Raw genomic sequence first — 55350 nt, 5'->3', positions numbered from 1 at the left:
CGTAGCGCCCGTCGCCCGGCACGGGCATCAGGCCGTCCCAGTTCGGGCGCACGGGTGTCCTACCCGCGGCCGACCAGCCGATGTCGCCCTTGGTGTCGGCGTAGGCCAGGTTGAGCGGCGGGGCGCCCCAGCGGTTGCGGGCGGTCTGGAAGTCGTCCCAGCCCTGGGCGCGCCACATGCGCGAGGAGCCGAAGTAGCCGGAGAGGCCGGGCTCGTTCCAGATGGTGCGGATGGCGAAGGCCTTGGCGCCTTGCTGCCAGACGACGGGGCCATGGCGGGTGAAGTGCAATTCGACCTCGCGCGGGGCCTCGCCCTTCACCTCGATGGTCTCCTTGACCACCTTCATCGGCTCGAAGCCGCCCTTGTAGCGATAGGCGTTGCCCTGGACCTCGTAGGCGTAGAGGTCCTCCTGGTCGATGTAGAAGATGGTGATGGCGTAGGCGGTGGTCCCGTTGTGGCCCATCGAGACGCCGGGCAGCGCCGGCTCGCCCGCGCCGATGATCGACAGGCCCGGCGCGTCGAGGTGGGCGATGTAGCGGAGCGAGGGCGCGCCGACCGGCCGGTGGGGATCGCCGGCGAGGATCGGCCGCCCCGTGGCGCTGCGGTCGGCCGAGATGGTCCAGTTGTTCGAGCCCTCGGCGGCGCGCTCGTCGATCACCTGGGCGAGCGCCTTGGGCGCTTCGGCCGACGCCTCGCGGGTCATGGCCTTGAAGCTCACCGGCTCGGTGGCGAGGACGTAGTCCTTCAACACGTCGGCCGGGACGCTGCACGGGTCGAGGCCCTTGGGGATGACGACCTTGTGGGCGGGCTCCAGGCGGCGGCGCAGCGTGTCGGCGTCGAGGCCGCCGGCGCAGACGGCCTGGGCGCGGGCCACCTCGGACGTCACGTTGCTGACCAGGGCGTGGCTGCGGATGCGCAGGACGTCCTCGGCGGCCCAGAGCTCGGGCGCGCTCTTCGTCAGCTTGAACTCGACGGGCAGCGGGCGTTTTCCCGCCTGCACTTCGGCCACGTAGGCGTTGACGCCCGCCGCGAAGGCTTCGACCGCCTCCCGGGCGCTCGGGTCGTAGGCCGCCCACTCGGCCGCCATGTCGCCGCGGTAGAGGAAGAGGCGGGCGGCGCGGTCCTGCGCCACATAGGCCGGGCCGAAGCTGGCCGAGAGGCGGCCCAGGCCGCGCTTGCGCCAGAGGTCGATCTGCCACAGCCGGTCGCGGGCGGCGTTGTAGCCCTGGAGGAAGAACGCGTCCCTGGCCGACTTCGCGTAGATGTGCGGGATGCCCCAGCGGTCGACGATGATCTCGGCCGGCTGGGCGAGCCCCTTCACCGCCCGGTCCTCGACCTTCACGGCGCTCGACACCCCGGCATGCGCCGCCCCCGCCAGCAGGCCCGCCGCCGCCACCCCGAACACCAGTCCACGCGCCATGTCAGCGTCTCCCCTTATCCCGCAGATAATGGACGGAGACCGCCCGGCGCGTCACGACCCAGCTTGCGCTTCCGCACAGGTCATCGGCTAGGGTGGCGCTTCACAGGAGGGAATACCCATGCTCGGCTACGCGACGATCGGCGCCAACGACCTCGAAAAGTCGGCCAAGTTCTACGACGCGGTGTTCGCGCCGCTGGGCGGCAAGCGCGCCTTCGCCAACGAACGCATGCAGTTCTATATGGGCGGCGCCACGTCCGGCATGATCGCGATCTGCAAGCCCTACGACGACAAGCCCGCCACCGCCGGCAACGGGTCGATGTTCGGGCTTTCCGCGCAGGATCATGCGCAGGTGGACGCCGTCCACGCCGCCGCGATCGCCGCCGGCGCCGTGGACGAAGGCGCGCCGGGGATGCGCACCGACACCTTCTACGGCGCGTACTTCCGCGATCCCGACGGCAACAAGATCTGCGTCTTCAAGATGGGCTGAGCCCCAAGGGAAACTTGAGATGATCGGCTACACCACCCTGGGCGTCACCGATCTCGCGCGGGCCAGGGCGTTCTACGACGCCGTCCTGGCCCCGCTCGGCGGCAAGCGGGCGCTCGACTACGAGCGCTCGACCTACTTCGGCGGCTCGGGCCGCGGCGCGCTGCTCGGGATCACCCTGCCGTTCGACGGCAACGCCCAGAGCGTCGGCAACGGCGTGATGGTCGCCCTGGCGGCGAGCGGGCCGGAGCAGATCCATGCGGTTCACGCCGCCGCGATGGCGGCGGGCGCGACCTGCGAAGGCCCGCCGGGCGACCGCGGCGGCGGCTTCTACGGCGCCTACTTCCGCGACCTCGATGGCAACAAGCTCTGCGTCTACAAGATGAGCTGAGCCGCCGCAGGCGCTGTCACTTCAGAACCACGGATTACACGGATGGAGGCCGGCGCTAATCCGTGAAATCCGTGCTTCTTCGAAAAGCGGCGGCCGCCGGGCTGGGCCGACGACCGCCGAGGAAGAGGTCACACACGGGAACCTCCGGGCCGCTACGAACTACGCGCGTAAATCTTACGACTGTCAACTATCCGTTCCCTTCCCGTGAACGGGAAGGGAAGGTCAGGCCGACGGCGCAACCCGCCAGACGATGCCGCCCACGTCGTCGGCCACCAGCAGCGCGCCGCGCTTGTCGACGATGACGCCGACCGGGCGGCCCTGGATCTTGTCGTCGGCGTTGAGGAAGCCGGTGAGGAAGGCCTGCGGCGGCATCTGCGGCCGCCCGCCCGCGAAGGGGATGAAGACCACGCGATAGCCGTTCAGCGGCTTGCGGTTCCATGAGCCGTGCTGGCCGATGAACGCGCCGCCGCGGAAGGCCGGCGGGAAGGCGTCGCCGCGGTAGAACGCGAGGCCCAGCGACGCGGTGTGCGGGCCGGTGGCGTAGTCGGGCGTCAGGGCGGCGGCCACCAGGTCGGGCCGTTGCGGCTTCACCCGCCTGTCGACGTTCCGGCCCCAATAGCTGTAGGGCCAGCCGTAGAAGCCGCCGTCCTTGACGCTGGTGAGGTAGTCGGGCGGCAGGTCATTGCCGATCTCGTCGCGCTCGTTGGAGACGGTCCACATGGCGCCCGTCGTCGGCTCGAAGTCGATGCCGTTGGGATTGCGGATGCCGCTCGCGTAGACGCGCGCCTTGCGGGTGGCGAGGTCGTACTCCCAGATCGCCGCGCGGCCTTCCTCGGCGGCCATGCCGTTCTCGCCGATGTTCGAGTTGGAGCCGACGGTGGCGTAGAGCTTCGCGCCGTCCGGGCTGGCGACGACGTTCTTCGTCCAGTGGTGGTTGATGGGCGGGCCGGGCAGGGCGAAGACCGGCGCGCCGGGGCCCGTCTCCTGCGTGTCGCCGGTGCGGTAGGGGTAGCTCACGACGCCGTCGTGGTTGGCCACGTAGAGGGTGTCGCCGACGAGGGTCATGCCGAAGGGGCTCTTCAGGCCCTGGGCGAAGATGGTCCTGGTCTCGGCCACGCCGTCGCCGTCGGCGTCGCGCAGCAGCAGGATCCGGTCGGGGCTGGTCACGACGGACTTGACCTTCGTCATCAGCATCTTCTGGAAGAAGCCGCGGACGCCCTTGCTGTTCTTGTCGCCCCGGCTGGCCGGGCCGGCGGACTCGGCCACCAGCACGTCCCCGTTGGGCAGGACGTAGAGCCAGCGCGGATGGTCGAGGCCTTCGCCGAAGCGGGTGACCTTGAATCCCGGCGGCGCCTGCGGCGCGGCGTTGGCCGGCCAGCCCACGACCTCGGGCACGCCCACCGACGGGATCAGGCCGGTCCGCGGCTGGGCCAGCTCCGGGTTCGGGCCGAAGCCGACGAACGGGTCGCCGGAGCCGGGGCTCTGGCAGCTTCCGAGGGCGAGGGCGAGGGCGGCCGACGCGGCCAGCAGGACGTGACGCATGTCGACTCCTCCATTCATCCCAAACGCTGACGCCACGGCGCCGTTGCGCCGCCGGCCGAAAGTGGGCTGGAGTGACGGCGTAGGACTTCCGGAGCCGCGCATGGACCTGACGCTCACCCCCGAGCTTGCCACCTTCCGCGACGAGGTGCGCGCCTTCCTCGACGCCCACAAGGACGAATATGCCGACGGCGTCCCGAAGGACATGCGGGCGTGGCAGAAGACGCTGATCGCGAACGGCTACGCGGCGCGCACGATCCCCAAGGCCTACGGCGGCTTCGGCGCGGCGCCCGACATCCTGAAGAGCCGGATCATCGCCGAGGAATTCATCGCCGCGAACGCGCCGCGCGGCATGGCCGGGCAGGGCATCTCGATGCTGGTCCCGACGTTGCTCGAAGTGGGCTCCGAGGAGCAGAAGACGCGCTGGATCCCGCCGACGCTGGCGGGCGAGATCCTGTGGTGCCAGGGCTACTCCGAGCCGGGTGCGGGATCGGACCTCGCCAACCTCCAGACCAAGGCGGTCGAGGACGGTGAGGATTTCCTCATAAGTGGCCAGAAAATCTGGACAAGTACGGCCATGCAGGCGCAGATGATGTTCTGCCTGGTCCGCACCGAGCCGGACGCGCCGAAGCACGAGGGCATCAGCTACATCCTCTTCCCGATGTCGACGCCGGGGATCGAGGTGCGGCCGCTGAAGACCATGACCGGCGTCGCCGAGTTCAACGAGGTGTTCTTCACCGACGTGCGGGTGCCGAAGTCGGCGGTGGTCGGCGGACGCGGGCGCGGCTGGTTCGTGGCCAATGCGACGCTGAAGCACGAGCGGGGCATGCTGGGCGACCCGAACGCGACAGAAGCCCGGCTCAAGGCGCTGATCGAACTGATGAAATCCGAGACGGTCGACGGCCAGCGGGTCATCGACAACCCGGTCTTCCGCGACCGGCTGATGCAGCTCCAGGCCCGCGTGCTGTCGATGAAGTTCAACGGCCTGCGCACGGCGACCGACGACACGGCGGGCCTGGCGCGGATGGTCGTGAAGCTGCAGGGCTGCGAGTTGAACCACCAGGTCGCGGCGCTGGCCATCGACGCCCTGGGCGAGCTGGGCATCCTCTACCACGACGGGCCGTACCTGCGGGCCAAGGGGAACTGGCAGCGCAACTACATGTTCGACCTCGGCCTGATCATCGGCGGGGGGACGGCGCAGATCCAGAAGAACATCATTTCAGAGCGCGGCCTCGGGATGCCGCGCGAGCCGAAGGCGGCGCCCCAATGAGGTTCGCGCTTTCCGAAGACCAGGGCCTCTTGCAGGACAGCCTGAACAAGGCGCTGGCGCAGCTCTCGCCGCTGGATCGCGTGCGCAGGTTCGCCGACGGCGGCGAGATGACCGCGCCGGACATCTGGGCGGGGCTGTCGGATGCGGGCCTTCCGGGCCTGCTCGTCCCCGAGGAGTTCGGCGGGCTGGGCCTGGGCCTGCTGGAGGCCGCGCTGGCGGCCGAGGCGCTGGGCAAGGTGGTCGCGCCGACGCCGTTCCTGGGCTCGGCAGTGCTGGCGCCCTTGGCGCTGACGCTGGGCGGGAGCGTGGAGCAGAAGGCCGAGTGGCTGCCGAAGCTGGCCTCGGGCGAGGCGACGGCGGGTGTCGCCATCTCGGAGCCGATCGCGGGCGCGCGCGAAGGCGCGGGAGTCACGGCGAAGGACGGCAAGCTGACGGGCAAGGCGCTGTTCGCGCTCGACGCGCCCGGGGCGGACCTGCTGATCGTCGCCGACCGGGCGGGCGGGCTGCATCTGGCCGAGCCAGTCGAGGCCGTGCCGATGACGTCGATCGACGCCACGCGGCGGCTCTCGGAGCTGACTTTCAAGGACACGCCGGCTGAGGCGCTCAGCTCGAACCAGGCCCTGGAGCGGCTGCGCGACGCGGCCTGGACGATGATCGCAGCCGACACGCTGGGCGCGTGCCAGACGATGCTGGAGAAGGCGGTCGACTACGCGAAGGAGCGCAAGCAGTTCGGGCGCACCATCGGCAGCTTCCAGGCCGTGAAGCACCTCTGCGCCGAGATGGCCGCCGAGCTGGAGCCGGCGCGCGCGCTGGTCTGGTACGCCGCCTACGCCTTCGACCATGCGCCCGACGAGGCGCCGCTGATGGCCGCCCACGCCAAGGCGCACACCTCCGAGATCGGCCGCTTCATCGCCCGCACGGCCACGGAAGTGCATGGCGGGATCGGCATGACCGACCTTCTGGGGCTCCACTACTGGTTCAAGCGCATCGGCCAGAACCGCCAGATCCTGGGCGGGCCGGAACGGGTGCGCGAAACGGCGGCGCGCCTGCAAGGGCTGGCGGCTTAGGAGGCGTCCAGTTCGAAGCTTCCACAACCCGGTCATCCCCGCGCATGCGGGGACCCAGGCTTGCTTTTTGGGCTGGGGCCGCGCTCGATCGGAGCAAGAAGAGAAGTCTGGGTCCCCGCATGCGCGAGGATGACCGGGATCAGGGGAGGGTAAGATCATGGCCGACGGCTCCGTCCACGGCGACGTCCACGAGCGCTACGCCGCGGTGCGTACGCAGTTCGAGGAGAACCTGGAGAAGGGCGAGGACGTCGGCGCCTGCTTCTGCGCGACGGTCGAGGGCGAGACCGTCGTGGACCTCTGGGGCGGCTGGGCCGACCCGGCGCGCACCCGGCCGTGGGCGCGGGACACCCTCGTCAACGTCTACTCGACGACGAAGACGGTCACGGCGTTGACGGCGCTGCTGATCGCCGACCGCGGCGAGCTCGATTTTGACGCGCCGGTCGCGAAGTACTGGCCCGAGTTCGCCGCCAACGGGAAGGCGGAGACGAAGGTCAGCCACCTGATGAGCCACTCCGCCGGCCTCTCGGGCTGGAAGGAGAAGATCACCACCGAGGACCTCTACGACTGGGAGAAGATGACCTCGCTCCTGGCCGCGCAGGCGCCGTTCTGGGAGGCGGGCACGGCCCCCGGCTACCACGCGCTCACCCAGGGCTACCTGGTGGGCGAGGTGGTGCGCCGCATCACCGGCAAGTCGCTGGGCGCGGTGTTCCGCGAGGAGATAGCCGAGCCGTTGGGCGCCGACTTCTGGGTGGGCCTGCCGGCCTCGGAAGACGGCCGCGTCGCCGAACTGATCCCGCCGCCGCCGGGGACGGGCGTGGGCTCGAACGCCGGGCAGACCGAGTTGCAGGCCAACATGTCGCTGAACCCCGGCATCGACGTCTCGGCGACGAAGACGCGGGCCTGGCGCGGCGCCGAGATCCCGGCCGCGGGCGGCACGGGCAACGCGCGCTCGGTGGCGTTGGTGCATACGATCCTGGCCAACGGCGGGGTGGCGAAGGGCAAGCGCTTCATGTCCGAGGCCGGCTGCCGCAAGGCGTTGGAGCTGCAGGTCGAGGGGGAGGACCTGATCCTCGGCATGCCGGCGCGCTTCGGCCTGGGTTTCGGGCTGGCCGGCGTGATCCCGCTGCCGAACCCGGACGACAGCATGTACTGGGGCGGCTACGGCGGCTCGCTGATCCTCATCGACATGAAGGCGCGGACCACCATCGCCTACGCCATGAACAAGATGGCCCCGACGACCCAGGGCGACATGCGCGCCCTGGGCCTAGCCATGGGCATCTGGACCGCGATGGGGACGATCTAGAGCCCGGTGCGTGATTCGAGAATCACGCACCGGGCTCTAGATTTTTGATTTCGCATCGTTTTCGCCGAAAACCGGCCGCCACTTTTCGGCACGATGCTCTAGGTCAGGCCTGCGCCTGCCACGGATCGATCAGCCGGACGCCCATGGGCGCAAAGTCGGCGGTATTGCGGGTGACGACGATAAGATTATGCACGAGCGCTGTGGCGCCGATCATCGCATCGTGCTCCGACCTTGGGTCCGGCACATGAAGGCTGGCGCACCGGCGTGCGATCGCCGCATCGATCGGCAGAATGCGGTCATGGAAGCGCCGTAGCAGGACGCCTTCAAACCAGTCCCGCAACTGCACGGCTTGAATGGGGTCGCGTCGCTCGAGACGCATCACGCCCAACTCCAGTTCCATGACGGTGATCGCTGATATGAACGTGGCCTCGGGGATGCTGTGCGCATTCCACGCCACCACGTTGGGGTCGGCGCGACCGGAGGGTAACTTGCGGAGTTCGGACACCACATTGGTGTCGAGCAGGTACATCAGTCGAAGTCGAGGTCGACAGGGGTTCCACGAGCGATATCGCCCATGCGAGGCGGATCGAAGTCGATATCGGCCCCATCCTCCATGCCGATGAGGTCTCCCAGTGTCTTGCTCCCCGTCAGGCGACGATAGGCTTCGATCGTCAGAAGCACGTAGGCTGCTTCTCCCCGGTCCGTAATGAATACCGGGCCGTCCTTCGCAGCGCGCTTGGCGGCAGCGGTGTCCTGGTTGAAGTCTCGACTAGAGAACGCTCGGGTCATGTAGCAACATTACTACGAGGGTGACCCGCGGTCAAAGCTACGCCCGGACCGGCGGGGCCTTGTCGGTCCAGGGGCGGGCGGCTTCGAGCTGGTAGGCGAGTTGGAAGAGCAGGCCTTCGCCGCCGACGCGGGCGGCGAATTGCGTGCCGACCGGCAGGCCTTCCGGCGTCCAGTTGAGGGGCACGCTCATCGCCGGGCCGCCGGCCACGTTGTGGTAGGTGGTGTAGCCCACGTACTCGATCAGGCGCTCGACCAGGGTGTCGAACGGCACGGTGGGTCCGACCTCGCCCAGCTTCGGGGGCGCCCAGGCGAGTACGGGCGACAGGATCACGTCGAAGCGGTTCGTCACGAACCAGGCGTCGTAGGCCTTCGCCGCCGCCTCCAGCCGCACCAGCGCCTCAGGCAGGGCGTCCTTCGGCGCGCGGCGGGCCATGTCGACGAGACCGAGGCTGAAGGGCTCCAGCAGGGTGTCGTCGGCCTTGCGGCCGGAGGCCTTCTCGATCGCGTCGGCGAGGCCCACGGCGCCCGACGCCCAGAGCAGCAGGAAGTCGTTGATGAAGGTCTGCTGGATCGGCCAGGCCGTCGGCACGACCGTATGGCCGAGGTCGCGCATGAGCCTGGCCGAGCTCTCGGTGGCGGCGCGCACCTCGGGCGAGGGCGCCTTGCCCGCGCCGCCGTCGAGGACCAGGCCCACGCGGAGCCTGCGCTTCAGCGGCGCGGTGACGAGGCCGACCGGCGGGTGCTGGGCGCCGGAACCCGAGTCTTCGGTCGCCGCGAACATCGCCGCGGAGTCGCGGACGCTGCGGGTCACCACATGGCTCACGCCGATGTTGCGGATGCTGGTGTCGCCGCGGGCGTCCACCGTGCGGCCCCGCGAGGGCTTCAGGCCGAAGAGGCCGCAGCAGGACGACGGGATGCGGATCGAGCCGCCGCCATCGCTGGCGTGGGCGATGGCGACCGCGCCCGAGGCCACCGCTGCGGCCGCGCCGCCCGACGAGCCGCCGGAGGAGCGGGTTATGTCCCAGGGATTGCGGGTCGCGCCGAACGCGAGGGGCTCGGTGGTCGGCAGGAAGCCGGCCTCGGGCGTCGCCGACTTGCCGATCACGTTCACGCCCGCCTTCTCGTAGGCGTCGATCAGGGCGTCCTGCTTCGTCGCCGGCGGCAGGGACAGGAAGGCGCGGCTGCCGTTGCGGGTGGGCAGGCCCACATAGTCGTCCAGGTCCTTCACCAGGAACGGGACGCCGCCGAACGGTCCGGGCCTGGCGCCGGCGGCGGCGCGCGTGAGGGCGCGGTCGAAGTCGGAGGCGACGACGAAGTTCAGCTTCGGCTGCAGCTTCAGGGTGCGGTCGATGGCGGCCTTCGTCGCCTCCAGCGCGGAAAGCTGGCCGCCGCGGATCATCGCCGCGGTCTCGGTGGCGTCGGGCCAGGCCGACCTGATCGCGGGCGCCTTGGCGAACGCCTCGCTCGCCAGCGCCGCAAACCCGAGCGCGCCCAGCCCACGACGTGTGATCCGGTCCATCGAAACCCTCCCCGTCCCGGACTCGATGGCCGGGTTGGGGGAGAGCTTGGCCGGTCGGAGCCGGGCGCCGCAAGGGGCTTAGTGCTTCACATGCTCGGGCTTGCCCTTGCGCCTGGTGTGGGCGAACTCTTCGAGCTGCTTCTCGGTCATCGACAGCATCGACTTCGACGCGCCCTTGAGCTTGCTCCTGGGCGTGTCGCCGCGCTTGGCGGAGAGGGCGGCCCCGGCGGCCTTCTGCTGGGCGGCGGACTTGGCGGGCATGGTTGTACTCCTTCACCGACCGCGCCACGCTGCGCGGCAGTCGGATGAACCCGCGGAACGCCGAGGGGTTCATGGCCAAGGAGGCGATGCGTGGCGCAAGGGGTGGCGGACGAACCCGGCAGGCGACGCGCGCTGCCGCGCGTGCGGGTCCGGTTGCGCGAACTCTACCACGGCGCGTCGCCCGAGGCGGTGCGGTTCCGCCTCTGGGTCATCGCCATCGACGTGCTGCTGATCGGCTTCTTCATCGCCGCGCCGTTCCTGCGGGACTACTATCCGGTCTACCTGACGTTCGACTATGTGGTGGCGCTGGTGCTGGCGCTCGACATCGGCGCCCGCGCGCTCGCCGACGTCAGCCTGCGGACCTTCCTTCGGCGGCCGTCGAGCTGGCTCGACCTCTTCGTGCTGGCGACGCTTCTGTTCCCGCTGTGGCTGTTCAACTTCGCCTTCCTGCGGGTGCTCAGGCTGTGGTCGCTGGTCCACAGCGAGATCTTCTGGCACACGGTCGGACGCCGCTACGACGACAGCCGCGTGGAGGACGTCTCGAAGTCGCTGGCCACCCTGGTCACCTTCATCTTCGTGGCGACGGGCTTCGTCTACGCCAGCTTCGCGCGCAGCCATCCGGGGCTGAACGGCTATGTCGATGCGCTCTACTTCACGGTGACGACGCTCACGACCACCGGATTCGGCGACATCACGCTCCCGGGCGCCTGGGGCCGGCTGCTGACGATCGTCATCATGATCAGCGGGATCACCCTCTTCGTCCGCTTCGCCCAGACGCTGATCAAGCCCTACAAGGTGCGCTTCACCTGCGAGGCGTGCGGGCTGATGCGTCACGACCCGGACGCCGTGCATTGCAAGGCCTGCGGCGCGCTTCTCAATATTCCGAACGAAGAGTAGGCGCTCGCGCCTACCGCGCCGGCTGCGGGACGTAGGTCTCCAGGCCGGGGTCGTCGACGTGGATGACGCGGCCTTCCTCGGCGGACTTGTAGAGGCCCATGATCATGCGGACGACCTCGACGCCGTCCTCGAAGGTCTCGATGGGCGTCCTTCCATGGCGGAAGCAGTCGACCATGTGGCGGTTCTCGCCGATGTAGCCGTAGACGCCGGCCTCGTCCTCGACGATGGGCATCAGGCCCTGCTCGGCGTTCTGCTTCTCGACCAGGTCCTCGCCGCCTTCGCCGGTGATGGCGCGGGAGAGGAAGACCTTCAGCGCCGGGCTGAGCGAGGAGAACTCCATCGCGTACTCGGGGCCGAGCAGGGCGAGGTCGATGCGCAGGCCCGCGCCGACGTAGGACCAGGATGTCGAGGCCTCGATGATCAGCGGCGCGCCGGTCTCGTCCTCCAGGGTGACGGTGGCGCGGGCGAAGTCCTCGATGGGGCGGCGCACGGTGTCGACGTCCTTGCCGTAGGTGGCCTGGAGCTGTTTGGCGTAGGCGCCGTGGCTCCATTTCAGGTAGCCGACCGAGCCCTGGACGGAGGTGACCTTGAGGCTGTTGCGCGCCGCGCCGGGCTTCGTCAGCAAGAAGCGGGCGACCTCGACGGAGTGGCACATCATGTCGCTCATGACGCCGCCGCCCTGCTTGTCGCCGCGCCAGAACCAGGCCTCGTGCGGGCCGGAATGCTCCTCGGCGGCGCGGGCGAGGTAGGGGCGGCCGGCGGCGGGCACGGCGCGGCGCCAGATGACCTCCTTGCCGCGCTCGACGGCGGTGGAGAACACCTGGTTCTCCAGGTAGCCGTGGGCCAGGCCGGCGTCCTCGGCGAGGCTCAGCACCTCGCGGGCCTCGGCCAGCGTGCGGCCGAGCGGCTTCTCGCAGGCCACGGCGCGGACCTTGGACGCGCCCACCTTCACCGCCTTGTGGAGCGCGCGCATGACGTCCAGGCGCGTGTCGTTGGGCGAGAGCAGCCAGATGGCGTCGACGTCGGGCGCGTTCAGCAGGGACTCGAGGCTGTCGTGCGCGGTGCAGGGGCCGAGCTCGGCGGCGTTCACCGCGTCGGCCAGCGCCTGGCGCTTGGCGGGCGTGGGGCTGAAGACGCCGGTGATCTGGGCGTTGCGGACCGCCTCGAAGCTCTTGAGGTGGAACTTCGCGATGAAGCCCGAGCCGATGAAGCCGATACGGAGGGGCGGGGCGGTCATCGGGGCTCCTGCTGGAATTGGGCGCGCGCGACCTGGGCCGCGTAGCCGCCGGCGCGGCGGTCCATCAGGATCACCAGGCCGAAGATGAGGCAGACGAAGGCCGCGAACGGCACGAGGTAGCGGAAGCTGAGCAGGCCGCTCCTGTTCTCGGCCTCGGCGAGGACAGGCCCCGCGGCCTTGGCGATGCCGGGGCCGGCCTCTCCGGCCGCGGCGCGGCGCAGGAAGTCGCCGGTGTCGGCGGGCAGCGCGGGCGCGCCGGCCATGGCGAGCGCCTCTTCCTTCAGCTTGGGATCGGTGACGCCGGGCTGGGCGGCGACCTGGGCGGCGATCGTGCGGACCTCGGCGGCGGGCGCGATCTGCGGCAGGTGCTTGTCGGCGATCTCGCCCAGCAGCGGGGTGGTGACGATGCCGACGGCCAGCGAGCCGGCGGCGGCCATGAGGCCGAGGCCCAGGGCGCCGGTGCGGGGCGCGCGTTCGGAGATGAAGCCCATCATGGTCGGCCAGACCACCGCGATGCCGATGGCGAAGACCAGGGCCGAGGCCACGGTCTGGCCGAGGCCGCCCGCGTAGGACAGCCAGAGCAGGCCCAGGCCCGCCACGCCCGTGCCGATCATCAGCACGACCGGCGGCGACACGCGGGAAAGCAGCGCATGGGCGTTGGCGCGGGCGACGGCCATGACGCCGTTGATCATCACCAGCACCAGGATGCCCGAGAGGCCGCCGGCTTCCAGCACCGCCGGGATCCAGCGGTTGGGGCCGAGCTCGAGGCTCATGGTGATCGCCATCAGGCCCAGGAACAGCCAGAGCAGCGGGGTGGTGAAGACGGCGCGGAAGGCGTCGGTGAACCTGGCCCCGTGCTGGGCCGCCTCGGTGGGCGGGAACTTCGCGGTGGCCAGCAGGCCCGCGTAGAGGACGGCCGGCGCCAGCACGACGGCCATCGACCAGCGCCAGGAGAGGTCGGTGTAGCTGAGGCCCCAGATGGCGAGGCCGCCCAGCACGATGCCGCCGGGGAACCACAGGTGCAGCCGGTTCAGCATGCTGGCCTTGCGCTCGGGATAGAGCGTGGCCACCAGCGGGTTGCAGACCGCCTCGATCACGCCGTTGGCGATGGCCATGACGAGGGCGCCGGCGAAGAGGCCGCCGAAGCCGGTGGCGGTGACGAAGAGGAGGACGCCCGCCACGTGGCCGACGAAGGTCAGGCGCATGAGGTTGCGCATCCCCACCACGTCGACGATGGACGAGAAGCCGATCTGCGAGATCGCCATGCCCCAGAGGCCCGCGCCGCCGATCAGGCCCACCTGGGCGTTGGTCAGCAGGAACTCGCCTTTCAGGGCGTACATCACGCCGCTCATGGCCGCGAAGCTGAACGCCAAGGCGGTGACGGCGGCGCAGCTACCCGTGAACAGGCGCGTGGACTCGATTCCGTCCGGCGAGCTCGTCTCCCCCATCGCTTCCCCTCCCTTATGTAATGCTTTACATCTTCATCGCCCATCGGAGCGGGCAGATCAAGCGGGGAGCCGGTGAGCACGATCAAGGCCGTGGCCGCGCGGGCGGGCGTCTCGACCGCCACCGTGTCGCGCGCGCTCTCCAACCCCGAGATCGTGCAGCCCGAGACGCGGGCCCGCGTGCAGGAGGCCATCGAGGCCCTGCACTATGCGCCGAACCACGCGGCCAAGAGCCTGCGGATGCTGCGCACGTCGAAGATCATGGTGATGGTCCCCGACGTCTCGAACCCCTTCTTCTCCGAGGTGCTGCGGGGCGCCGAGGAGGCGGCTCAGGGGGCCGGCCATTCGGTGCTGCTGGGCGACACCCGCGGCGACGAGACCCGAGAGGCGCAGTACGCCGAGATGCTGCTGCGCAAGGAGGCCGACGGCCTGATCTTCCTGGGCCACCGCATGCCGCCGTCGCTGGCGCGGGTGGCGGCGGCGCGGGGCGGCCACGCGCCCCTGGTCAACGCCTGCGACTTCTCGGCCGAGCACGGCGTGGCGGGCGTCCACATCGACAATTCGCGCGCCGCCGCCGAGGCGATGGGGCTGCTCTACTCCATGGGCCACCGCCGGGTGGGCGTGATCGCCGGGCCGCTGGAGAGCCACCTGACGCGCGAGCGGCTGGCGGGCGTGGAGCGCGCGGCCATCGCGGCGGGCGCCGAGCGCGGGCTGACCATCGTGCATGCCGACTACACGATCGAATCGGGGCTGCAGGAGACGACGCGGCTGCTGGCCGCGCCCGAGCGGCCGACCGCCGTCTTCTGCTTCTCGGACGAGATCGCGGTGGGCGCGCTGTCGGCGTGCCGGGCGCGGGGCGTGGCCTGTCCGACGGGACTCTCGATCGTCGGCTTCGACGACGTGCGCTACGCGCGCTTCCTGGATCCGCCGCTGACGACGGTGCGCCAGCCGATGGCCGAGATCGGGCGCACGGCCGTGAAGCTGCTCCTCGACATCCTGGCCGGCGAAGCGGCGCCGCGCGAGCCCGTGACCCTGGCGCACGAACTGGTCGTGCGGGCGTCGACGGGGCCGGCGAGCTAGCCCCAAAGTTCGTCATCCCGCGGCTTGTCCGCGGGACCCATGATCGCTGTCGTGTCCGGGAAGGGCGCGGCGGTGACGCTGCGGGTCCTTGGCGTTCTCACGTGTTCATGGGTCCCGCGAACAGGTCGCGGGATGACGATGGGGGAAACGGAGTCGACAGGCGCTTCGGCGCGTGTAATGCATTACATCAGAACGACGAGAACGGCCGCCGAGAGCGGCTGCGCGGAGGGAAGGATGCTGAGCCGACGGGCTCGCCTCACGACGATGCTGGGCGTGATGCTCGCGATCTGCGCGGGTGGCGCGGCGCGTGCGGCTGACGCGCCGACCGGTCTCGTGGACGATCCGTGCGTGGGCGCGGCGGAGGTCCCGCCGGCGATCCGCGCCATCGTCGCAGCCCGCTATCACCCCGAGGCCGGCAAGCCCGCGCCGCAGATCGACCCCGAGCAGTTGAAGGCCTACCAGGCGGCGCAGGCCGACTCCGCCAAGCGCGACTGGCCGAACCTGTGCAAGTACCGCGCGGACAATGCGCGGCTGACCGCCGGTCCGGCCGCGGGCCGCCGCGTCGTCTTCATGGGCGACTCGATCACCGAAGGCTGGGGCGTCGCCGACGCGGCGTTTTTCAGCGACGGCGTCGTCAACCGCGGGATCAGCGGCCAGACCACGCCGCAGATGCTGGTGCGCTTCGAGGCGGACGTGATCGCGCTGAGGCCGGCGGTGGTGCACATCATGGCCGGCACCAACGACATCGCCGGCAACACAGGCCCGACCAGCGCCGACGCGATCCGCAACAACCTCGCGGCCATGGCGACGCTGGCCCGCGCGGGCGGCGCCAAGGTGATCCTGGCGTCCGTGCCGCCGGCGGCGAAGCTGTTCTGGAACCCGTCGCTGCCGCCCGCGCCGCCGAAGATCGCCGAACTGAACGCCTGGCTGAAGGCCTACGCGGCGCGCGAGGACTTCATCTACGCCGACTATCACACGCCGCTTTCCACGCCGGATGGGGCCATGAAGCCCGAGCTGACGCTGGACGGGGTGCATCCGAACGCCAAGGGCTATGCGGTCATCGAGCCGCTGGCGCGCGACGCCATCCGCCGTGCGCTGGCGAAGAAATGACCCGGGGAGACGCCACATGCTGCTCGAACGAACCCGCCTCGACCGCCGGGGCTTCCTCATCGCGGGCGCCGCGGCCGTGACCGCCGCGGCGACGGGCGCGGGGGCGGCGGCCAGACCGTTCTTCGCGGGCAAGGGCCTGCCGATCGGCATCCAACTCTACACGCTGGGGCCGGACGCGGCGCGCGACCTGGACGGCACGCTCGCGGCGGTGGCGGCCGCCGGCTACAGGACCGTCGAGCTGGCCGGCTTCTACGGGAAGACGCCGCAGCAGTTCCGCGCCGCGCTGGACAAGGCGGGGCTCAAGGCCACCAGCGTCCACGTGCAGGGCCGCGCGATGGGGCCGGACGGCGGCCTCGACGGCGATCTCGGCAAGCTCTCCGACGCCGTGCTGGCGGTGGGCGCCACGCAGGCGGTGATGCCGAGCCCGCGCATCCCCGAGCGCCTGGGCCTGCGCCCCGCCGCGGGCGAGGACATCGCCGGCTGGTTCCGCAGGGTGCTGACGGCCATGAACGCCGACGACTGGAAGGAGAACGCCCGCTTCCTCAACGAGAAGGCCGCGGTGCTGAAGACGGCCGGCGTCAGGCTCGGCTACCACAACCACAACTTCGAGTTCGCGCCGCAGGGTTCGACCACGGGCATCGAGATCCTGATCCGGGAGACCGACCCGGCGCTGGTCACCTTCGAGGCCGACGTGGGCTGGGTGGCGGCGGCGGGCGTGGACCCGGCGGCCTTCATCCGGAAGCACAAGGGCCGCGTGACGATGATGCACGTGAAGGACCTGAAGGCGTCGACCAGGCCGAACTTCGAGCTGCGCATGGACCCGACCGAGATCGGCTCGGGCGAGATCGACTGGAAGACGCTGCTGCCGGCGGCCTACGCCGCAGGCGTGCGCCACTTCTACGTCGAGCAGGAGGCGCCGTTCGAGCGGCCGCGGATCGAGGCGGCGAAGATCTCCTACGATTTCCTGGCGAAGGTCTGAGATGGCGAACGTCACCGGCAAGGCGAAGGCCGAGCGCACCTACGACGCCATCGTCGTCGGCAGCGGCATCACCGGCGGCTGGGCCGCCAAGGAGCTCAGCGAGAAGGGCCTGAAGGTCCTGGTCCTCGAGCGCGGCCCGATGGTGAAGCACATCGAGGACTATCCGACCGCCCAGACCGCGCCGTGGGAGATCAAGCACCCGCGCGGCAAGCTGCCGGACGCAGAGCTGAAGGCGCACTACCCGGTCCAGAACCGCACCGGCTACGCGCTGACCGAGTACACGCAGCACTTCTTCGTGCGTGACGACGAGAACCCCTACACCGAGGACAAGCCGTTCGACTGGATCCGCGGCTACCAGGTGGGCGGCCGCTCGCTGCTCTGGGCGCGGCAGAGCTACCGTCACTCGGACCTGGATTTCGAAGCGAACGCCCGGCAGGGCGTCGGCGTCGACTGGCCGATCCGCTACGCCGACATCGCGCCCTGGTACGACTACGTGGAGCGGTTCATCGGGGTCTCGGGCCAGGCCGAGGGGCTGCCGCAGTTGCCGGACGGCGTCTTCCAGCCGCCGATGGAGATGAACTGCGTCGAGAAGGCCTTCAAGGCGTCGACCGAGAAGGCGTTCGGCCGCCGGGTCACCATCGGCCGCGCCGCCCACCTGACCGCGCCCACCGAGGAGCAGCTCGCGCTGGGGCGCGGCAAGTGCCAGCACCGCAACATGTGCATGCGCGGCTGCCCGTTCGGGGCCTACTTCAGCTCGAACTCGGCGACCCTGGTGGCGGCCGAGCGGACGGGCAACCTGAAGATCCGCCCGAACGCGATCGTCACGACCCTGATCCTCGACGAGAAGGCGGGGAAGGCGACGGGGGTGAAGATCCTCGACGAGGCGACGCGGCAGGAGGAGGAATTCTACGCCGGCGTCATCTTCGTCTGCGCCTCGGCGCTGAACTCGACCTGGCTGCTCATGAACTCGACCAGCCGGCGGTTCCCGAACGGTTTCGGCAACCAGTCCGACCAACTCGGCCGCAACGTCATGGACCACCACCTGAACGTGGGCGCCCTGGCCGAGGTCCCGGGCTATCTGGACGAATACTATTCGGGCCGGCGGCCGAACGGCCTCTACATCCCGCGCTTCCGCAACCTGGGCGACGCGGCGAGCGCGCGGAAGGACTATATCCGCGGCTTCGGCTACCAGGGCGGCGCGGGCCGCCTGGGCTGGGACCGCGAGGCGCCTGGCTTCGGCGCCGAGCGCAAGGCGCAGCTCTCCCAGCCGGGGCCGTGGCTGTTCCGCGTCGGCGGCTTCGGCGAGGTGCTGCCGAACCCCGAGAACCGGGTCACGCTGAACAGGGCCAGGACCGACAAGTACGGCCTGCCGACGCTGAAGATGGACGCGGTGATCCGCGAGAACGAACTCGCGATGCGCAAGGACATGCAGGCCTCGGCGATGGAGATGGCCGAGGCGGCGGGCTTCCGGAACGTCCGCGGCTTCGACACCGGCTCGCCCCTGGGGCTCGGCATCCACGAGATGGGCACGGCGCGGATGGGCCGCGACCCGAAGACCTCGGTGCTGAATGCGCACAACCAGGTCTGGGAGTGCAGGAACGTCTACGTGACGGACGGAGCGGCGATGACCTCGTCGTCGTGCGTGAACCCGTCGCTCACCTACATGGCGCTGACGGCGCGGGCCTGCGCGCACGCCGTCGAGGCCAAGAAGCGGGGGGAAATCTGATGCCGCAGACCCGCCGCGACACGCTTCTGACCTTCGGCGCGCTGTGGACCGCGCTCGCCGTGCCCGCCGCCGCGGCCGCCCAGGCCACCCCGGCGCTGGGCTGGGCGCCCAAGGCGCTCAGCGCCGACCAGGCGCGGCGGCTGGAGGTGGTGGTCGACCTGATCATGCCGGCCACCGACACGCCCGGCGCGCGCGAGGCCGGCGTGGCGGCCTTCATCGACCGCAACCTCGCCGACTGGGCCGATCCGCTGTGGCGCGACACGGCGGTGGCCGGGCTGGACCGTCTCGACGCGGACGCGAAGGCCGCCCACGGCCAACCGTTCCTGGCGATCTCCCCGGCCCAGCAGGCCGCCCTGCTCAGGGGCTACGACGAGGAGGCGAAGACCAGGCGGCCGCACTTCTTCGCGATCCTGAAGGATCTCACGACCGTCGGCTACTTCAGCTCGGAGCCGGGCGCGACGAAGGCCGCGCGCTACGACCCCGTGCCCGGCGACTACAGGGGCTGCGTGCCGCTGAAGGAGATCGGGCGGGTCTGGGCGCTGTAAGGGCGATCCGGATCACGACGTCCCGCGCCGTTCCTTGATCTGAACGTCATGGCCGGGCCTGTCCCGGCCATCCATAGACACCGACAGCGCCGGAAAAGTGGTGTGGCCGACGCTGCTGACTTGCGGTGACCGCCCGGGTGTCTGGATGGCCGGGACAGGCCCGGCCATGACGTCCTTGAGGTGTGTTCGCGCAGAGCGCCGCTGAGCGTGGGTAAGGCCCCCGGCCGCTCAGGGGTGGGGTTCCTCGCCCGGCAGCCGATAGTCGGACTCCATGGTCCCCAACTGGAAGGCCTCGCGGGACGCGAGGTGGAACTCACGCTGGATGCGGGCCACGTAGCGGAAGAGGGTTTCGTCATCGAGGCCGGTCTCGCCCTCGATCCAGCGAATCGTCAGTTCGATGAACTGGCCGACGTTGAGCCGTGAGGCATACCTGGCGCGGGCCGCGGCGCCCGGTGGCGCGTCGGGCCCGGTCTGGAACCAGCGGTCGAGCGTGTAGGCGGCGATGGCGTCCTCGACCTTCTGCCGCCAGCCCAGGCCCTCGACGCCGGCGTGGCTGTAGCGCAGGACCAGCAGGAACGGGTCGGGCTGCTCGCGCGCCGCCATCACCAGGCCACGCAGGCGTCCGCCGTAGATGCGCGCGGGCTCGCCCCAGACCTCGTGGATCTTGGCGATCACCTTGTCCCGGATCGCGTCGAGCAGCTCCTCCTTCGAGCGGAAGATCCGGTAGATCAGGATCTTGGGCACGCCGGCGGCGTCGGCGACGTCCTGCATGGTGGCGGTGCCGACGCCGCGCTCCAGGAACACCCGGCTGGCCGCGAGCAGGAAGGCTTCGCGCCGTTCGGGCACGTTCACGCGGGGCTTCGATCCTCGCCCGGTCTTGGGGCGCGCCGCGCCTGCGGCCGTCGGTGTCGGCAACTGGTTTTCCGCGTTCATTTTCCGGTTGTGATCTAGCCGCGGACGGCGTGCGGCGTGAAATGAAACCAAGTCGTAGCATAATTTGACAGGCGGGCAATGCGAGGGCATTGTTACCCGATCGGAACAACCGCCAGAGAGAGCGGTGTCCACATCAGGGGGAATTGCTCATGGCGCGTCGCACGCTGTTTCTTTCCGTAGCCGTCGTGGCGCTCTGCGCGCCGATCGCGGCGGAAGCCCAGAGCGCGGCCGAGGTGGTCGGCGTCGAAGAGGTGGTGGTCACCGCCCAGAAACGGGCGGAGAAGCTCCAGGACGTGCCGATCTCGGTGGCGGCGTTCAGCGGCGAGACGCTGGAGGCGGCCGGCGTCCAGGATATCCGCGACCTGCGGCGGATCACCCCCAGCCTCTACCTGGCGACCTCGTCCAACACGAGCAACACCCGGATCATGATGCGCGGCATCGGCACCAGCGGGAACACCGCGGTGGAGCCCTCGGTGGCGACCTTCGTCGACGGCGTCTACGTTCCGCGCATCGGCTCGCTGCTCGCCGGCCTCAACGACATCGGTTCGGTGGAGGTGCTGCGCGGCCCGCAGGGCACCCTGTTCGGCCGCAACGCGTCCATGGGCGCGGTGCAGATCCGCACCACGGCGCCGGGCCACGAACTGGGCGGCGAGGTCTCGGCGACCTACGGGCAATACGGCGTGAAGCGCATCTCGGCGATGGGCGACGTGCCGATCACCGACACGCTGAGGACCCGCGTTTCGGTCCTGGGCTATGAAGGCGGCGGCTTCGGCCGCAACGACCTGACCGGCAAGCGCATGGGCCGCAACGACGGGTTCTCGGCGCGCGTCGCGATCCAGTGGGACATCACGCCCGACGTCACCTGGACCCTGCGCGGCGACCATCAGAACCTGAGCGGCGACGGCTACAACACCATCACGGTGGTCTCCAAGACCGTGACGCCGACCACGCTGGCGAACTGGCAGACGCGGCTGGACCCGGACGGCGCCGGCCCGCTGATGGGCGTGCTGCCCTACACCGCCGACACCTATTCGCGGCGCGTGCGGCAGTCGACCGAGGGCGACCTCAAGGACTACCAGACCGGCGTCGCCAGCGACCTGAGCTGGGACCTAGCCGGGGGCTACCAGCTCAAGCTGATCAGCGGCTACCGCGACTGGAAGAACGTCCAGTACCAGGCCTCGAACGGGAACATCCCGCTGGAGCTGCAAAGGCGCACCACCTTCGCCGACAGCCAGAACCATTCGGAGGAGCTGCAACTGCTCTCGCCCGACACGCTGCTGGACGGCCGGCTGAATTTCGTCGCGGGCCTCTTCTACTACGAGGAAGCCTACGACATCGGCCAGAACATCGACCTGACCAACGAGTACTGCGAGGTGTTCATCCGCAACACCGGGACCGCCGCGCGCCTCACCCAGTGCCGGAACAACACGCGGATCGGCGCCTCGTACTACGTCTTCACGCAGGACACCGAGTCGGTCGCGGCCTACGCCCAGGCCAACTTCAAGCTCACCGAACAGCTCACCGTCACCGGCGGCATCCGCTACTCCGAGGACGACAAGACCGCCAAGTACCGCGGCATCACCCGCAATCCGGCCGCGGCCCAGGCGGCCGAGGTCACGGACATGGCGCTCAAGGAAGACAAGGTCACCTACCGCCTGGCGGGCAATTTCAAGCCGAACGACGACGTGATGCTGTTCGCGAGCTTCTCCACCGGCTTCAAGTCGGGCGGCTTCGACTCGGCGCCGGGCACCACGGCGGCGGTGGGCGCCGCGGCCCGCAGCTTCAACGCCGAGACGGTCGAGAACTGGGAGCTGGGCGTGAAGTCCGAGCTGTTCCAGCGGCGGCTCGTGGCCAATGCGACCCTGTTCCGCTCCGACATCAACGACCTTCAGTTCCGCAGCTTCGACGGCCTCCAGTTCCGCACCCGCAACAACGGCAAGGCGCGCCAGCAGGGTGTCGAGTGGGAGCTGACCGCGCGCCCGATCCCGGCGCTGCAAGTCGGCCTCGCGGGAACCTACCTCGACTCCGAGTACCTGGACTTCCGGGGCGCGCCGGGCCTGCCGGGATTCGGGGGCGCACAGGACCTGACGGGCCAGCGGCTGCCCTATTCGCCGAAGTGGCAGGGGACGCTGTCCGGCCAGTACACCGGCGAACTCCAGAACGGCTGGAGCTGGTTCGCGCGGGCGGACCTCGCCTTTTCGAGCAAGCTCAACCTCGCCGCTTCGGGCGACAACAACCCCGACGCGCTGCAGAAGGGCTACCAGCAGCTCAGCGCGCGTCTGGCGATCCGTGGGCCCGAGCAGAAATGGGAGGCGGCGGTCTTCGGCCAGAACCTCACCGGCGAAACCTTCTGTACGGGCATCTTCAACCAGCCCAACAATGCCGCGTTCGGCCTCAACAACGCGACGACCGGGGCCACGGCCCTGCGATGCACGCTGAACGATCCCCGGCAGGTGGGCGTGGAGCTGAAGGCCAGGTTCTGACGGTGTCGAGGGAGGGAGCATAGATGAGCCAGCACAACCGCGCCGGGAAAGGGCGACTGATCCCGGCCGTGGCGGCGGCGAGCGTCGCGGCCCTGGCGGCCACCGGCGTGGCGGTGAGCGCCTCGACTACGCCGAAGCCGCAGGCGACCACGACCGCGCCGGCCGCCACCCCCGCAGCGAAGACCGCCGCCGCGGCGCCGGCGCGCCTGCCGGGCTGGAACGCGGACCGCAACGCCTACTTCGGCGACCTGCACGTCCACACCTACCTGTCCAACGACGCCTACATCTCCAACGTCCGCCGCACGCCCGACGACGCCTACCGCTTCGCCAAGGGCGAGGCGATCGGGCACGCCTCGGGCTACTCCGTGCGCCTGCAGGGCGCGCCGCTCGACTTCACGGCGGTGACCGACCACTCGGAATACCTCGCCGTCATCAGCACGGCCGGGCGCCCGGGCCATCCCCTGGGCAAGCTGCCGTTCAGCCAGAGGCTGATGGCCGCCGATCCGGTCGAGGCGCAGAAGGGCTTCGAGGCCTTCGTCACCGCGCGGCGCGAAGGCACGCTGCCCAAGGAGTACGACGATCCGGCCGTCATGGCCGACGGCTGGCGCGAGGTGCAGGAGGCGGCGGCGCGCAACAACCAGCCCGGCCGCTTCACCACCTTCGTCGGCTACGAGTTCACCTCCGCGCCCGACGGCAAGAACCTGCACCGCAACGTCATCTTCAAGACCGCCCGCGTCCCCGGCGCGCCGTTCACGGCGACGAAGGTGTCCGATCCCGAGGCGCTCTGGCGCATGATGGACGGCTGGCGCGCCAAGGGCATGGAGGCCCTGGCCATCTCGCACAACTCGAACGGCTCGGACGGGCTGATGTTCGACTCCGTCCGGCTGGACGGAAAGCCGATCGACAAGGCCTATGCGGAGATGCGCGCCCGCAACGAGCCGCTGGTGGAGATCAGCCAGACCAAGGGGACGTCCGAGACGCACCCCTCGCTGTCGCCCAACGACGAGTGGGCCAATTTCGAGATCTGGGAACGGTACATCTCGGTCAACAAGATGGTGACCAAGTTCCAGGGCAGCTATGTGCGCCGGGCGCTGGAGGACGGCATCCTCGCGCGGGAGAAGCTGGGCGTGAATCCGTTCAAGCTGGGCTTCGTCGGCGGCACCGACACCCACAACGCGACCCCCGGCGCGGTGGAGGAGTGGAACTTCTCCAGCGCCTCGGGCCTGCGAGACGGCCTGCCCGAGCAACGCGGCTCGGTGAAGCCGAAGGGCGCCGCCGAGTGGCCCAATCCCGGCCCGATCCAGTACTCGGCCCGCGGCGCGTCGGGCCTGACCGGCATCTGGGCCGAGGAGAACAGCCGCGACGCCCTCTACGCGGCGCTGCGGCGCAAGGAGACGTTCGCGACGTCGGGCCCCCGCATCAAGGTGCGCTTCTTCGCCGGCTACGACTTCCCGACGAACCTGCTGACCCGTTCCGACACGGTGCGCCAAGCGTACGCCCACGGCGTGCCGATGGGCGGCGACCTTCTGCCTTCCCGAGGTCGCCGCCCGCAGTTCCTGGTCTGGGCGATGCGTGACCCGCGCAGCGGCTATCTCCAGCGGGCGCAGGTCGTGAAGGGCTGGATCGAGAACGGCCAGGCGAAGGAGAAGGTGTTCGACGTCGTCTGCGCCGACGGCCTGAAGGTAGGGCCGAACGCGCGCTGCCCGGACAACGGCGCGGGCGTGAACCTGAAGACCTGCGAGCCCGACCGCTTCAAGGGTGACGTGGAGCTGCGGACCGTCTGGCAGGATCCGGAGTTCAACCCGAAGCAGCGGGCCTTCTACTACGTCCGCGTGCTGGAGAACCCGTCCTGCCGCTGGTCGACCTGGGATGCGCTGCGCAACGGGACCGAGCCCAGCCCGCGCCTCCAGGCCACCATCATGGAGCGGGCCTGGTCCTCGCCCATCTGGTACGAGCCGGCGGCGTGAGGCCGCTCGCCCGCCGGGAGCTCCTCGGCCTCTTCGCCGCGTCGGCCCTGGCCGGGCCGGCGTTCGGCGCGGGCCGCAGGCCGAACATCGTCGTGATCGTGGCCGACGACCTCGGCTACGGCGACCTCGGTTGCCACGGCGGCAAGGACGTGGCCACGCCCAACATCGACCGGCTCGCGGTCGAGGGCGTGCGGATGACGGACTTCTACGCCAACCATCCGAGCTGCGCGCCGTCGCGGGCGGCGTTCCTGTCGGGGCGCTACCAGCACCGGTTCGGGTTCGAGAACAACCCGGGCGCGGCGCAGCACGACTCCCCGGCCGTGGGCCTTCCGCGCGATCACGGCGGCACGATCGCTGAGCGGCTGAAGGCGCAGGGCTATGCGACGTGCGCCGTGGGCAAGTGGCACACCGGCTTCACGCCCGAGAACCTGCCGACCGGCCGCGGCTTCGACCGGTTCTACGGCTTCATCGGCGGCGCCATGGCCTACACGGCGGACGGCCCGAGCGGCGACAAGGCGGTGGTGCGCGGGACGACGCCCGTCCCGATGCCGGCGCACACGACCGAGGCCTTCACGGACGAGGCGGTGAGCTTCATCAAGGACAGCGGCCGGCGTCCGTTCTTCCTCTACGCGGCCTACAATGCGGTGCATGCGCCGCTGCAGTCGACGCAGCCGTACCTCGCGCGCATCGCCCCCGCCGCGGACCCGAAGCGGCGGACCTACCTCGCCATGCTGGCGGCGCTCGACGATGCGGTCGGGCGGATCGTGGCGGCGGTCGACGGCGCGGGGCTCAAGGACGACACGCTGGTCGTCTTCACCAGCGACAACGGCGGGCCCACCTGGCAGACCACCAGCGCCAATACGCCGTTCAACGGCGTGAAGGGCACGATGCTGGAAGGCGGCGTCCGGGTGCCGGCGATCTTCCGATGGCCAGGCCGCCTGCCGGCGGGACGTGTCTCGAACGAACTGACCGCCGGCTTCGATATCACCGCCACGGCGCTGGCTCTCGCTGGCGCGCCGCGGACCCCTGACCTGGACGGCATCGACCTGATGCCGATCCTGACCGGCCGCGCGCGACCCGCGCCGCGGACGCTGTACTGGCGGCTGCTTCCGCAAGGCGCGATCCGGTCGGGCGAGTGGAAGGCGCTGTTCGCCGAGGACCGCTGGTGGCTCTTCGACCTCTCCAAGGATCCTGGCGAGCGGAACGACCTCGCGGCCGCGCGGCCCGAGGTGCTGGCGCGTCTGAAGGCCGACTGGACAAAGTGGTCGGCGACCATGCCGCCCGCCGCGTGGGGTTCGCTGAACCGGACCGGCCGCGCCGAGCCCGGCGAGCTGAAGGGGCTCATCGATGGCTATGTCCGCGGCCTGCCGGTCGACCCGCGCAGCCTGCTCTACGGCGGCGGCGCGGAGTAGTCAGATCGCCGCGATCGTCCGCTCGATGAGCCAGTAGGCGGACAGGCCGCCGATGGCGTAGGCCGGGGCCAGCGCGGCCCAGCGGGGCAGGGTCCGATGGCTCATGGCCAGCAGGCGGCGCCCCGCGGCCATCACGATCAGCACGGCGGCGATGAAGGTGAGCTGGCCGATCTCGACGCCGACGTTGAACAGGAACAGCGCCTCGGGCGCGGCGCCGGCCGGCAGGCCGATGTCGGCGAGGACGCCGGCGAAGGCCATGCCGTGCAGCAGGCCGAAGGTGAAGGCGATCAGCCACGGCCGGCGCTGGGCCAGGCCGCCGGCGGCGCGCCTGGCGGGCATCAGCTCGACGGCGACGAACAGGATGCTGAGCGCCACCAGCGCCTCGATGGCGGCCGAGGGGAAGCGGATGACGCCGAAGGCCGCCAGCGCCAGGGTCAGGCTGTGGGCGACGGTGAAGCCGGTGACGGCCTTCACCAGCTTCCAGTTCGGCCCGATCAGCAGCAGCAGGCCCAGCACGAACAGCAGATGGTCGATGCCGATCAGGATGTGCTCGACGCCCAGCAGCAGGTAGGCCGGCACGGCGACGCCGGAGGGCTTCGCCGAGCCCAGGACCATCCGCGGCTCGGCCGGCTTCAGGACATGGTCCGAGGCCTCGCCGTCGCGGGGGGTGACGCGCACGATCACGTCGGTGACGCTTTGGGCGAGGCCCTCGATCTCCAGCGTCTGGCCCATCAGCGGCGGCCCGTCGCGGACGCGCCAGACGCGGGTGACGTAGCCCGGCGCGGCCTGCTCGACCTCGGCGGGCTTCTCCAGCGCGCCGCCCGAAAGATGCGGCACCAGGCGCAGCGCCATGTCGCCGACGACGGGGCGCTTCCAGACGACCTCGTAGGCGCGGGGGCCGGTCTCGCGGATCTGCACCAGCGCCGGGCGCACCTCGTGCGCCTGGGCGGGCGCGACGGCGGCGAACAGGGCCGTGAGCGCGAGGCAGAGCGCCGCCAGCAGCCTCATTCCGGCAGGCCCGCGATCTCGACCTTGTAGCGTTTGCGCAGCGAGGCCCGGAACGCGCCGTTCTCCTCCTGGCGGCGCTCGGCGAGCCAGGCGGCGCGGACGTCGTCGCGCACCTGCGCCAGCGGCGGGATCACCGGCGGCAGGCGGCGCTCGACGCGGACCAGGTGCAGGCCGTAGGCGGACGGGACCGGCCCGATCCAGGCGCCCTCGGCGGCGCCGTGGACGGCGGCGGCGAACTGCGGCCCGTAGTCCCGGTCGAGGTCGGCCTCGGCGACGTCGGCGTAGGTGAGCGGCAGCAGCGAGGGGTCGCTGGGGGCGGTCCCGCCGGCCTCGAGGCGCGTGAGCGCCTCCGCCGCGGCGGCCTGCGGCGTCGCGCCGGTGCGGTCGCGGCTGAAGAAGAGGTGGCGCATCGCCACCCGCCCGGGCGTCGCATAGCGGTCGCGGTGGGCGTCGTAGTAGGCCTGGAGCGTCTTCTCGTCCGGTTCGGGGATCGCGGCGATGTCCTCGCTCGCGAAGGCCATCTTCTGGGCCAGCCGGCGGCGCACGATCATGTCGTCCCTGTCGAGGCCGAGGCGGATGGCCTCACGGGCCAGGAGCTCCTCGTCGACGCGCTCCTGGATCAGGGCGGAAAGCTCGGCGCGGGTCGGCGGCCGCTGGCTCTGCAGCTCCCAGTAGGTGGCGAGCTGCTCGATCTCCTGGGCGTCGATGCGCACGACCGGCCGCTTCAGGTGGTTGGCGAAGGCGATGCCGGCGAACAGCACCGCGCCCAGCGCCAGGAAGTGGACGAGCGGCTCCCGCAGAACGCGCGAGAGCCACGAACCGGAGGTCTCGGTCACGCTGCGGGCTCGAACCAGATGGGCGAGGACCAGGCGCGTTCCATGATGGTGGGTTGCAGGTTCGGATTGGGCGGCGTGCCGTTGCGCAGCGCGTCCCAGGTCGACCAGCGGCAGGACGGGTTCTCCAGCACGCGGACATAGTAGAAGGCCCGCTGCCTCGGGTTGAACTCGGGGTCCTTCCAGACCGTCCGCAGCTCCACGTCGCCCTTGAAGCGGTCAGGCTCGCAGGTCTTCAGGTTCACGGTCGCGCCGTTGTCGCCACAGCGGCTGTTCGCGCCGACCTTGAGGCCGTCCGAGCACGCCACGTCGAACACCTTCTCCTTCGCCTGGCCGTTCTCGATCCAGCCCTTCACCACCTGGGCGCGCTGGAGATAGCCGCCCCGCGGGTCGCGCACGGCCCAGACCAGGAAGCTGGGCGCGCGGCCCTTCGAGGCCAGCAGGTCGCCGCCCATCGGCACGCCGTGGGCATAGGCCTGGCGCACCGTGTCGGTCCGGGTCAGCAGGTCGGCCGGCAGGTCGTAGCCGGCGAAGAAGCGCACCTTGATGCGCGGGCCGGAGGTCGCGAACGTCTCTTTGCGCCGCATGGCCGCGTAGATGGCCTCGCGGCTGTTCTCCTCGGCCCAGACGCCGGCCAGGCCCGACGCGCCCCAGGCCTGGTAGCGCCCGCCGGCGGCGGCGGCGTCGACCCCGTCCCAGGTCTTCTTGCCGTCGGGCGGTATGGAGCCGCGCAGGTCCGGACGCGAGTCCGGGCGGCCGGTCTTGGAGAAGTAGTTCGGCTCTTCCACGCTGCCGGGCGCGGCGTTGTGGGTGTCGGAGCCGCCGACGAAGCCGAACTTGAACGGGTTCGCGCCCAGCTTCTCGCGGTAGATGATCCCGTCCTCGAGGGCGCGGCGGACGTAGCCGCCGGCGAACTTGGTGATCTTCACGGGCGAACCGATGTAGCTCTCCATGATCTCGAAGTTGGCCCACTCGTCGTTGGGCGACAGCGACGGGTGCGTCTCGGACGTGCCCTTGATCTGGCTGATCTCGACCAGCGGCTCGTTGCGCATGCGCAGGTCGGCGTAGGTCTTGTCCAGCGGCTTGCCGTTCATCCGCTGGGTGTCGAACATCATCCCGTCCGAGCCGTTCGAATTGTGCGAGACCGCCAGGGCCTCGATCCCCTTCGCGCGCCAGCCGTCCATGGTGCGCCACAGGTCTTCCGGATCGCGCGACTGGTTGGCGGTGTAGGGCAGGCCCGCGACCTTGGCGCCCTTGAAGATGACGTTGCGGTGCATGTTCCGGCCGTCGGGGGCGGAGGTGAACTCGTAACCGACGAAGGTGGTGAAGCGGCCGGGCGCGTAGTTGCGGGCGGCGGCGTCCTGCACCTCGCGCCAGGCGCGCGAGGCGACCTCGGGCGCGCTGAACTCGGCCGGCAAAGTCCCGTTGCGGAAGCCGGTGACGACCCGGGTGAAGGCGGCGTTGATCTCCTTCGGGTCGGTCGAGAACAGGCCCTCCGTGACCGGCAGCTTCGAGAGCGGGCTGTGCGGGTCGTTGGCCTCGCGGATGGCGCCCATGAACTCGGCGTGGTCGGTGACCGCGGCGAAGTCGAGCGGCCCGCCCTGCAGGCGGATGTCGAAGCCGGCGGCGTGCCCGATCGCCTCGCCCTTGGCGAACGCATAGGCGTCGTCGGGCGTCCTGCGGACGTTGAAGATGTAGGCGTCGAACGAGAGGTACGTGTGGACGTGTATGTCGCCGAAGTAGGCGTTGCGGTCGGCGCTGTAGCCCGGCAGGCGCACTGCCGTGGCGGCGGCCGGCGCGGCGGCCTTCGGCGCGGGCTTTGCGGGCGCGGCGGCGGGCTGGGCGGCCTTCTGCTGCGCCACCTGGGCGCCGATGGCCGTGCCGCCGGCGAGCACGCCCGCCACGGCGGCCGGGATCACGTAGCGGGCGACTTCCCTGCGCATCTTCATCGACGTTCCCCTCGTTCCCCTGATCGCTTCAGCGATACCCGGCTTCCGGCCGGGCAGGCCAGAAGCCGTGGGGCATGGCGGCCTCAAATCGAGGCATGGCGCGTTCAGCGGTACTCGGGCTCTTCCCATTCCGGCCAGAGGTCGGGCAGGCCTTTGGAGACCCTGTCGGGAAAGGCGGCCGGGCGTTTCTCCAGGAAGGCGGCGATGCCTTCCTTCGCGTCGTCCGAGGCGCCGCGCATGCGCAGCGAGCGGCTGTCGGCGCGGTGCGATTCCATGGGGTGGTCCGCGGTCATCCCACGCCAGATCAACTGGCGTGTGACGGCCATCGACATCGGCGCGGACTCCGCGAAGCCCTTGGCGATGGCCCGGGCGGCCGGCAGCAGGTCTTGGGGCGCATGGAGCGCTTGAACGAGGCCCTTGGCGTGCGCTTCCTGGGCGGTGAACACGCGGCCGGAGTAGCACCACTCCAGCGCCGTGGGCGGGCCGACGAGGCGCGGCAGGAACCAGGACGAGCAGGCCTCCATGGTGATGCCGCGCCGGGCGAAGACGAAGCCGAACTTGGCCTCGGTGGAGGCGATCCGGATGTCCATCGGCAACTGCATGGTCACGCCCACGCCGACCGCCGCGCCGTTCACCGCCGCGATCACGGGCTTGAGGCTCTGGAAGATGCGCAGGCTGACGCGGCCGCCGCCGTCGCGGGTGACGTCGCCGGTGTCGCCGGCCGCGCGCCGCTCGGCCTCGCGGGCGCCCTGGTCGAAAGTGCCGCCGCCGGCGCCCAGGTCGGCCCCGGCGCAGAAGCCGCGGCCCGCGCCAGTGACGATCACCGACTTCACCGTGTCGTCGGCGTCGGTCGCATCGAAGGCCGCGATCATGTCCAGCATCATCTTCGGCGTGAAGGCGTTCAGCCGGTCGGGCCGGTTCAGCGTGATCGTCGCGATCCCGTCGGCGTCGACGTCATAGAGCAGGGTCTCGAATTGCGGCATCGGTGGTGCGTCTCCGGGATCAGGGCGCTGAGATTTCGAACCAGAGGTCGAAGCGGTCGAGGAGGGCGACGAGGCGGCCGAGTTCGGCGGCGCCGTCGCCGACGATGCCGGCGGCTTCCAGCGTCTCGGCGCCGGTCACGAGGTCGACGAGCTGGCCACGGGTGAGTTCGACGACCGGACCGGCCTCGCCCGCGCGGTGGTGCAGGACGGCGTTCTCTACCCGCACGGCGAACCGCTCGCCCGTGTCGGAGAAGGCGACCGTGAAGGCGATGGCCTGGTCGCCGGCCGCCAGGCCGTTCAGCCGGACCGACAGCGCGTCCAGCAGGTTGTCGGCGGGCAGGGTGCGGAGCTGGCCGGCGGAAGCCTGCCGCGGCGTGTCGGACCGGGGCCGCGGCTTTCGCAACTCCTGCGCCCCGGTGAGGTAGAAGTCGCGCCACGGGCCGGACTCGGCCTGGTAGCCCATCTGCTCCAGCGCATCGGCCTGCAGGGCGCGGGCCTCGGCGTGGGCGGGATCGGCGAACACCAGGTGGCCCACGATCTCGGCCGCCCAGCGGTAGTCGCCGGCGTCGAAGGCGCGACGGCCCTCGGCGAGCACGCGATCGGCGCCACCCACCGCGTCAACATACCGCCGCCCGGCGGCCTCGGGCGGGTGCCTGTTCAGGTTGGCCGGGTTGCCGTCGAACCAGCCGAGGTACTTCTGGTAGACGGCCTTGGCGTTGTGGCTGAGCGTCCCGTAGTAGCTGCGGGTGTGCCACTCGGCTTCCAGCGTGGGCGGCAGCTTCAGCACCTCGGCGATCTCGGGCCCGTTCATCCCGTGGTTCGCCATCCTGAGCGTCTGGTCGTGGATGTACTTGTAGAGGTCGCGCTGCTTGCCGAGGAAGGCGCGGATCGGGTCTTCGCCCCAGCGCGGCCAGTGATGGCTGGCGAACATGACGTCGGCCTGGCCCGCGAACATCGCCAGCGCCTCGTCGATGTAGAAGGCCCAGGCCTTGGCGTCGCGCACCTGCGCCCCGCGCGGCGTGTAGAGGTTGTGCAGGTGGCAGGTGCAGTTCTCGGCCATGCACAGCGCGCCGAACTGCGGGAAGTGGAAGTTCATCTCGGCCGGCGCCTCGGTGTCGGGCGTCACCTGGAAGACGATGTCGACGCCGTCGAGCGTGATCGTCTGGCCGGTGTGGCCGATGGAGACGTTGGGCGCGACCAGCGCCACCTTGCCGGTGGACGTGCCCTTGCCGAGGCCGGAGTCCACGTGGCCCTTGGGGTCCTTGGGCAGGAGGCCGCCGTACATGTAGGTCGCGCGCCGGCTCATGACGTTGCCGGCCAGCACGTTCTCGGCGACGGCGGCCTGCAGGAAGCCCTCGGGCGCCACGATCGGCACGCCGCGGGCGATGTCCTCGGGCGTCAGCACGCCCATGATCCCGCCGTAGTGGTCGACGTGGCTGTGGGTGTAGATCACGCCCGTCACCGGCCGGTCGCCCTTGAGCTGGCGCACCAGGCCCAGCGCGGCGGCGGCGGGGGCGGCCGAGGTCAGCGGGTCGATGACGATCCAGCCCTGGCGGCCCTCGACGAAGGTGATGTTCGAGATGTCGAAGCCGCGCACCTGCCAGACGCCCGGCGTCACCTCGAACAGGCCGTGCATGGCGTTGAGCCGCGCCTGGCGCCAGAGGCTGGGGTTCACGGTGTCGGGGCGCTCGCCGTCTAGGAACGCGAAGGGCCGCTGGCTCCAGGCGCCCGGCACGTCGGCGTCGGGGATGGTGCCCACGAAGCCGCGGGCCGCGAGCGCGAAGTCGCCGCCGTCGTCCGGCGGCAGGCTTGCCGCCACCGCCGCGTGCGCGGCGCGGGTGGCGTCCGTCGCGTCCTTGCGCGGATCGGCCTCCGACATGCTTCCCCCTTCGCCGTCTGACGCGCGGCGTTCAAGGACGCTAGGCTTACCGGAACCGCGGTTCAACTCAAATGTTCCGAGTTGGTATCAAATGCATTGACGCGGCGGCTCCGAGTCCTCAGGTTCCCGGCCAAAGCGGATCAACCGTGGTTCCAGGGGGAAGCTCGCCATGAACCTGCAGGGCAAGGTCGTCGTCATCACGGGCGGCGGCAGCGGCATCGGCAAGGCCATGGCCGAGCGGTTCCGCGCCGAGGGCGCCGCCGGCATTGTCGTGGCCGACCTCGATGCGGCGGCGGCGCAGGCGACGGCCGATGCGGTCGGCGGGGTCGCCGTGAAGGCGAACGTGGCGGTCGAGGCCGACGTGCAGCGGATGGTGGCGCAGGCCGAAGCGCGCTTCGGCCGCATCGACCTGATGTGCTCCAACGCCGGTGTCTCGGTGCGCGACCCCGACTTCGACAACGCCACGTCGGCCTCGAACGAGACCTGGACGCTGGGCTGGGAGGTCAATGTGATGGCCCACGTCTATGCGGCCCGCGCGGCGCTGCCGGGCATGATCGCGAGAGGCGGCGGCTGGTTCCTCCACACGGTCTCGGCCGCGGGCCTGCTGAGCCAGCCGGGCAGCCCGGCCTACGCGACCACCAAGCACGCCGCGGTCGGCTTCGCCGAGGCGCTCGCCATCACCCACAAGAGCCAGGGCATCGGCGTCTCGATCCTCTGCCCGCAGGCGGTGGACACGCCGATGATCAAGGGCGCGCGCGGCTCGCAGGCGGTGGACGGGGTGATGTCGCCCGCCGACGTGGCGCAGTGCGTGGTCGACGGCCTGGCGGCGGAGACCTTCCTCATCCTGCCGCACCCGCAGGTGCTGACCTACATGCAGCGCAAGACCGGCGACTACGACCGCTGGATCGGCGGCATGGTGCGCCTGCGCGACAAGATCGCCGCCTCCCGGGCCGGCTGACGCCCATGCCCGCCGCCGCCGACGCGCCCGCCGGGGAAGGGGGCCACATCCACGGCTACGGCTCGCGGCCGTACCGGACCTACGTCCTCACCGCGCTGCTGTTCATCTTCATCCTGAACTTCATGGACCGGTCGCTGCTCTCTGTGGTGGCGCCGCAGATGAAGCCGCAGCTCGGTATCTCGGACACCGGCTTCGGCCTGCTGACCGGCTTCGGCTTCGCGCTGCTCTACACCCTCGTCGGCGTGCCCCTGGCCCAGATCGCCGAGACCCGCCACCGGGTCTGGATCATGAGCATCTGCGTGGCGCTGTGGTCGCTGATGACCGCGGCGTGCGGGCTGGCGGCCGAGGTCACCATCGGCTCGGTCACCATCGGCGCGTTCTGGGTGCTGCTGACCTGCCGCGTCGGCGTGGGCATCGGCGAGGCCGGCTGCACGCCGCAGGCCAATTCGCTGATCGCCGACTACTATCCGCCGCGGGCCCGCTCCACGGCGCTCGGCTACTACGCCATGGGCGTGACGCTGGGGACCATGCTGGCCAACGTGGTCGGGGGGCCGATCACCGACGCGCTGGGCTGGCGCTGGGCGTTCTTCATCCTGGGCGTGCCGGGGCTGCTGGTGGCGGTGGCGCTCAAGCTGACGGTCCGCGAGCCGCCGCGGGGCTACACCGACCCGCCGGGCACGCCGCGGCGCGAAACGGTGCGCTTCACCGACGGCCTGCGCGAGATCGCGTCCAAGAAGTCGTTCTGGTCGATGACCACGGCGGCGACCATCGCGGCCTTCTGCGGCTACGGCATCTCGTCGTTCCAGTCGCTGTTCATCAACCGCAGCTTCGGCCTGACCGCCGGCGAGGCGGCGCTGATGATCAACGTGCCGGTCGCCATCGCCTCCTCGCTGGGGACGCTGGGCACCGGCTGGCTGGCGGAGAAGATCGGCTCGCGCAGCACCACCGCCATCGCCTGGCTGCCGGCCGCGGGGATGGCGATCTCGGTGCCGTTCTATGTGCTGGCCTTCACCACCCACGACCTGCGGCTCTGCCTGCTCGGCCTCATGATCGGCGGGGGCGCCAAGTACGGGTACCTCGCCGCCCAGTACACGATCGGGCAGGGCGTGGTGTCGGCCCAGACGCGGGCGCTCTCCACGGCCGTGCTGATGTTCATGCTGAACCTGCTGGGCTACGGGCTGGGGCCGCTCTTCATCGGGTGGCTGAGCGACGTGCTGTTCCGGATGAAGGCCTCGGCCCTGGGCGCCGCCGACCTGACCCGCGCCGCCTGCGAGGGCGCGGCGCGCGCGAACCTGCCCGCGAAGCTGGAGCAGGTTTGCGCCGTCGCCCACCCGCAGAGCCTGCAGCAGTCGCTGCTGGCGACCGCCAGCCTCTATGCCCTGAGCGGGGCGTTCTTCCTGCTGACCTGCCGCTGGCTGAAGCAGGACCTCGTCGCGAAGTAGCGCCGCCTACCCCGCGAGGGCGATGGTCTCCGCCACCCGGCGGCCGCGCGCGTCCAGCGCGCAGGAGACGCGGGCGCCCAGCGGGTCGCCGGCCCGCATGGCCTCCAGGACCGCCGGATGCTCCGGCGAGGTCATCGCCATGAACCGCTCGCCGGCGTCGGTGCGGCAGACCAGCACGCCGTGCGGGGCCTCGCGGCCGTAGTCGATGGTGTAGGTCTCCACCGTCCCGTCGAGCGCGCTGTCCGGCGCGGGCGCCGGCGCGGGCCAGCCGTCGATCGCGGCCTGCAGGCCGCGGCTGTCGAAGGGGCGCCATTCCCGTGGCTTCGTCGCGTAGACGCCCACCGAGTACTTCGACAGGAACCCGCCGTTCGCGCCCAGCAGGCCGTACGACCCCGGCTTCGCCCGCAGCGCGCGGACGAGGCTGGCGATGGCGTGCATCGAGTAGTTGTTGCCTGCGCCGCCGAAGAAGGGGAGGCCGCCGGTGACCGTGAGCGGACGCGGATCGTCGGCCGCCAGGCCCAGTTCGTCGCGCACGCTGAACACCGCGATGGGGAAGCAACTGTAGAGGTCGAAGGCGGCGATGTCGCCCACGCCCACGCCCGCGCCGTCGAGCGCCTGCTTCGCGGCCAGCACCGCGGCGGGGTAGGCCGAAAGGTCGTTGCGCTGGAACGGGCTGCGTTCGGCCACGTCGGCGCCGCCGTGCAGGTAGACCCAGCGGTCCTCGGGCACGCCCAGTTCGCGCGCCATGCCCACCGACGCGATCAGCACCGCGGCGCCCTGGTTCGCCTGGTCGCGGGCCACCATGCGGCGCGGGAACGGATCGGCGACTACGCGGTTCTGCGGCGTCACCGTCGCCAGCGCCTCAGGCGTGAACACCGACTGCGACATGGCGTGCGGATTGCCCGAGGCGACGACGGTGAAGGGGGCGAACAGGTCGCCCATCTCGCGCAGGTAGGCCTCGCGGGACAGGCCGCGCCTGGCGCGCCGGGCATTCTCGTACATCGCGTAGACCTGGATCGGCGTCCGCGCGCCGTGCTCGGCGATGACCGCGTCGACCAAGCCGTCGACGCCATAGCCGCGGTCCTCCAGTTGGCCCTCCACCTCCTCGGACCAGTCGCGGGTCTCGCCCTTCGTGGCGAGGTCGCGGACCGTCGAGATCGCCTCCGAGCCGCAGATCAGCGCCAGCCGCATCTCGCCGCGCCCGATGGCGTGGGCGAATTCGTTGACCAGGTGCTGCGGGCCCTGGCCGCCCACCGGCTCCAGGATCGCGCGCTGCGGGTCCGCGCCGATCCGCCTGGCGACCGAGCGGGGGAAGTTGTTCGACTTGCCGAACGGGGCGACGGCGCGGGGCCCGGACACCTCGAACTGGCGGATCGCCGCGATCACCTCGATCCGGGGCCCGATCGCCGCCGCGGCGCCGGCGTCGTCCAGGGCGGCCCGGGCGGCCAGCGCGGCGAGCTCGACCGGCGAGTGGGCCGCATAGCCCGGCGCGCCGATCCGTTCGGAGGCTTCGCCGACGCCGATGATCACGGGCGTGTTGTCGTCCATTCTCGTTCCCTCAGGCGCCGACGCGCTCACGCGCCACCCTATAGCGGGGCGCCGTAGCGTCCGGGAACGGGGCGCCGGCGTCAGGCGTCCTGGCCCACCGCCTCCAGCACCCGCTGCGCCAGCTCGGGCCGGCAGACCAGCAGGTCGGGCATGTAGGGATCGGCGGCGTTGTAGCGGCAGGGCGAGCCGTCGATGCGCGAGACGTGGAGGCCGGCGGCGAGGGCGACGGCGACGGGGGCGCAACTGTCCCACTCGTACTGACCGCCGGCGTGCAGGTAGATCTCGGCCTCGCCGCGGAGCACGGCCATGGCCTTGGCGCCGGCCGAGCCCATGGGCACCAGCTCGGCCTTCAGCTTCTCGGCGACGCTGACCGCCTGGGGCGCGGGGCGCGTGCGGCTCACCAGCATGCGCGGCGCCCCGGCCGGCGCGGCCGGGAGGGCGGCGGGCGCGTCGGTGCGCAGGACGAGGTCCAGGCCGGGCAGCGCGACGGCGCCCGTCTGCGGGTGGCCGTCCACCGACAGCGCCACATGCACCGCCCAGTCGCTGCGGCGTTCGGAGTACTCCCGGGTGCCGTCCAGCGGGTCGACGATCCAGACGCGGGAGCTCGCCAGCCGGGACTCGTCGGCCGCCGCCTCTTCCGAGAGCACCGCATCGTCCGGCCGGTGGGTCTTCAGGGCGGCGGCGATGAACGCCTGGGCGACCTGGTCGCCGGCGGCGCCCAGCGCCTTCGCCTCGAACAGGCCGCAGCGCTGGAGCTCCAGCAGGATGCGGCCCGCGCCCTCGGCGATGGCGGCGGCGAGGTCGGCGTCGGACGCGATGGGCGTGGTCATGCGGGGCGGATCCTGGAGCGATGCGGTCTGGCCGCTTCTTCTGCGGTCGCGGGTCTCGTGTCGATCCCGATCTTGCGCTTTCGGCCTGTATCGTCGGGAGCGTGCGCGGCGCCTGCCGTCAGCCCGCGCCCTCGCCCGCGCCTTCGCCGGAGGCGTGCCTGATCCGCATCAGGCGCAGAACCTCCCTCTTGCTGGCGTCGACCATGGACCAGGCCGCGGCGGCGGCGGCCTGGGGGTCGCGGGCCTCGACGGCCGCCAGCACGCGGCGCCACATCGCCACCGACTCCCGGCGACGCTCCTCGCGGTCGAAGACGGCGAAGTGCAGCAGGGCGCGGCGCACCCTCACATATATATCGTGACACGATATATATGTGAGGAGGTTTCGATGCGGAACATCTCGGAATGGCTCGCCTCCAACGGGCTGACCGGCAGCGATTTCGTCGAGGCCGATCGCCGATGGTCGCGGACGGTCGGCAGTTCCTGGCGCCGGGCGCCGGCGGCGGCCCCGGACGCGGGCCTCGACTTCCGCGGCGTGGAGCATCCCGGCCACCTGCTGGTGACCGCCGGACGGATCGGCGGACGGCCGGTGTTCGACAGCGCCGGCGTCCGCATCGGGCGGGTCTCCGACATCTCGCTGGAGAAGCGGACGGGCGCGGCGATCCACGTCCTGGTGGCCATGGGCGGCGTCCTGGGGTTCGGACGCCGGTATCGCGCCCTTCCGTGGGGGATCTTCACCTACGCCCCGGAACGCCGGGCCTACGTGCTGCCCCTGACGCGGGCCGAGATCGAGGCCGCGCCGGCCTTGCGGTCCGACCAGTTGGAGTGGTTCGGCGGCGGCTGCCGCTCGCCGTTCGATCACGCGGACGCGCAGGTCTACGTCGACCTGCCGTTCGCCTAGGGTCCGGACTCAATAGAGTTAGCCCAAAATACAGTGTCATCCCGGCCGGAGGGCCGTATTCGGCCCGTAGAGCCGGGACCCAGGGGGTTCAAGCTCTGAGTCTGGTGCTCCTGGGTCCCGGCTCTCCGCTACGCTGCGGCCGGGATGACGATCCATATTGTTGAATCCACGTTACTTTCAAACATCTGTAATTGAGTACAGACCCTAGGCAGAGGGGGCACGCTCCGCGAGGGCGGTGTTGGCGTCGTCGATGTTGCGCTCGTGGGCTTCCAGCATCTCCCGCAGCATCGCGTGGAGCGCGTCGTCGCGCACTCTCGGCCCCAGCGTGCGCAGCTTGCGCACGACCCAGCCCTGGCCGCGGTTCACGAACGCCAGCCGCGCCTCGACGCCCGCGATCGTCATGGCGTTGCGGTAGAAGTCCCCCACCTTGGTCGAGGGCTCGACGCCGAGGTCGAGCAGGGCGTGGAACAGCGCCTTGCACCATTTGACCTCGTCGGCGTGGATCACCCGGGCCAGCGCCTTGAGTCCCGGGTCGTCGGTCTCGGTCGCGATCCGCGCGGCCACGCGCGCGCCGGCCCGTTCGGCCTCGAGCAGCACGTTCAACTCGGTCGCGAGTTCGTCGGCGGGGGCGAACCCCATGTAGGCCGCGTCGGCCTGGCCCGCGTAGCAGACGGCCGAGGCGGCCTCGCGATCGCCGGGTTCGACCGGGGCGTGGAGCCGCCGCTCGGACGGCAGGCAGCTCATGGCGCCCGCGACGATGGCGCGCAGGCGATCGCCGGCCGGCACGATCTCGCCGATCCGGCCGGCGCCCTGGCCGGCGTAGAGGGCCATCGCCTCGAAGTCGCCGGTCATGGAGCGCAGCGGGGAGTCGGTGCTGAACAGGTAGATGGACCGGTCGCCGTCGGCCCCGACGACCTGGCGCGGCCGGGCGTGCGGGTCGCCGCGGGCCCCGCGGGTCACGCTGTTGGGCAGCACCCGGACCGCCGCGTTGGGGGGCCAGTTGATGTGGAAGTCCTCGGTGTGGACCGTCTCGCCCGGCGCGGCCTCGACGATCCGGCGCTTGTGGTAGTCGTGGGCGAACGACTCCCGGGTGGCCAGGAACGCCGTGCCGAGCACCGCGCCCTGGGCGCCCAGCCTCATCACGGCGGCCAGGTCCTCGCCATCGGTGACGCCGCCCGCGGCCAGGACCGGGACGTCGGCCGCGCCCAGCACGCTGGCCACCAGGGCGTGCAGGCCGCTGCGCCCGCGCACGTGGCCGCCGGCCTCCCAGCCCTGGGCGATCAGGATGTCGGCGCCGGCCTCCTGGGCGGCGATCGCTTCCTCCAGCGAGCCGACCTGGCAGGCCACGAGGACGCCTGCGCCCCGCAGGCGCTTCACGGTCTCGGCCGAGAGGTCCCAGAACAGGGTCACGGCGTGGACGCCGCCCTCCACGCAGGCCCGGACCTCCGCGTCGAGCAGCGCCGGCTTGGTCGCGGCGGGGATCAGGTTGACGCCGAAGGGGCGGGCGGTCCGGTCGCGGACCGCGGCGATCTCGGCTGCGATCAACTGCGGACTCTCCCGGACCATCCCGAGGAAGCCGAAGCCGCCGGCCTCGGCGACCGCCGCCACCAGCTCGGACCGGGCGACGCCGCCCATGCCGGCCAGCACGACGGGGTAGTCGCAGCAGAGCAGGTCGCAGACCGGTGTGTGCAGATCCATCCGAGGCTCTCCCGTATGAGGTCCGTGCGCGGTTCAGGCCGTCTCGGCGGCGACGAAGGCGCCCGTGGGATAGGCCCAGGCCTGGGCGCGACCCAGCGACGCCTCGTACTGGCGCTGGGCGAAGGCCCAGTTGGCCGCCCCGTCCCACCAGCCGGACAGGTAGGCCCCGCGGTCGTTCTTGTAGTCGAGATAGTAGGCGTGCTCCCAGAGGTCGCAGACGAGCAGGGGCGTCACGCCCTCGTTCCGCAGGACCGTGTCCCCGTCATGGGTCGTCACGATCGACAGGGCGCCGCGATCGGCGGTGAGCCACACCCAGCCGGAGCCGAAGTGACCCAGGCCCTGGGCGATGAACTCGGCCCGGGCGTTCCCGCCGAAGGCCTGGCCGAGCGCCTGGGCGAACTCGCCCGAAGGCGGCGAGAGGTCGGGCGACATGCAGTCCCAGAAGAAGCCGTGGTTCAGCGCCTGGGCGGCGTTGTTGAACAGCTTGCGCGCGCCCCGGTGCCAGGCCCGGATCACCACCTGCTCCAGGCTGGTCTGGTCGGTCAGCGTGTCGGCCAGGATCTCGTTCGTCACATCCACATAGCGTGCGTGATGCTTGTCGTGGTGGGTGCGCATCGTCGCTTCGGAAACGACGGGCTGCAGGGCGTCGTAGGCGTAGGGCAGGGCGGGCAGGACGATCATGGACGGGCTCCGGGCTTGGAGAAGAGCCGACGTCCGGGTCGTTCAGGCCGACCGCCTCCCTTGCTCCCACGTTCGACAAATATGTCGCATGGCGATATAATTCAATGCGGCGAATGCGAGAGCGCGGGCATTTGGAGCGGTCGGTCGGCGCCGCGGGCCGCGGCCTCCCGCCGGCGTGCTCCGCCTTCGGATCCGGACCTCGCAGGAAACGATGGGCGCCCCGGCGGCTTGGATTATGTTTGCGCCGTCCCGCGCCGCCCCGGCATCAGGAGAAGCCATGACGTCCGCGAAGCGCGCCGCGCCGAAGAAGACCCGGCTGACGGCGGCCGACTACGAGACGCTGGCCTCGTTCCGCCATGGGGTCCGGCGCTACCTCGCCTTCGCCGAGGCGAACGCGCGGTCCGTGGGCCTCACCTCGCAGCAGCACCAGGCGCTGCTCGCCATCAAGGTGCGCACGGCGACCCGCCCGATGTCGGTCGGCGACCTGGCCGCGGAACTGCTGCTGAAGCATCACAGCACGGTGGAACTCGTCGGCCGCCTCGAGAAGGCCGGCTTCGCCAGGCGCCTGGTCGACGACGAGGACCGGCGCAAGGTGCAGGTCTCCCTGACCCCGGCGGGGGAGGAGGTCCTCGCCGCGCTTTCGGTGGGCAACCTGCGGGAACTGCGGCTCATCGCGCCGGCGTTCGCGGGCCTCATGGACCAGGTGGACAAGCTCACCCAGGACTGACCGCCGGGCGTGCCCCGCTCGATTGTATCGTAGAGCGATATGTTATTATATCGTGGAGCGATATTAATCACCGCCAGAGCCGCCGCCTTCGTGGCCGTGGGGCGGCCTGGAGCGAAGCATGGCGTCGGCGGCGGAACAGCTCTTCGCGAACCTTCAGTTCGACACGTTCCGCAAGGCGACGGAGCTGCACAAGCGGATCGGCTTCACCCTCCTGGCGATGGTGATCTACCGGCTCGGAACCTACATCCCGATCCCGGGCATCGACCCGGTCGCCTTCCAGAACGCCTTCTCCGGCCAGGCCGGCGGGCTCCTGGGCATGTTCAACATGTTCTCGGGCGGGGCGGTCGAGCGGATGGCCGTCTTCGCGCTCAACGTGATGCCCTACATCTCGGCCTCGATCATCGTGCAGCTCATGGGCACGGTCTATCCGCCCTGGGAGAAGCTGCGGAAGGAGGGCGGCGAGGCCGGCCGCAAGACCCTGAACCAGATCACCCGCTACCTGACGGTGGTCCTGGCGGTCTTCCAGAGCCTCTCGATCGCCGTCGGCCTGTCGCAGAGCCCGGGGATGATCGAGCATCCCGGGCCGTTCTTCATCGTCTCGACCGTGGTCACCCTGACCGGCGGGGCGATGTTCCTGATGTGGCTGGGCGAGCAGATCACCAGCCGCGGGATCGGCAACGGGGTGTCCCTCATCATCTTCGCCGGCATCGTCGCGGTGCTGCCGCAGTATGTGTTCCAGGCGCTGGAACTGGCGCGGACGGGCGCCCTGAGCGGCGGCGTCCTGCTGTTCGTGGGGCTGCTGGCGATCGCGGTCACGGTCGGGATCGTCTTCTTCGAACGCGCCCAGCGCCGTCTGCTCACCCAGTATCCGCGCCGCCAGCAAGGCAGCCACATGTTCGGCGGGGACAGCTCCTTCCTGCCGCTCAAGGTCAACAGTTCCGGCGTGATGGCGCCGATCTTCGCCTCGTCGCTGCTCCTGCTGCCGGCGACCGCGATGGGGTTCCTCGCCACGGCCGACCTGCCGGAATGGGCCGGCTGGGTTCCTGTGGTGGTGGGCTCGCTGCAGCACGGGCAGCCGCTGTTCGTCGCGCTCTATGCGGCGCTGATCGTGTTCTTCTGCTTCTTCTACACCTCGGTGATGTTCAATCCCGAGGAGGTGGCGGACAACCTGCGCAAGTTCGGCGGTTTCCTGCCGGGCATCCGCCCCGGCAGGCGGACGGCGGAGCACCTCGACTTCGTGATGACCCGCGTGACGGTCGTCGGCGCCGCCTACATCACCGTGGTCTGCGTGCTTCCGGAGATCCTGGTCGGCTACCTCAAGGCGCCGTTCTATCTCGGCGGCACCTCGATCCTCATCGTGGTGAGCGTGACCATGGATACGGTGAACCAGATCCAGTCGCACCTGATCAGCCACCAGTATTCCGGCATGATCCGCAAGGCGAAGCTGCGGAGCGGGCGGGGCTGACCCGATCCGCTCAGGGGGCGTCCGGCGCGATGCGCGGCAGTTCGTCGAACTGGTGGAAGGGCGGCGGCGAGGGGAGGGTCCACTCCAGCGTGGTGGCGCCTTCGCCCCAGGGGTTGGCCTCGCCCTTCCGTCGGCGGATGGCGGCTTCGAGGAGCAGGATCGCGAACACGCCCATGCTCGCGGCCATGATCACGTAGCCGATCGAGGAGACCTTGTTCCAGAAGGCGAACCCTTCGGGATAGTCCACGACCCGGCGCGGCATGCCCTGGAGGCCCAGGAAGTGCTGCGGGAAGAAGATCAGGTTCGTGCCGACGAAGAAGATCCAGAAGTGGAGCCGGCCCAGCACCTCGTTGTACTTCACGCCGAAGATCTTCTCGAACCAGTAGTAGAAGCCCGCGAAGATCGAGAAGATCGCCCCCAGCGACAGCACGTAGTGGAAGTGGGCGACGACATAGTAGGTGTCGTGGACGCTCTGGTCGAAGGCGGCGCCCGCCAGGGCCACGCCGGTGACGCCGCCGATGGTGAAGACGGCGATGAAGCCGAACGCCCACAGCATCGGGGTGCGGAAGTCGAGGGAGCCGCCCCACATGGTGGCGATCCAGGAGAAGACCTTGATGCCGGTGGGCACGGCGATGACCATGGAGGCGGCCTGGAAGTAGGCGGTGAGCTCCAGGTTCATGCCGACGGTGAACATGTGGTGGGCCCACACCACCGAGCCCAGGATGCCGATGGCGGCCATCGCCATCACCATCCCCAGGTAGCCGAAGATCGGCTTCTTCGAGAAGGTCGCCACAACGTGGCTGATGATGCCGAAGCCCGGCAGGATCATGATGTAGACCTCGGGGTGGCCGAAGAACCAGAAGAGGTGCTGGTACATCACCGGGTCGCCGCCGCCGGCGGCGTTGAAGAAGGACGTGCCGAAGTTGCGGTCGGTGAGCATCATGGTGATGGCCCCGGCGAGCACCGGCAAGGTCAGCAGCAGCAGGATGGCCGTCACCAGCACCGACCAGACGAACAACGGCATGCGCATCAGCGTCATCCCCGGCGCACGCATGTTGAGGATGGTGGTGATGAAGTTGATGGCCCCCAGGATCGACGAGGCGCCGGCCAGGTGGATCGAGAGGATCACCAGGTCGACCGACGGCCCGGTATGCCCGCTGGTGGAAAGCGGCGGGTAGAGCGTCCAGCCCGTGCCGGCCCCGGGTCCCGGGCCGCCGTCCACGAACAGCGACAGGGTCAGCAGCCCGAACGCGCCCACAAGCAGCCAGAACGAGATGTTGTTCATCCGCGGGAACGCCATGTCGGGCGCCCCGATCATGATCGGGGCGAAGAAGTTCCCGAACGCCCCCATCTGCGCCGGCATGATCGTGAAGAAGATCATGATCAGCGCGTGCGCCGTGACGGTGACGTTGAAACCGTGCTTGCCCTGCAGCACGCCCAGGCCGGACAGCCACGAGCCCTCCGCGAACACCTGCACGCCGGGTTCGTAGAGCTCCCAGCGCATCAGGCCGGACAGGGCGCCGCCGAGCACGCCGGCGAGCACAGCGAAGATCAGGTAGAGGCGCCCGATGTCCTTGTGGTTCGTCGAGAAGAACCAGCGGGCGAAGAAGCCCGGATGGGCGGCGGCGTGGTCGCCGGCGGCGGGCGGACTGGCGCGGAGGGCGGAGGACATGCGGCCGGCCTCAGCGCCGCAGGCCCGGGTCGAAGGCGACGACGGCCGGGGGCATGGCGGCCGATCTCGGGAGAGGCTCCTGGATTCCGGACACGGCGGTCTCCTTTCAGGTCGGGGTGAACGGCGCGGCGGCGGGGGACGACGAGGCGCGGCGTGGACCCGTTCAGGACTCGAATATATATCGTGACACGATATAAGTAAACGGCCCTGTGGGACGTCCGCCCCTTGCGGCGGGCGCGGCGAAAGCCTCAGCGGGCCGTGTAGCCGCCGTCGATCACCAGCTCGGCGCCGGTGACGAACCTCGCTTCGTCGGAGGCGAGGTAGACGCATCCCCAGGCGACGTCGTCGGGCTCGCCGACGTGTCCCAGGGGGTGCAGGGCGTCCAGCGCGCTCCGGTCGGCGCCGCCGTCGCCCGCGTCGGCGAGATAGCCTTCGACCATGGGCGTCCAGATGAAGCCCGGGTGGATCGAATTCACCCGGATCCGGTCCTTGGCGTAGAGGAGGGCGTCGGTCTTGGTCATCAGCCGGACCGCGCCCTTGGACGCATGGTAGGGTGGCAGGTCGGGCGCGCTCACCAGGCCGTAGATCGAGGAGAGGTTGACGATGCTGCCGCCGCCGGCCCGGCGCAGGTGCGGGATCGCGTGCTTGGTGCAGAAGAACACGCCTTTGACGTTGACCGCCTGGACGAAGTCCCACTCGGCCTCGGTGAGCTGGTCGGTGGGCTTGTTGGCGCCCGCGACGCCGGCGTTGTTCACCAGGATGTCGATGCGGCCGAAGCGCTGGGCCGCCTGGCGCATCACCTGCTCGACCTCCGCTTCGCCGGCGACGTCGAGGCGCCAGGCGCAGGCCTCGAATCCCCGCGCGACGAGCTGGTCGGCCAGGCGGTTGGCCTCATCGGAGAGCAGGTCGGCGATGGCGACCGCCGCACCCTCTTCGGCCATGCGGATGGCGGTGGCGCGGCCGAGACCGAGCGCGCCACCGGTGATCATCGCGACCTTGCCCTTCAACCGGCCCATGCCGACCTCCCGTTGAGGGAGCGAGGTTAGGCCGCCGCGGCGCCGGCGCTTTGCGCGGGATCAATAGCCGAAGCCGACGCCGGGCCGGCGGACGTTCGACGTCAGGCGGAAGGGGCCGCGGCGGCGGCGCGCTCCGGAAGGATCGCCACGGCGACCGCGGCGAGCCCCGCGAGAGCGAGGCCCGCCGCGCCGAAGCACCAGCCGCAATGGGGGTCGGGGCCGGCGCCGCAGACGGTTCCGAGGAGGATCATGTGGCCGCGGGCGAGGTCGGCGGCGAGGCCTGCGCCGACGAACAGGACGCCGCCGGCCGTCGCGGCGCCCAGCCGGAACGCGCGGTCTTCGAGAGCATGTACGCGACGGCGCATCGGGACCTCCAAAGCACCCGCTTGCCGCAACGCGGGGCCCCGGACGTTGACGGAGATCAAAGCCGGCGATTCCGCACTGCGGGAGAACCCCCGGGTCTTTCAACGCATCCCACGGGTTCCATGACGCAGGCCCAAGCCCTTCGCGACGACACGCCGCTCGACGTGGTCGCGCTCTATATGTTCACCGGCCTCGCCGCCCTGGGGGCGTTGCTCGCGACCGCGCTCAGCCCCGACCCGAGCTTCCGGTTCAGTAGCTGGATCATGCTGGCGGCGTTCCTGGTCGCCTTCCTGGCGATGTCGGTTCAGATGGCGAACGGCAAGCTGCGCTCCGACCCGACGCGCTACGCCGACGGCGTCATCCGGGCCGGCGTGATCGCCACCATGTTCTGGGCCGTAGCGGGCCTGTCCGCGGGCGTGCTGGTCGCGGCGCAACTGAGCTGGCCGACGATCTTCTACTTCCCGGACCTGGAGTGGCTGAACTTCGGCCGCCTGCGGCCCCTGCACACCTCGGCGGTGATCTTCGCCTTCGGGGGCAACGCCCTCATCGCGACATCCTTCTGGGTGGTCCAGCGCACCTGCAAGGCGCGCCTCGCGGGCGGCGTCTGGCCCTGGTTCGTCTTCTGGGGCTACCAGCTCTTCATCGTCCTGGCCGCGACCGGCTACCTCGCCGGCATCACCCAGAGCCGCGAGTACGCCGAGCCTGAATGGTACGTGGACCTGTGGCTGACCATCGTCTGGGTCGCCTACCTGCTCGTCTTCCTGGGCACGATCTGGAAGCGCAAGGAGCCGCACATCTACGTGGCCAACTGGTTCTACCTGGCCTTCATCGTCACCGTCGCGATCCTGCACGTCATCAACAACGCCGCCGTCCCGGCCGGCCTGCTGGAAGCGAAGAGCTACTCGGCCGCGGCCGGCGTCCAGGATGCGCTGATCCAGTGGTGGTACGGCCACAACGCCGTCGCGTTCTTCCTGACCGTGCCGTTCCTGGCGATGATGTACTACTTCGTGCCCAAGCGCGCGGAGCGGCCGGTCTATTCGTACCGGCTCTCGATCGTCCACTTCTGGTCGCTGATCTTCATCTACATCTGGGCGGGCCCGCACCACCTGCACTTCACGGCGCTGCCGCAGTGGGCCCAGACGCTGGGGATGACCTTCTCGATCATGCTCTGGATGCCGTCCTGGGGCGGCATGATCAACGGCTTCATGACGCTGTCGGGGGCCTGGGACAAGGTCCGCACCGACCCGGTCATCCGCATGTTCGTCGTGGCCATGGCCTTCTACGGCATGGCGACCTTCGAAGGCCCGCTGATGAGTATCCGCGCGGTCAACGCGCTGTCGCACTACACCGACTGGACCATCGGCCACGTCCACTCGGGCGCCCTGGGCTGGAACGGCTTCATCACCTTCGCCTGCCTCTACTGCATGACGCCGTGGCTCTGGAAGAAGGAGCGGCTCTACTCGAACGCGCTGGTCGAGTGGCACTTCTGGATCGCGACCACGGGCATCCTCCTCTACATCTCGTCGATGTGGATCTCCGGCGTGATGGAGGGCCTCATGTGGCGCGAGTACACGCCGCAGGGCTACCTCGCGAACGCCTTCGTCGAGACCGTGGCGGCCAAGCACATCCCGAACATGATCCGCACCCTCGGAGGCCTGATGTTCCTCTCGGGCGCCCTGATCATGACCTACAACCTGTGGCGTACGATCCGCATGCCGAGCTCCGCGCCGGAGTCGGCTTCGGCGACGCCCGCCGCGCAACTGATCGCGGCCGAGTAAGGGCAGCCTCCCATGTGGACCAAACACAAGGCGTTCGAGCGCAACTCGATCATCCTGACGATCGGCATCATCATCGCCGTGTCGATCGGCGGCCTCATCGAGATCAGCCCGCTCTTCTACCTGGAGAGCACGATCGAGAAGGTGGAGGGCGTGCGTCCCTACACCCCGCTGGAGCAGGCCGGCCGGGACATCTACGTCCGCGAGGGCTGCTACGTCTGCCACTCGCAGATGATCCGCCCGCTGCGCGACGAGGTGGAGCGCTACGGCCACTACAGCCTCGCCGCCGAGAGCATGTACGACCACCCGTTCCAGTGGGGGTCGAAGCGGACCGGGCCCGACCTGGCGCGCGTCGGCGGCAAGTACTCCGATAGCTGGCATGTGGACCACCTGAGGGATCCGCGCTCGGTGGTGCCCGAGTCCAACATGCCGCCCTACGCCTTCCTGGCGAAGCGCGAGCTCGACTACCGCGCCATCGAGAAGCACCTGGCGACGCTGAAGACCGTGGGCGTCCCCTACAGCAAGGACCAGCTCGCCAACGCGCGCGCCGATCTCGAGCAGCAGGTCGATCCCTTCGCGGGCGAGGCCTCGGACCTGAAGAAGCGCTACGGCGCCAAGGTCGCCCAGCGCGACTTCGACGGCGACCCCTCGCGGATCACCGAGATGGACGCCCTGATCGCCTACCTCCAGGTGCTGGGCACGATGGTCGACTTCCGCACCTACAAGGCGGAAGACCCGGAGAACATGCGATGAGCGGCCTTTCCTACGAGGCCGTGGCGGCCTTCGCCCAGCAGGGCGGGACCATCTACTTCGGCCTGATCTTCGTGGCCGGCCTGATCTACGCGCTCTGGCCGCGTCACAAGGCGACGTTCCAACGCCTCGCCCAACTTCCCCTCGAAGACGATGAGGCGCCCCATGTCTGAGCGCGAACGCGACGACCATACCGGCACGGAGACCACCGGCCACGAGTGGGACGGGATCAAGGAGCTGGACACGCCGCTGCCGCGCTGGTGGCTGTGGGTGTTCTACGGCTCGATCGCCTGGGCCGTGGTCTACTGGATCCTGATGCCGGCCTGGCCGGGGATCAGCGGCTACACCAGGGGCGTCCTGGGCCGCTCGGACCGCGCCGCCGTGGTCCAGGAGCTGGGCGCCCTGGCGCACCACCGGCAGGCCGGCGAGGCGAGGCTGCGCACGGCGTCGCTGCAGCAGATCGAGGCCGACCCCGAGCTGCAGGCCTACGCCATGCAGGTGGGCCAGTCGGTGTTCGGCGACAACTGCGCCACCTGCCACGGCGCCGGCGGGGCGGGGGCCAAGGGCTATCCGAACCTGCGCGACGACGTGTGGCTCTGGGGCGGCACGCTGGACGAGATCCGCCACACCATCCAGGTGGGCGTCCGCTCGGGCCACCCGGGCGCGCGCGGCGAGACCGTGATGCCGGCGTTCGGCCGCGACCAGATGCTGGGCGCGCGCCAGGTCGACGACCTCACCGAGTACGTGGTGGCGCTCTCCGGCCGCAAGGCGGACGCCGCCGCGGCCGCCCGGGCGCGCCAGACCTTCGCCGACCAGTGCGCCGCCTGCCACGGCCCGGCGGGCGCGGGCGACGTGGCCCGCGGCATCCCGAACCTGACGGACGCCGAGTGGCTCTACGGTTCCGACCGCGCCGCCATCCGCGACCAGATCTGGAACGGCCGCAACGGGGTGATGCCGACCTGGGAGGCCCGCTTCTCGCCCGAGACCATCAAGGCCCTGGCGGTCTACGTCCACGCCAACGCCGGCGGCGAGGCCGAGCCCGCGGCCCCGGCGGCCGCCGCGCCGGAGGAGAGCGCCGCAGGCGCCGCACGCTGATGCCGACCGTCATCGACACGGTGTCCAAGGGCAAGGCGGCCGGTCCCGAATCGGCCGCCGAACGCGTGCGGCGCAAGGAGAAGGGCACGGGCGGCCTCTACAAGCCGCGCGTCCCCATCTATCCCAAGCTGGTCCACGGCCAGTGGCGGCGCATCAAGTGGGCGCTGCTGATCCTCACGCTGACGATCTACTACGTGACGCCCTGGATCCGCTGGGAACGCCCCGGGGCGCTGCCGGACCAGGCGGTGCTGGTCGATTTCTTCGGCGGCCGCTTCTACTTCTTCGGCATCCAGCTCTGGCCGCAGGAGGTGCATTTCATCACCGGCCTGCTGGTGATCGCGGCCCTGGCGCTGTTCCTGGTGACGGCGCTGTTCGGGCGGCTGTGGTGCGGCTACGCCTGCCCGCAGACGGTGTGGACCGACCTCTACATCTATGTCGAGCGGCTGTTCGAGGGCGACCGCAACGCGCGCATGCGCCTGGCCGCCGCGCCGTGGTCCTTCGACAAGCTGTGGCGCAAGGGCGGCAAGCACCTCGTCTGGCTGGGCGTCGCCTTCGGCACCGGCGGGGCCTGGATCTTCTACTTCCGCGACGCGCCGACGCTGTTCGTGGAGTTCTGGACCGGCAAGGCGCCGATCCAGTCGTACCTGTCGTGCGCGATCCTGACGGCCACCACCTACGTGTTCGCCGGCCACATGCGCGAGCAGGTGTGCATCTACATGTGCCCCTGGCCGCGCATCCAGGGCGCCATGCTGGACGACAATTCGCTGCAGGTCACCTACCGCTACGACCGGGGCGAGGCCCGCGGGCCGCACAAGAAGGGCCAGGGGTGGGAAGGCCGCGGCGACTGCATCGACTGCCACGCCTGCGTCGTCGCCTGCCCGATGGGGATCGACATCCGCGACGGTCCGCAGCTCGAGTGCATCAACTGCGGCCTCTGCATCGACGCCTGCGACGAGATCATGGACCGGGTGGACCGCCCGCGCGCCCTGATCGCCTACGACACCGACGCCGCGGTCGCCGCGCGGGCCCGGAAGGAGACGCCGGTCTACCGGCCCGTGCGGTCGCGGACGATCTACTACGCCGTCGCCCTGGTGCTGGTCTCGGCCCTCGTCGGCTGGGGCCTGCTGAACCGCCAGCCCATGGACCTGCACGCCCTGCGCGACCGCAACCCCACCTTCGTGCGCCTGCACGACGGCGCCGTGCGCAACGGCTACACCCTGAAGATCGCCAACCGGACCTTCCGGCCGCAGACGGTGGAGGTGGCGTTCCGCGGCATGCCGGACGCGCAACTGCGGGCGCCGGGCGAGCGGGCGGGCGCCACGCTCACGGCGACCATCCCGGCCAACGAGGTGCGCGCCGTGCGGGTCTTCGTCACCGCCAAGCCGGCCGACGATGCGCCCGAGAGCCTGCCGGCGGTCTTCGCCATCCGGGGGGCGGGCCGCGTGTTCGAGATCGAGACCACCTTCATCACCGGAACGGAGGCTCCGCGATGAGCGCCGCCGACACGCCCGCCCGGCCGGGCATCCGCGGCTGGCACGTGCTGGCCGGCGTCAGCGCCTTCTTCGCGGTGATCATCGCCGTGGACGCCAGCTTCGCGGTGCTGGCGATCAGGACCTTTCCCGGCCAGGTGTCGGTCACCCCCTACGAGGATGGCCTGCTCTACAATCGCCACATCGCGCAGCTCGAGGCCCAGGCGCGGCTGGGCTGGCGCGCCGCCGCCGCCGCCGCGCCGGGCGAGGTGGTTATGGAGTTCCGCGACCGCGCGGGCCGCCCCCTCACGGGCCTCGCCGTCGCGGGCCGCCTGGAGCGGCCGGCCACCGAGGCGGGCCGCGTGACGCTCCGGTTCGTGGAGGCCGCGCCGGGCCGGTATGTCGCCCCCGGGGGCCGCCTTTCGGGCGCGTGGGACCTGACGGCCGAGGCCAAGGGCCCGTCCGGCGGCGCCTTCCTGGCCGAGCGGAGGCTGACATGGCCATGACCGGCGCGGCGCCCCGCGCCGACCTCGGCGCCTTCCTGCGTCGCGGGGAGGGCCAGCCGGAGACCCTGGAGCTCCTGGTCCCCGACGTGCGCTGCGCGGGCTGCATGGCCAAGGTGGAGCGCGCCGCCCAGGCCGTGCCGGGCGTCGCCGCCGCGCGCGTCAACCTCAGCCAGAAGCGGCTCACCGTCGCGTTCGAGGCGGCGGGCGGCGACGCCGCCGCAGTCGTCGCGGCGCTCGAGCGGCTGGGCTATCCCTCGACGCCCTTCGACCCCGGGGCGGCGCGGGAGGCTCATGACCGGGAAGGCCGGGAGCTGATCCTGGCGATGGCGGTGGCGGGCTTCGGCGTCCTGAACACCATGATGTTCTCGGTGCCCATCTGGGCGGGCCTGTTCGGCCAGGAGCTGGGCTCGGCCACGCGCACCCTGATGATGTGGTTCTCGGGCGTCGTGGGCGCCCCGTGCGCGCTCTATGCCGGCCTGCCGTTCTTCCGCTCGGCCTGGCGTTCGCTCAAGGCGCGGCGCGCCAACATGGACGTGCCGATCTCGATCGGCGTGCTGCTCACCCTGGCGATCAGCTTTTCCGAGACGTTCCTGAAGGGGCGCGACGTCTATTTCGACGCCGCGGTGTCGCTGCTGTTCCTGCTGCTGATCGGGCGCTGGCTGGAGCACCGGCTGCGCGCCCGCGCCTCCAGCGCCGCGGCCGACCTGCTGGCCCTGCAGGCCGCCAGCGCCACGCGCATCGGCCCGGACGGGGCGCTGGCCGCCATACCGGTCGCCGAGGTCAGGCCCGGCGACCTCCTGCTGGTGCGGCCGGGCGACCGCCTGCCGGTGGACGGCGAGGTCGTCGATGGCGTCTCCGAACTCGACAACAGCCTGCTGACCGGCGAGACGGCGCCCGTGGCGGCGGCGGCCGGCGCAGCCTGCCGCGCCGGGGCCCTCAATCTGTCGGGCGTGCTGCGCCTGCGGGCGACGGCGGCGTCCGAGGACTCGGCGCTCGCCGCCATCGCCCGCCTCGTCGAACTCGGCGCCCAGGCCCGGTCGCGCTACGTGCGCCTCGCGGACAAGGCGGCGGCGGTCTATGTGCCGGTGGTCCACACGGTCGCGCTGTTGACGTTCGCGGGCGGCTGGGCGCTGGGACTGGGCCCCCGCGAGGCGCTGATCCGGGCCGTGGCGGTGCTGATCGTCACCTGTCCCTGCGCGCTCGGCCTCGCCGTGCCGGCCGTCCAGATCACCGCCTCGGCGCGCCTGTTCCGGCGCGGCGTGCTGGTGAAGTCCGGCGCGGCGCTGGAGCGGCTGGCCGAGGTCGACCATGTGGTGTTCGACAAGACCGGCGTGCTGACGCTGGGCCGTCCCCGGCTGGTCGATCCCGCGCCCAGCGTGGTGGCGATGGCCGCCCCCCTGGCCCGCGCCTCGCGCCACCCGCTGGCCCGCACCCTCACCGAGGCGGCGTGCGACGGCCCGATCGCGACGGACGTGGTCGAGTACGCGGGCCTGGGCGTGGAGGGGACGATCGACGGGCGCCGCGCCCGGCTGGGCCGTGCGGCCTTCCTCGGCGCGCCCAGCCACGGCGACGCCACCGAGCTCTGGTTCGGCTTCGAGGGCGACACCAAGGTCCGCTTCCGCTTCGAGGACACGCTGCGGCCCGACGCCGCCGAAGCCGTCACCGCGCTGCGGGCGCGGGGCCTGACGGTCGAAATCCTGTCCGGCGACCTGTCGGGTCCGGTCGGACGCGTGGCCCAGGCCGTCGGCGTGCGGACCTGGCGGGCCGCCTGCACGCCGCAGGACAAGGCCGGCGCGGTCGAGGCCCTGGCCGCGGCCGGCCACAAGGTGCTGATGGTCGGCGACGGCCTCAACGACGCGGGCGCGCTCGCCAGGGCGCACGCCGCGATGGCCCCGGGCTCGGCGCTGGAGGCCAGCCAGAACGCCGCCGACCTGGTGTTCTCGGGCGAGCGGCTGACCGCCGTCGTCACGGCGGTGGACGTGGCCCGCAGCGCGCACCGGCGCGCGCTGGAGAACTTCGGGCTGGCGGCGATCTACAACCTGCTGGCCACGCCGGCCGCCATCCTCGGCTTCGTGAATCCCTTCGTGGCGGCCATCGCCATGTCGACGTCCTCGCTGGTCGTCACCCTGAACGCCCTGCGCACCGGAGGCCGCCGATGGACATCGTGATCTTCCTGGCGCCGTTCTCGCTCGGGCTGGGCCTCGTCGCCCTGGGCGCGTTCTGGTGGACCTTGCGCGACGGCCAGTACCAGGACCCCGCCGGCGATGCGGCGCGGATCCTGATCGACGAGCCCGAAGACCGGCCGGCCGCTTGATCTGCGTCATGGCGGCGTCCCGGCCGGGGCGGGACGTTCGCCCATGGTCCTCGACAGCCTCGCCACGGCGCGCGCGCGCCAGCTCTCCGATCTCGTCGCCCGCTACGATGGCCGGGCGCCGCGCTATACCAGCTATCCCACGGCCGTTCAGTTCGGTCCCGAGGTGGACGAGGCGGTCTACCGCCGCTGGCTCGCGGAGCTGCCGGCCGACGACCCCGTCTCGCTCTACGTCCACGTCCCCTTCTGCGCACGGCTCTGCTGGTATTGCGGCTGCAACACCCGGGCGGTGAACCGGCACGAGCCGATCGGCGAGTACGTCCAGTTGCTGCTGACCGAGATGGGGCTGCTGGGCCAGGCGATCGGTCGCCGGCTCCCGGCCCGCGCCGTCCACCTGGGCGGCGGCACGCCCAACATGCTGTCGCCCGACGACATGGCGGCCCTGTTCGGGCGGCTGGGCGAGGTGTTCGACCTCGCGCCCGAGCTGGAGGTGGCCGCCGAGCTCGATCCGTCGACCCTCAGCCGGGACTGGGTGGACGCCGCGGCGCGCCATGGCCTCAACCGCGCCAGCCTGGGCGTGCAGAACCTCGACGCCACGGTGCAGACGGCGGTGAACCGGCGGGAGACGTTCGAGCAGGTCGCCGCGGCGGTCGGCTGGCTGCGCGACGCGCGGGTCCGCTCGATCAACCTCGACCTGATGTACGGCCTGCCGCACCAGACCAAGACCAACACCCTGACCACCGTCGAGGCCGTGCTGCGGCTCGCCCCCGAACGCATCGCCCTGTTCGGCTACGCCCATGTGCCCTGGATGAAGGCGCACCAGCAGCTCATCGACGAACAGGCCCTGCCGTCCCCGGCGGCGCGCCTGGACCAGGCCGAGGCGGCGGCCGAACGCCTGGTCGCCGAGGGCTACGTCCGCATCGGCCTCGACCATTTCGCGCGGGCCGACGACGAGATGGCCGCGGCGCTCGCGGCGGGCCGGCTGCATCGCAACTTCCAGGGCTACACGACCGACGCGGCGAGCACGCTTCTCGGCCTCGGCGCCTCGGCGATCGGCCGGCTGCCGCAGGGCTATGTGCAGAACGTGACGCAGGAGCTCGGCTGGCGGGTCGCCGTCCATACCGATCAGTTGCCGGTGGCCCGCGGTGTCGCGCTCACCGCCGACGACCGCTTCCGGGGCGAGATCATCGAGCGGCTGATGTGCGACCTGGCGGTGGACCTCGCGGACGTCTGCGTGCGCCACGACCGCGATCCGCGCGAGCTCTCGGAGGCCATGGGACGCCTGGCGCCGTTCGTGGCGGACGGCCTCGTCGCGATCGACGGCGGCCATGTGGAGGTCCTGGGCCCGGGCCGCCTGGTCGTTCGATCGATCTGCGCCTGCTTCGACGCCTATTTCGCACCGGATGCGACGCGCCACTCCAGGGCGCTGTAGGGGCCTTGATCCCGATCAAGGTCGGCCGGCCGCCGCCCGCCATCCTGTGCGCCTCACTGGGAGTCCATCATGATCACGCCCTTTCTCATACTCGTGTTCATCGGCTACGCCCTGTTCATGGGCGCGCTCGGGGTCGTCTGGGTGCGGAACTACGTCGCCGACCTGAAGGCCGCCCGGGCGCGGGGCCGCTGACATGGACTATGCC

The 55350-nt window shown here is 70.8% G+C and carries 51 protein-coding genes (1 of these 51 only partly in view); 29 read left to right on the top strand and 22 right to left on the bottom strand.

Features of this window, described 5'->3' with window-relative positions; translation table 11 throughout:
* On the bottom strand, window positions 1–1420 hold the 5' portion of the coding sequence (locus KF737_RS18525) for a penicillin acylase family protein (protein WP_296458466.1). Its footprint begins 959 nt before the window's first position; 1420 of the gene's 2379 nt are visible here — the first part of the coding sequence; the start codon lies at window positions 1418–1420; its stop codon lies beyond the left edge, outside the window.
* 118 nt (window positions 1421–1538) lie between these two features.
* Between KF737_RS18525 and KF737_RS18520 the strand changes: the two genes are divergently transcribed.
* Both KF737_RS18520 and KF737_RS18515 read left to right on the top strand, forming a co-directional pair.
* Entirely contained in the window at window positions 1539–1907 is a 369-nt protein-coding gene (locus KF737_RS18520; RefSeq protein ID WP_296458463.1) for a VOC family protein, read from the top strand.
* A gap of 19 nt (window positions 1908–1926) precedes the next feature.
* On the top strand, window positions 1927–2295 hold the full coding sequence (locus tag KF737_RS18515; RefSeq protein ID WP_296458460.1) for a VOC family protein: 369 nt from the start codon (window positions 1927–1929) through the stop codon (window positions 2293–2295).
* Window positions 2296–2517: 222 nt separating this feature from the next.
* On the opposite strand, the gene KF737_RS18510 is transcribed toward KF737_RS18515, so the two are convergent.
* Window positions 2518–3837: a sorbosone dehydrogenase family protein gene (locus KF737_RS18510; RefSeq protein ID WP_296458457.1), complete on the bottom strand. Its 1320-nt coding sequence runs from the start codon at window positions 3835–3837 to the stop codon at window positions 2518–2520.
* 100 nt (window positions 3838–3937) lie between these two features.
* Between KF737_RS18510 and KF737_RS18505 the strand changes: the two genes are divergently transcribed.
* From KF737_RS18505 to KF737_RS18495, 3 genes are all read left to right on the top strand, one after another.
* Complete coding sequence (locus KF737_RS18505) at window positions 3938–5104, top strand: acyl-CoA dehydrogenase family protein (RefSeq protein WP_296458454.1); 1167 nt, start codon at window positions 3938–3940, stop codon at window positions 5102–5104.
* Window positions 5101–6171: an acyl-CoA dehydrogenase family protein gene (locus KF737_RS18500; RefSeq protein ID WP_296458452.1), complete on the top strand. Its 1071-nt coding sequence runs from the start codon at window positions 5101–5103 to the stop codon at window positions 6169–6171. The genes KF737_RS18505 and KF737_RS18500 overlap by 4 nt, the downstream gene beginning before the upstream one ends.
* Before the next feature lie 157 nt (window positions 6172–6328).
* A complete protein-coding gene (locus KF737_RS18495) occupies window positions 6329–7474 on the top strand; it encodes a serine hydrolase domain-containing protein (protein ID WP_296458449.1) in 1146 nt (381 codons plus the stop codon).
* Between the two features lie 103 nt (window positions 7475–7577).
* On the opposite strand, the gene KF737_RS18490 is transcribed toward KF737_RS18495, so the two are convergent.
* The 4 genes from KF737_RS18490 to KF737_RS18475 form a co-directional block, all read right to left on the bottom strand.
* A complete protein-coding gene (locus tag KF737_RS18490) occupies window positions 7578–8003 on the bottom strand; it encodes a type II toxin-antitoxin system VapC family toxin (protein ID WP_296458446.1) in 426 nt (141 codons plus the stop codon).
* Window positions 8003–8263 (bottom strand): type II toxin-antitoxin system Phd/YefM family antitoxin, encoded by a 261-nt coding sequence (locus KF737_RS18485; protein WP_296458443.1) that lies wholly within the window; start codon window positions 8261–8263, stop codon window positions 8003–8005. The genes KF737_RS18490 and KF737_RS18485 overlap by 1 nt, the downstream gene beginning before the upstream one ends.
* Before the next feature lie 37 nt (window positions 8264–8300).
* A complete protein-coding gene (locus KF737_RS18480) occupies window positions 8301–9782 on the bottom strand; it encodes an amidase (RefSeq protein WP_296458441.1) in 1482 nt (493 codons plus the stop codon).
* Window positions 9783–9860: 78 nt separating this feature from the next.
* On the bottom strand, window positions 9861–10043 hold the full coding sequence (locus KF737_RS18475; RefSeq protein WP_296458437.1) for a DUF3008 family protein: 183 nt from the start codon (window positions 10041–10043) through the stop codon (window positions 9861–9863).
* A gap of 90 nt (window positions 10044–10133) precedes the next feature.
* On the opposite strand from KF737_RS18475, the gene KF737_RS18470 reads away from it, so the two are divergent.
* Window positions 10134–10940 (top strand): ion channel, encoded by an 807-nt coding sequence (locus tag KF737_RS18470; protein WP_296458434.1) that lies wholly within the window; start codon window positions 10134–10136, stop codon window positions 10938–10940.
* A 10-nt stretch (window positions 10941–10950) separates the two neighbouring features.
* Here the strand turns inward: KF737_RS18470 and KF737_RS18465 are convergent, their stop codons facing one another.
* Together KF737_RS18465 and KF737_RS18460 are read right to left on the bottom strand one after the other, a co-directional pair.
* Window positions 10951–12177: a Gfo/Idh/MocA family oxidoreductase gene (locus tag KF737_RS18465; RefSeq protein ID WP_296458431.1), complete on the bottom strand. Its 1227-nt coding sequence runs from the start codon at window positions 12175–12177 to the stop codon at window positions 10951–10953.
* Window positions 12174–13625, bottom strand: coding sequence for a sugar MFS transporter (locus tag KF737_RS18460; RefSeq protein ID WP_296458429.1), 1452 nt, complete (start codon window positions 13623–13625; stop codon window positions 12174–12176). The genes KF737_RS18465 and KF737_RS18460 overlap by 4 nt, the downstream gene beginning before the upstream one ends.
* Before the next feature lie 72 nt (window positions 13626–13697).
* Here KF737_RS18460 and KF737_RS18455 point away from each other — a divergent pair, with 72 nt between their 5' ends.
* The 5 genes from KF737_RS18455 to KF737_RS18435 all read left to right on the top strand — a co-directional run bounded on the left by KF737_RS18455 (window position 13698) and on the right by KF737_RS18435 (window position 19062).
* Window positions 13698–14702 (top strand): LacI family DNA-binding transcriptional regulator, encoded by a 1005-nt coding sequence (locus KF737_RS18455; RefSeq protein WP_296458426.1) that lies wholly within the window; start codon window positions 13698–13700, stop codon window positions 14700–14702.
* Between the two features lie 234 nt (window positions 14703–14936).
* Window positions 14937–15812 (top strand): SGNH/GDSL hydrolase family protein, encoded by an 876-nt coding sequence (locus KF737_RS18450; RefSeq protein ID WP_296458423.1) that lies wholly within the window; start codon window positions 14937–14939, stop codon window positions 15810–15812.
* Window positions 15813–15828: 16 nt separating this feature from the next.
* Window positions 15829–16791, top strand: a complete 963-nt coding sequence (locus tag KF737_RS18445; protein WP_296458421.1) for a sugar phosphate isomerase/epimerase — start codon at window positions 15829–15831, stop codon at window positions 16789–16791.
* Window position 16792: 1 nt separating this feature from the next.
* Complete coding sequence (locus KF737_RS18440; RefSeq protein ID WP_296458392.1) at window positions 16793–18517, top strand: GMC oxidoreductase; 1725 nt, start codon at window positions 16793–16795, stop codon at window positions 18515–18517.
* The gene (locus tag KF737_RS18435; RefSeq protein ID WP_296458390.1) at window positions 18517–19062 is read left to right on the top strand and encodes a gluconate 2-dehydrogenase subunit 3 family protein; all 546 of its coding nucleotides are present in this window, start codon (window positions 18517–18519) and stop codon (window positions 19060–19062) included. Before KF737_RS18440 ends, KF737_RS18435 begins: the two co-directional genes overlap by 1 nt.
* 228 nt (window positions 19063–19290) lie before the next feature.
* Here the strand turns inward: KF737_RS18435 and KF737_RS18430 are convergent, their stop codons facing one another.
* On the bottom strand, window positions 19291–19995 hold the full coding sequence (locus KF737_RS18430; protein ID WP_296458387.1) for a TetR/AcrR family transcriptional regulator: 705 nt from the start codon (window positions 19993–19995) through the stop codon (window positions 19291–19293).
* A 149-nt stretch (window positions 19996–20144) separates the two neighbouring features.
* Here KF737_RS18430 and KF737_RS18425 point away from each other — a divergent pair, with 149 nt between their 5' ends.
* From KF737_RS18425 to KF737_RS18415, 3 genes are read left to right on the top strand one after another with little or no spacing between them, the layout of a single operon-like run.
* On the top strand, window positions 20145–22478 hold the full coding sequence (locus KF737_RS18425) for a TonB-dependent receptor (RefSeq protein ID WP_296458385.1): 2334 nt from the start codon (window positions 20145–20147) through the stop codon (window positions 22476–22478).
* A 23-nt stretch (window positions 22479–22501) separates the two neighbouring features.
* Complete coding sequence (locus tag KF737_RS18420; protein ID WP_296458382.1) at window positions 22502–24445, top strand: DUF3604 domain-containing protein; 1944 nt, start codon at window positions 22502–22504, stop codon at window positions 24443–24445.
* On the top strand, window positions 24442–25857 hold the full coding sequence (locus KF737_RS18415; RefSeq protein ID WP_296458380.1) for a sulfatase-like hydrolase/transferase: 1416 nt from the start codon (window positions 24442–24444) through the stop codon (window positions 25855–25857). Before KF737_RS18420 ends, KF737_RS18415 begins: the two co-directional genes overlap by 4 nt.
* On the opposite strand, the gene KF737_RS18410 is transcribed toward KF737_RS18415, so the two are convergent.
* The 5 genes from KF737_RS18410 to KF737_RS18390 all read right to left on the bottom strand — a co-directional run bounded on the left by KF737_RS18410 (window position 25858) and on the right by KF737_RS18390 (window position 32509).
* Window positions 25858–26865 (bottom strand): HupE/UreJ family protein, encoded by a 1008-nt coding sequence (locus KF737_RS18410; RefSeq protein WP_296458377.1) that lies wholly within the window; start codon window positions 26863–26865, stop codon window positions 25858–25860.
* A complete protein-coding gene (locus tag KF737_RS18405; protein ID WP_296458375.1) occupies window positions 26862–27701 on the bottom strand; it encodes a peptidylprolyl isomerase in 840 nt (279 codons plus the stop codon). The genes KF737_RS18410 and KF737_RS18405 overlap by 4 nt, the downstream gene beginning before the upstream one ends.
* A complete protein-coding gene (locus KF737_RS18400; RefSeq protein WP_296458372.1) occupies window positions 27698–29647 on the bottom strand; it encodes a DUF3604 domain-containing protein in 1950 nt (649 codons plus the stop codon). The genes KF737_RS18405 and KF737_RS18400 overlap by 4 nt, the downstream gene beginning before the upstream one ends.
* Window positions 29648–29751: 104 nt before the next feature.
* Window positions 29752–30630 (bottom strand): crotonase/enoyl-CoA hydratase family protein, encoded by an 879-nt coding sequence (locus KF737_RS18395; RefSeq protein ID WP_296458369.1) that lies wholly within the window; start codon window positions 30628–30630, stop codon window positions 29752–29754.
* 19 nt (window positions 30631–30649) lie between these two features.
* On the bottom strand, window positions 30650–32509 hold the full coding sequence (locus KF737_RS18390; RefSeq protein WP_296458366.1) for an alkyl sulfatase dimerization domain-containing protein: 1860 nt from the start codon (window positions 32507–32509) through the stop codon (window positions 30650–30652).
* A 169-nt stretch (window positions 32510–32678) separates the two neighbouring features.
* On the opposite strand from KF737_RS18390, the gene KF737_RS18385 reads away from it, so the two are divergent.
* Both KF737_RS18385 and KF737_RS18380 read left to right on the top strand, forming a co-directional pair.
* Window positions 32679–33467: an SDR family oxidoreductase gene (locus KF737_RS18385; RefSeq protein WP_296458363.1), complete on the top strand. Its 789-nt coding sequence runs from the start codon at window positions 32679–32681 to the stop codon at window positions 33465–33467.
* A gap of 5 nt (window positions 33468–33472) precedes the next feature.
* On the top strand, window positions 33473–34909 hold the full coding sequence (locus KF737_RS18380; RefSeq protein WP_296458360.1) for an MFS transporter: 1437 nt from the start codon (window positions 33473–33475) through the stop codon (window positions 34907–34909).
* Between the two features lie 6 nt (window positions 34910–34915).
* Here KF737_RS18380 and KF737_RS18375 read toward each other — a convergent pair whose 3' ends face one another.
* The 3 genes from KF737_RS18375 to KF737_RS18365 form a co-directional block, all read right to left on the bottom strand.
* On the bottom strand, window positions 34916–36457 hold the full coding sequence (locus tag KF737_RS18375) for an acetyl-CoA acetyltransferase (protein ID WP_296458357.1): 1542 nt from the start codon (window positions 36455–36457) through the stop codon (window positions 34916–34918).
* 80 nt (window positions 36458–36537) lie between these two features.
* Window positions 36538–37287, bottom strand: a complete 750-nt coding sequence (locus KF737_RS18370; protein ID WP_296458356.1) for a 3'(2'),5'-bisphosphate nucleotidase CysQ — start codon at window positions 37285–37287, stop codon at window positions 36538–36540.
* A gap of 118 nt (window positions 37288–37405) precedes the next feature.
* Window positions 37406–37627: a hypothetical protein gene (locus KF737_RS18365; protein ID WP_296458354.1), complete on the bottom strand. Its 222-nt coding sequence runs from the start codon at window positions 37625–37627 to the stop codon at window positions 37406–37408.
* Window positions 37628–37672: 45 nt separating this feature from the next.
* On the opposite strand from KF737_RS18365, the gene KF737_RS18360 reads away from it, so the two are divergent.
* Window positions 37673–38185: a PRC-barrel domain-containing protein gene (locus KF737_RS18360; protein ID WP_296458352.1), complete on the top strand. Its 513-nt coding sequence runs from the start codon at window positions 37673–37675 to the stop codon at window positions 38183–38185.
* A gap of 204 nt (window positions 38186–38389) precedes the next feature.
* Here the strand turns inward: KF737_RS18360 and KF737_RS18355 are convergent, their stop codons facing one another.
* Entirely contained in the window at window positions 38390–39883 is a 1494-nt protein-coding gene (locus KF737_RS18355) for a nitronate monooxygenase (RefSeq protein WP_296458349.1), read from the bottom strand.
* Between the two features lie 33 nt (window positions 39884–39916).
* Window positions 39917–40564, bottom strand: coding sequence for a superoxide dismutase (locus KF737_RS18350; protein ID WP_296458346.1), 648 nt, complete (start codon window positions 40562–40564; stop codon window positions 39917–39919).
* Window positions 40565–40841: 277 nt separating this feature from the next.
* Between KF737_RS18350 and KF737_RS18345 the strand changes: the two genes are divergently transcribed.
* On the top strand, window positions 40842–41291 hold the full coding sequence (locus KF737_RS18345) for a MarR family transcriptional regulator (RefSeq protein ID WP_296458344.1): 450 nt from the start codon (window positions 40842–40844) through the stop codon (window positions 41289–41291).
* A gap of 118 nt (window positions 41292–41409) precedes the next feature.
* Complete coding sequence (gene secY, locus KF737_RS18340) at window positions 41410–42756, top strand: preprotein translocase subunit SecY (protein ID WP_296458342.1); 1347 nt, start codon at window positions 41410–41412, stop codon at window positions 42754–42756.
* 10 nt (window positions 42757–42766) lie between these two features.
* On the opposite strand, the gene ctaD is transcribed toward secY, so the two are convergent.
* From ctaD to KF737_RS18325, 3 genes are all read right to left on the bottom strand, one after another.
* Complete coding sequence (ctaD, locus tag KF737_RS18335) at window positions 42767–44428, bottom strand: cytochrome c oxidase subunit I (RefSeq protein ID WP_296458340.1); 1662 nt, start codon at window positions 44426–44428, stop codon at window positions 42767–42769.
* Window positions 44429–44676: 248 nt separating this feature from the next.
* Window positions 44677–45444, bottom strand: coding sequence for an SDR family NAD(P)-dependent oxidoreductase (locus KF737_RS18330; protein ID WP_296458337.1), 768 nt, complete (start codon window positions 45442–45444; stop codon window positions 44677–44679).
* 101 nt (window positions 45445–45545) lie between these two features.
* A complete protein-coding gene (locus tag KF737_RS18325; protein ID WP_296458334.1) occupies window positions 45546–45809 on the bottom strand; it encodes a hypothetical protein in 264 nt (87 codons plus the stop codon).
* Window positions 45810–46070: 261 nt separating this feature from the next.
* On the opposite strand from KF737_RS18325, the gene ccoN reads away from it, so the two are divergent.
* The 10 genes from ccoN to KF737_RS18275 all read left to right on the top strand — a co-directional run bounded on the left by ccoN (window position 46071) and on the right by KF737_RS18275 (window position 55337).
* On the top strand, window positions 46071–47585 hold the full coding sequence (gene ccoN, locus KF737_RS18320; RefSeq protein ID WP_296458488.1) for a cytochrome-c oxidase, cbb3-type subunit I: 1515 nt from the start codon (window positions 46071–46073) through the stop codon (window positions 47583–47585).
* 12 nt (window positions 47586–47597) lie between these two features.
* Window positions 47598–48335 (top strand): cytochrome-c oxidase, cbb3-type subunit II, encoded by a 738-nt coding sequence (gene ccoO, locus KF737_RS18315; protein ID WP_296458332.1) that lies wholly within the window; start codon window positions 47598–47600, stop codon window positions 48333–48335.
* The gene (locus KF737_RS18310) at window positions 48332–48505 is read left to right on the top strand and encodes a cbb3-type cytochrome c oxidase subunit 3 (RefSeq protein ID WP_296458329.1); all 174 of its coding nucleotides are present in this window, start codon (window positions 48332–48334) and stop codon (window positions 48503–48505) included. Before ccoO ends, KF737_RS18310 begins: the two co-directional genes overlap by 4 nt.
* Window positions 48498–49427: a cytochrome-c oxidase, cbb3-type subunit III gene (gene ccoP, locus KF737_RS18305; RefSeq protein WP_296458327.1), complete on the top strand. Its 930-nt coding sequence runs from the start codon at window positions 48498–48500 to the stop codon at window positions 49425–49427. The genes KF737_RS18310 and ccoP overlap by 8 nt, the downstream gene beginning before the upstream one ends.
* Window positions 49427–50920: a cytochrome c oxidase accessory protein CcoG gene (ccoG, locus tag KF737_RS18300; protein WP_296458324.1), complete on the top strand. Its 1494-nt coding sequence runs from the start codon at window positions 49427–49429 to the stop codon at window positions 50918–50920. Before ccoP ends, ccoG begins: the two co-directional genes overlap by 1 nt.
* Window positions 50917–51402: a FixH family protein gene (locus tag KF737_RS18295; RefSeq protein WP_296458321.1), complete on the top strand. Its 486-nt coding sequence runs from the start codon at window positions 50917–50919 to the stop codon at window positions 51400–51402. The genes ccoG and KF737_RS18295 overlap by 4 nt, the downstream gene beginning before the upstream one ends.
* Window positions 51393–53570, top strand: a complete 2178-nt coding sequence (locus tag KF737_RS18290) for a heavy metal translocating P-type ATPase (RefSeq protein WP_296458318.1) — start codon at window positions 51393–51395, stop codon at window positions 53568–53570. Before KF737_RS18295 ends, KF737_RS18290 begins: the two co-directional genes overlap by 10 nt.
* The gene (gene ccoS / locus KF737_RS18285; RefSeq protein ID WP_296458315.1) at window positions 53558–53716 is read left to right on the top strand and encodes a cbb3-type cytochrome oxidase assembly protein CcoS; all 159 of its coding nucleotides are present in this window, start codon (window positions 53558–53560) and stop codon (window positions 53714–53716) included. The genes KF737_RS18290 and ccoS overlap by 13 nt, the downstream gene beginning before the upstream one ends.
* A gap of 43 nt (window positions 53717–53759) precedes the next feature.
* On the top strand, window positions 53760–55145 hold the full coding sequence (gene hemN, locus KF737_RS18280; protein ID WP_296458312.1) for an oxygen-independent coproporphyrinogen III oxidase: 1386 nt from the start codon (window positions 53760–53762) through the stop codon (window positions 55143–55145).
* 69 nt (window positions 55146–55214) lie between these two features.
* A complete protein-coding gene (locus KF737_RS18275) occupies window positions 55215–55337 on the top strand; it encodes a hypothetical protein (RefSeq protein ID WP_296458309.1) in 123 nt (40 codons plus the stop codon).
* Window positions 55338–55350: the final 13 nt, after the last annotated feature.

Source organism: Phenylobacterium sp. (assembly GCF_019636135.1).
Classification (GTDB): Bacteria; Pseudomonadota; Alphaproteobacteria; order Caulobacterales; family Caulobacteraceae; genus Phenylobacterium.
Note: the sequence above shows the minus strand (reverse complement) of the source record. Positions and strands in the feature narration are given on the sequence as shown.

What these genes read in the sequence shown, in the direction of transcription:
- KF737_RS18520 (WP_296458463.1), top strand. Translation starts at nt 1,539, where the DNA reads ATGCTCGGCTACGCGACGATCGGCGCCAACGACCTCGAAAAGTCGGCC.
- KF737_RS18515 (WP_296458460.1), top strand. Translation starts at nt 1,927, where the DNA reads ATGATCGGCTACACCACCCTGGGCGTCACCGATCTCGCGCGGGCCAGG.
- KF737_RS18510 (WP_296458457.1), bottom strand. Translation starts at nt 3,837, where the DNA reads ATGCGTCACGTCCTGCTGGCCGCGTCGGCCGCCCTCGCCCTCGCCCTC.
- KF737_RS18505 (WP_296458454.1), top strand. Translation starts at nt 3,938, where the DNA reads ATGGACCTGACGCTCACCCCCGAGCTTGCCACCTTCCGCGACGAGGTG.
- KF737_RS18500 (WP_296458452.1), top strand. Translation starts at nt 5,101, where the DNA reads ATGAGGTTCGCGCTTTCCGAAGACCAGGGCCTCTTGCAGGACAGCCTG.
- KF737_RS18495 (WP_296458449.1), top strand. Translation starts at nt 6,329, where the DNA reads ATGGCCGACGGCTCCGTCCACGGCGACGTCCACGAGCGCTACGCCGCG.
- KF737_RS18490 (WP_296458446.1), bottom strand. Translation starts at nt 8,003, where the DNA reads ATGTACCTGCTCGACACCAATGTGGTGTCCGAACTCCGCAAGTTACCC.
- KF737_RS18485 (WP_296458443.1), bottom strand. Translation starts at nt 8,263, where the DNA reads ATGACCCGAGCGTTCTCTAGTCGAGACTTCAACCAGGACACCGCTGCC.
- KF737_RS18480 (WP_296458441.1), bottom strand. Translation starts at nt 9,782, where the DNA reads ATGGACCGGATCACACGTCGTGGGCTGGGCGCGCTCGGGTTTGCGGCG.
- KF737_RS18475 (WP_296458437.1), bottom strand. Translation starts at nt 10,043, where the DNA reads ATGCCCGCCAAGTCCGCCGCCCAGCAGAAGGCCGCCGGGGCCGCCCTC.
- KF737_RS18465 (WP_296458431.1), bottom strand. Translation starts at nt 12,177, where the DNA reads ATGACCGCCCCGCCCCTCCGTATCGGCTTCATCGGCTCGGGCTTCATC.
- KF737_RS18460 (WP_296458429.1), bottom strand. Translation starts at nt 13,625, where the DNA reads ATGGGGGAGACGAGCTCGCCGGACGGAATCGAGTCCACGCGCCTGTTC.
- KF737_RS18450 (WP_296458423.1), top strand. Translation starts at nt 14,937, where the DNA reads ATGCTGAGCCGACGGGCTCGCCTCACGACGATGCTGGGCGTGATGCTC.
- KF737_RS18445 (WP_296458421.1), top strand. Translation starts at nt 15,829, where the DNA reads ATGCTGCTCGAACGAACCCGCCTCGACCGCCGGGGCTTCCTCATCGCG.
- KF737_RS18440 (WP_296458392.1), top strand. Translation starts at nt 16,793, where the DNA reads ATGGCGAACGTCACCGGCAAGGCGAAGGCCGAGCGCACCTACGACGCC.
- KF737_RS18435 (WP_296458390.1), top strand. Translation starts at nt 18,517, where the DNA reads ATGCCGCAGACCCGCCGCGACACGCTTCTGACCTTCGGCGCGCTGTGG.
- KF737_RS18430 (WP_296458387.1), bottom strand. Translation starts at nt 19,995, where the DNA reads ATGAACGCGGAAAACCAGTTGCCGACACCGACGGCCGCAGGCGCGGCG.
- KF737_RS18425 (WP_296458385.1), top strand. Translation starts at nt 20,145, where the DNA reads ATGGCGCGTCGCACGCTGTTTCTTTCCGTAGCCGTCGTGGCGCTCTGC.
- KF737_RS18420 (WP_296458382.1), top strand. Translation starts at nt 22,502, where the DNA reads ATGAGCCAGCACAACCGCGCCGGGAAAGGGCGACTGATCCCGGCCGTG.
- KF737_RS18410 (WP_296458377.1), bottom strand. Translation starts at nt 26,865, where the DNA reads ATGAGGCTGCTGGCGGCGCTCTGCCTCGCGCTCACGGCCCTGTTCGCC.
- KF737_RS18400 (WP_296458372.1), bottom strand. Translation starts at nt 29,647, where the DNA reads ATGAAGATGCGCAGGGAAGTCGCCCGCTACGTGATCCCGGCCGCCGTG.
- KF737_RS18395 (WP_296458369.1), bottom strand. Translation starts at nt 30,630, where the DNA reads ATGCCGCAATTCGAGACCCTGCTCTATGACGTCGACGCCGACGGGATC.
- KF737_RS18390 (WP_296458366.1), bottom strand. Translation starts at nt 32,509, where the DNA reads ATGTCGGAGGCCGATCCGCGCAAGGACGCGACGGACGCCACCCGCGCC.
- KF737_RS18385 (WP_296458363.1), top strand. Translation starts at nt 32,679, where the DNA reads ATGAACCTGCAGGGCAAGGTCGTCGTCATCACGGGCGGCGGCAGCGGC.
- KF737_RS18380 (WP_296458360.1), top strand. Translation starts at nt 33,473, where the DNA reads ATGCCCGCCGCCGCCGACGCGCCCGCCGGGGAAGGGGGCCACATCCAC.
- KF737_RS18375 (WP_296458357.1), bottom strand. Translation starts at nt 36,457, where the DNA reads ATGGACGACAACACGCCCGTGATCATCGGCGTCGGCGAAGCCTCCGAA.
- KF737_RS18370 (WP_296458356.1), bottom strand. Translation starts at nt 37,287, where the DNA reads ATGACCACGCCCATCGCGTCCGACGCCGACCTCGCCGCCGCCATCGCC.
- KF737_RS18360 (WP_296458352.1), top strand. Translation starts at nt 37,673, where the DNA reads ATGCGGAACATCTCGGAATGGCTCGCCTCCAACGGGCTGACCGGCAGC.
- KF737_RS18355 (WP_296458349.1), bottom strand. Translation starts at nt 39,883, where the DNA reads ATGGATCTGCACACACCGGTCTGCGACCTGCTCTGCTGCGACTACCCC.
- KF737_RS18350 (WP_296458346.1), bottom strand. Translation starts at nt 40,564, where the DNA reads ATGATCGTCCTGCCCGCCCTGCCCTACGCCTACGACGCCCTGCAGCCC.
- KF737_RS18345 (WP_296458344.1), top strand. Translation starts at nt 40,842, where the DNA reads ATGACGTCCGCGAAGCGCGCCGCGCCGAAGAAGACCCGGCTGACGGCG.
- secY (WP_296458342.1), top strand. Translation starts at nt 41,410, where the DNA reads ATGGCGTCGGCGGCGGAACAGCTCTTCGCGAACCTTCAGTTCGACACG.
- ctaD (WP_296458340.1), bottom strand. Translation starts at nt 44,428, where the DNA reads ATGTCCTCCGCCCTCCGCGCCAGTCCGCCCGCCGCCGGCGACCACGCC.
- KF737_RS18330 (WP_296458337.1), bottom strand. Translation starts at nt 45,444, where the DNA reads ATGGGCCGGTTGAAGGGCAAGGTCGCGATGATCACCGGTGGCGCGCTC.
- KF737_RS18325 (WP_296458334.1), bottom strand. Translation starts at nt 45,809, where the DNA reads ATGCGCCGTCGCGTACATGCTCTCGAAGACCGCGCGTTCCGGCTGGGC.
- ccoN (WP_296458488.1), top strand. Translation starts at nt 46,071, where the DNA reads ATGCTGGCGGCGTTCCTGGTCGCCTTCCTGGCGATGTCGGTTCAGATG.
- ccoO (WP_296458332.1), top strand. Translation starts at nt 47,598, where the DNA reads ATGTGGACCAAACACAAGGCGTTCGAGCGCAACTCGATCATCCTGACG.
- KF737_RS18310 (WP_296458329.1), top strand. Translation starts at nt 48,332, where the DNA reads ATGAGCGGCCTTTCCTACGAGGCCGTGGCGGCCTTCGCCCAGCAGGGC.
- ccoP (WP_296458327.1), top strand. Translation starts at nt 48,498, where the DNA reads ATGTCTGAGCGCGAACGCGACGACCATACCGGCACGGAGACCACCGGC.
- ccoG (WP_296458324.1), top strand. Translation starts at nt 49,427, where the DNA reads ATGCCGACCGTCATCGACACGGTGTCCAAGGGCAAGGCGGCCGGTCCC.
- KF737_RS18295 (WP_296458321.1), top strand. Translation starts at nt 50,917, where the DNA reads ATGAGCGCCGCCGACACGCCCGCCCGGCCGGGCATCCGCGGCTGGCAC.
- KF737_RS18290 (WP_296458318.1), top strand. Translation starts at nt 51,393, where the DNA reads ATGGCCATGACCGGCGCGGCGCCCCGCGCCGACCTCGGCGCCTTCCTG.
- ccoS (WP_296458315.1), top strand. Translation starts at nt 53,558, where the DNA reads ATGGACATCGTGATCTTCCTGGCGCCGTTCTCGCTCGGGCTGGGCCTC.
- hemN (WP_296458312.1), top strand. Translation starts at nt 53,760, where the DNA reads ATGGTCCTCGACAGCCTCGCCACGGCGCGCGCGCGCCAGCTCTCCGAT.
- KF737_RS18275 (WP_296458309.1), top strand. Translation starts at nt 55,215, where the DNA reads ATGATCACGCCCTTTCTCATACTCGTGTTCATCGGCTACGCCCTGTTC.